Origin of the sequence: Streptomyces sp. WP-1 (assembly GCF_030450125.1) — a bacterium.
Classification (GTDB): domain Bacteria; phylum Actinomycetota; class Actinomycetes; order Streptomycetales; family Streptomycetaceae; genus Streptomyces; species Streptomyces incarnatus.
The window spans coordinates 3,832,292-3,889,749 of record NZ_CP123923.1 but is presented as its reverse complement, the minus strand read 5'-3'; the positions used below and the strand labels follow the sequence as shown (position 1 = coordinate 3,889,749).

50 protein-coding genes, 1 tRNA gene and 2 pseudogenes (1 of these 53 cut by a window edge) are annotated in these 57,458 nt (G+C 69.9%); 31 read left to right on the top strand and 22 right to left on the bottom strand.

All coding sequences use genetic code 11. The features are described 5' to 3' along the window. Positions 1-266: pseudogene (locus QHG49_RS16875) on the bottom strand (hypothetical protein) (its annotated part extends 106 nt beyond the left edge of the window); the annotation flags it as partial. 174 nt (positions 267-440) lie between these two features. Here QHG49_RS16875 and QHG49_RS16870 point away from each other — a divergent pair. The 11 genes and pseudogenes from QHG49_RS16870 (at position 441) to QHG49_RS16820 (ending at position 12,124) form a co-directional block, all read left to right on the top strand. Next, the gene (locus QHG49_RS16870) at positions 441-1,820 is read left to right on the top strand and encodes a hypothetical protein (protein WP_301490187.1); all 1,380 of its coding nucleotides are present in this window, start codon (positions 441-443) and stop codon (positions 1,818-1,820) included. 204 nt (positions 1,821-2,024) lie between these two features. Continuing rightward, positions 2,025-3,347 carry an AAA family ATPase gene (locus QHG49_RS16865; protein ID WP_301490186.1) on the top strand — a complete coding sequence of 441 codons (1,323 nt, stop codon included), beginning with the start codon at positions 2,025-2,027 and terminating at the stop codon, positions 3,345-3,347. Positions 3,348-3,394: 47 nt separating this feature from the next. After that, positions 3,395-4,711 carry a VWA-like domain-containing protein gene (locus QHG49_RS16860; RefSeq protein ID WP_370530580.1) on the top strand — a complete coding sequence of 439 codons (1,317 nt, stop codon included), beginning with the start codon at positions 3,395-3,397 and terminating at the stop codon, positions 4,709-4,711. A gap of 160 nt (positions 4,712-4,871) precedes the next feature. After that, positions 4,872-5,216, top strand: coding sequence for a WXG100 family type VII secretion target (locus QHG49_RS16855; RefSeq protein ID WP_301490184.1), 345 nt, complete (start codon positions 4,872-4,874; stop codon positions 5,214-5,216). After that, positions 5,213-6,559 carry a WXG100 family type VII secretion target gene (locus tag QHG49_RS16850; RefSeq protein WP_301490183.1) on the top strand — a complete coding sequence of 449 codons (1,347 nt, stop codon included), beginning with the start codon at positions 5,213-5,215 and terminating at the stop codon, positions 6,557-6,559. Before QHG49_RS16855 ends, QHG49_RS16850 begins: the two co-directional genes overlap by 4 nt. A 20-nt stretch (positions 6,560-6,579) precedes the next feature. Continuing rightward, the gene (locus QHG49_RS16845; protein WP_301490182.1) at positions 6,580-7,293 is read left to right on the top strand and encodes a hypothetical protein; all 714 of its coding nucleotides are present in this window, start codon (positions 6,580-6,582) and stop codon (positions 7,291-7,293) included. A gap of 207 nt (positions 7,294-7,500) precedes the next feature. Continuing rightward, positions 7,501-7,626: a hypothetical protein gene (locus QHG49_RS16840; RefSeq protein ID WP_301490181.1), complete on the top strand. Its 126-nt coding sequence runs from the start codon at positions 7,501-7,503 to the stop codon at positions 7,624-7,626. After that, positions 7,623-7,943, top strand: coding sequence for a hypothetical protein (locus tag QHG49_RS16835; protein WP_301490180.1), 321 nt, complete (start codon positions 7,623-7,625; stop codon positions 7,941-7,943). The genes QHG49_RS16840 and QHG49_RS16835 overlap by 4 nt, the downstream gene beginning before the upstream one ends. Positions 7,944-8,067: 124 nt before the next feature. Next, positions 8,068-8,277: pseudogene (locus QHG49_RS16830) on the top strand (site-specific integrase); the annotation flags it as partial. A 134-nt stretch (positions 8,278-8,411) separates the two neighbouring features. Further along, a complete protein-coding gene (locus QHG49_RS16825) occupies positions 8,412-8,918 on the top strand; it encodes a DUF5677 domain-containing protein (protein ID WP_301490179.1) in 507 nt (168 codons plus the stop codon). Between the two features lie 1,280 nt (positions 8,919-10,198). Then, positions 10,199-12,124, top strand: a complete 1,926-nt coding sequence (locus QHG49_RS16820; protein WP_301490178.1) for an ATP-dependent endonuclease — start codon at positions 10,199-10,201, stop codon at positions 12,122-12,124. 709 nt (positions 12,125-12,833) lie between these two features. On the opposite strand, the gene QHG49_RS16815 is transcribed toward QHG49_RS16820, so the two are convergent. The 9 genes from QHG49_RS16815 to QHG49_RS16775 form a co-directional block, all read right to left on the bottom strand. Next, entirely contained in the window at positions 12,834-13,424 is a 591-nt protein-coding gene (locus QHG49_RS16815; RefSeq protein WP_301490177.1) for a hypothetical protein, read from the bottom strand. 74 nt (positions 13,425-13,498) lie between these two features. After that, positions 13,499-14,251 (bottom strand): endonuclease domain-containing protein, encoded by a 753-nt coding sequence (locus QHG49_RS16810; RefSeq protein WP_301490176.1) that lies wholly within the window; start codon positions 14,249-14,251, stop codon positions 13,499-13,501. A gap of 509 nt (positions 14,252-14,760) precedes the next feature. Beyond that, positions 14,761-15,759 carry a thiopeptide-type bacteriocin biosynthesis protein gene (locus QHG49_RS16805; protein ID WP_301490175.1) on the bottom strand — a complete coding sequence of 333 codons (999 nt, stop codon included), beginning with the start codon at positions 15,757-15,759 and terminating at the stop codon, positions 14,761-14,763. Next, positions 15,741-16,976: a lanthionine synthetase C family protein gene (locus tag QHG49_RS16800; RefSeq protein WP_301490174.1), complete on the bottom strand. Its 1,236-nt coding sequence runs from the start codon at positions 16,974-16,976 to the stop codon at positions 15,741-15,743. Before QHG49_RS16800 ends, QHG49_RS16805 begins: the two co-directional genes overlap by 19 nt. Next, on the bottom strand, positions 16,973-20,038 hold the full coding sequence (locus QHG49_RS16795; protein WP_301490173.1) for a lantibiotic dehydratase: 3,066 nt from the start codon (positions 20,036-20,038) through the stop codon (positions 16,973-16,975). Before QHG49_RS16795 ends, QHG49_RS16800 begins: the two co-directional genes overlap by 4 nt. Positions 20,039-20,156: 118 nt before the next feature. Then, positions 20,157-20,348, bottom strand: coding sequence for an FxLD family lanthipeptide (locus tag QHG49_RS16790; protein ID WP_085565759.1), 192 nt, complete (start codon positions 20,346-20,348; stop codon positions 20,157-20,159). A gap of 52 nt (positions 20,349-20,400) precedes the next feature. Beyond that, positions 20,401-21,633, bottom strand: coding sequence for a methyltransferase, FxLD system (gene fxlM / locus QHG49_RS16785; protein ID WP_301490172.1), 1,233 nt, complete (start codon positions 21,631-21,633; stop codon positions 20,401-20,403). 217 nt (positions 21,634-21,850) lie between these two features. Continuing rightward, positions 21,851-22,270: a DUF6415 family natural product biosynthesis protein gene (locus tag QHG49_RS16780; RefSeq protein WP_159703386.1), complete on the bottom strand. Its 420-nt coding sequence runs from the start codon at positions 22,268-22,270 to the stop codon at positions 21,851-21,853. Beyond that, positions 22,267-22,692 (bottom strand): ATP-binding protein, encoded by a 426-nt coding sequence (locus QHG49_RS16775; protein WP_236576692.1) that lies wholly within the window; start codon positions 22,690-22,692, stop codon positions 22,267-22,269. The genes QHG49_RS16780 and QHG49_RS16775 overlap by 4 nt, the downstream gene beginning before the upstream one ends. Before the next feature lie 241 nt (positions 22,693-22,933). Between QHG49_RS16775 and QHG49_RS16770 the strand changes: the two genes are divergently transcribed. Together QHG49_RS16770 and QHG49_RS16765 are read left to right on the top strand one after the other, a co-directional pair. After that, a complete protein-coding gene (locus QHG49_RS16770) occupies positions 22,934-24,187 on the top strand; it encodes a helix-turn-helix transcriptional regulator (protein WP_301490171.1) in 1,254 nt (417 codons plus the stop codon). Continuing rightward, complete coding sequence (locus QHG49_RS16765) at positions 24,184-24,711, top strand: N-acetyltransferase (protein ID WP_159703389.1); 528 nt, start codon at positions 24,184-24,186, stop codon at positions 24,709-24,711. Before QHG49_RS16770 ends, QHG49_RS16765 begins: the two co-directional genes overlap by 4 nt. 17 nt (positions 24,712-24,728) lie before the next feature. On the opposite strand, the gene QHG49_RS16760 is transcribed toward QHG49_RS16765, so the two are convergent. The 4 genes from QHG49_RS16760 to QHG49_RS16745 form a co-directional block, all read right to left on the bottom strand. Then, on the bottom strand, positions 24,729-25,136 hold the full coding sequence (locus QHG49_RS16760; protein ID WP_370530473.1) for a hypothetical protein: 408 nt from the start codon (positions 25,134-25,136) through the stop codon (positions 24,729-24,731). 58 nt (positions 25,137-25,194) lie between these two features. Next, a complete protein-coding gene (gene mobC / locus QHG49_RS16755) occupies positions 25,195-25,692 on the bottom strand; it encodes a plasmid mobilization relaxosome protein MobC (RefSeq protein ID WP_159703392.1) in 498 nt (165 codons plus the stop codon). A gap of 861 nt (positions 25,693-26,553) precedes the next feature. Next, the gene (locus QHG49_RS16750; RefSeq protein ID WP_159708395.1) at positions 26,554-27,249 is read right to left on the bottom strand and encodes an ATP-binding protein; all 696 of its coding nucleotides are present in this window, start codon (positions 27,247-27,249) and stop codon (positions 26,554-26,556) included. Then, positions 27,246-28,154, bottom strand: coding sequence for a hypothetical protein (locus QHG49_RS16745; RefSeq protein ID WP_301490170.1), 909 nt, complete (start codon positions 28,152-28,154; stop codon positions 27,246-27,248). Before QHG49_RS16745 ends, QHG49_RS16750 begins: the two co-directional genes overlap by 4 nt. A gap of 501 nt (positions 28,155-28,655) precedes the next feature. Between QHG49_RS16745 and QHG49_RS16740 the strand changes: the two genes are divergently transcribed. The 3 genes from QHG49_RS16740 to QHG49_RS16730 all read left to right on the top strand — a co-directional run bounded on the left by QHG49_RS16740 (position 28,656) and on the right by QHG49_RS16730 (position 30,433). Further along, positions 28,656-28,913: a helix-turn-helix domain-containing protein gene (locus QHG49_RS16740; RefSeq protein WP_189755739.1), complete on the top strand. Its 258-nt coding sequence runs from the start codon at positions 28,656-28,658 to the stop codon at positions 28,911-28,913. A 156-nt stretch (positions 28,914-29,069) separates the two neighbouring features. Further along, positions 29,070-29,282, top strand: a complete 213-nt coding sequence (locus QHG49_RS16735) for an excisionase family DNA-binding protein (protein ID WP_301490169.1) — start codon at positions 29,070-29,072, stop codon at positions 29,280-29,282. Continuing rightward, complete coding sequence (locus QHG49_RS16730; RefSeq protein WP_301490168.1) at positions 29,282-30,433, top strand: site-specific integrase; 1,152 nt, start codon at positions 29,282-29,284, stop codon at positions 30,431-30,433. Before QHG49_RS16735 ends, QHG49_RS16730 begins: the two co-directional genes overlap by 1 nt. 325 nt (positions 30,434-30,758) lie before the next feature. Here QHG49_RS16730 and QHG49_RS16725 read toward each other — a convergent pair whose 3' ends face one another. Beyond that, positions 30,759-33,668 (bottom strand): sel1 repeat family protein, encoded by a 2,910-nt coding sequence (locus tag QHG49_RS16725; protein ID WP_301490167.1) that lies wholly within the window; start codon positions 33,666-33,668, stop codon positions 30,759-30,761. A 240-nt stretch (positions 33,669-33,908) separates the two neighbouring features. On the opposite strand from QHG49_RS16725, the gene QHG49_RS16720 reads away from it, so the two are divergent. Next, complete coding sequence (locus tag QHG49_RS16720; RefSeq protein ID WP_085565771.1) at positions 33,909-34,091, top strand: hypothetical protein; 183 nt, start codon at positions 33,909-33,911, stop codon at positions 34,089-34,091. Positions 34,092-34,541: 450 nt separating this feature from the next. Here QHG49_RS16720 and QHG49_RS16715 read toward each other — a convergent pair. Beyond that, a tRNA-Gly gene (locus QHG49_RS16715) sits at positions 34,542-34,615 on the bottom strand. A 544-nt stretch (positions 34,616-35,159) separates the two neighbouring features. Between QHG49_RS16715 and dcd the strand changes: the two genes are divergently transcribed. Then, the gene (dcd, locus tag QHG49_RS16710) at positions 35,160-35,735 is read left to right on the top strand and encodes a dCTP deaminase (protein WP_145487019.1); all 576 of its coding nucleotides are present in this window, start codon (positions 35,160-35,162) and stop codon (positions 35,733-35,735) included. Positions 35,736-35,748: 13 nt separating this feature from the next. Then, the gene (locus QHG49_RS16705) at positions 35,749-36,246 is read left to right on the top strand and encodes a phosphoribosyltransferase (protein WP_145487021.1); all 498 of its coding nucleotides are present in this window, start codon (positions 35,749-35,751) and stop codon (positions 36,244-36,246) included. A gap of 89 nt (positions 36,247-36,335) precedes the next feature. Here QHG49_RS16705 and QHG49_RS16700 read toward each other — a convergent pair whose 3' ends face one another. After that, positions 36,336-37,415, bottom strand: coding sequence for a Yip1 family protein (locus tag QHG49_RS16700; RefSeq protein ID WP_301490166.1), 1,080 nt, complete (start codon positions 37,413-37,415; stop codon positions 36,336-36,338). 276 nt (positions 37,416-37,691) lie between these two features. On the opposite strand from QHG49_RS16700, the gene QHG49_RS16695 reads away from it, so the two are divergent. After that, positions 37,692-38,018 (top strand): antibiotic biosynthesis monooxygenase, encoded by a 327-nt coding sequence (locus QHG49_RS16695; protein WP_136100407.1) that lies wholly within the window; start codon positions 37,692-37,694, stop codon positions 38,016-38,018. A 682-nt stretch (positions 38,019-38,700) separates the two neighbouring features. On the opposite strand, the gene QHG49_RS16690 is transcribed toward QHG49_RS16695, so the two are convergent. Further along, positions 38,701-40,983 (bottom strand): (Fe-S)-binding protein, encoded by a 2,283-nt coding sequence (locus tag QHG49_RS16690; protein WP_301490165.1) that lies wholly within the window; start codon positions 40,981-40,983, stop codon positions 38,701-38,703. 219 nt (positions 40,984-41,202) lie between these two features. On the opposite strand from QHG49_RS16690, the gene QHG49_RS16685 reads away from it, so the two are divergent. The 7 genes from QHG49_RS16685 (at position 41,203) to QHG49_RS16655 (ending at position 49,157) form a co-directional block, all read left to right on the top strand. Next, the gene (locus QHG49_RS16685; RefSeq protein WP_145487027.1) at positions 41,203-42,234 is read left to right on the top strand and encodes an MraY family glycosyltransferase; all 1,032 of its coding nucleotides are present in this window, start codon (positions 41,203-41,205) and stop codon (positions 42,232-42,234) included. A 94-nt stretch (positions 42,235-42,328) separates the two neighbouring features. Next, the gene (gene dnaK / locus QHG49_RS16680; RefSeq protein WP_145487029.1) at positions 42,329-44,173 is read left to right on the top strand and encodes a molecular chaperone DnaK; all 1,845 of its coding nucleotides are present in this window, start codon (positions 42,329-42,331) and stop codon (positions 44,171-44,173) included. After that, on the top strand, positions 44,170-44,844 hold the full coding sequence (gene grpE / locus QHG49_RS16675) for a nucleotide exchange factor GrpE (protein ID WP_145487030.1): 675 nt from the start codon (positions 44,170-44,172) through the stop codon (positions 44,842-44,844). Before dnaK ends, grpE begins: the two co-directional genes overlap by 4 nt. A 36-nt stretch (positions 44,845-44,880) precedes the next feature. Then, the gene (gene dnaJ, locus QHG49_RS16670; protein WP_145487031.1) at positions 44,881-46,056 is read left to right on the top strand and encodes a molecular chaperone DnaJ; all 1,176 of its coding nucleotides are present in this window, start codon (positions 44,881-44,883) and stop codon (positions 46,054-46,056) included. A 5-nt stretch (positions 46,057-46,061) separates the two neighbouring features. Next, on the top strand, positions 46,062-46,517 hold the full coding sequence (locus tag QHG49_RS16665) for a heat shock protein transcriptional repressor HspR (protein WP_145487032.1): 456 nt from the start codon (positions 46,062-46,064) through the stop codon (positions 46,515-46,517). A 318-nt stretch (positions 46,518-46,835) separates the two neighbouring features. Further along, entirely contained in the window at positions 46,836-47,942 is a 1,107-nt protein-coding gene (locus QHG49_RS16660; protein WP_145487033.1) for a sugar ABC transporter substrate-binding protein, read from the top strand. 198 nt (positions 47,943-48,140) lie between these two features. Then, positions 48,141-49,157: a LuxR C-terminal-related transcriptional regulator gene (locus QHG49_RS16655; protein WP_145487034.1), complete on the top strand. Its 1,017-nt coding sequence runs from the start codon at positions 48,141-48,143 to the stop codon at positions 49,155-49,157. A 59-nt stretch (positions 49,158-49,216) separates the two neighbouring features. Here QHG49_RS16655 and QHG49_RS16650 read toward each other — a convergent pair whose 3' ends face one another. Beyond that, positions 49,217-50,221 carry a helix-turn-helix transcriptional regulator gene (locus QHG49_RS16650; RefSeq protein WP_167532274.1) on the bottom strand — a complete coding sequence of 335 codons (1,005 nt, stop codon included), beginning with the start codon at positions 50,219-50,221 and terminating at the stop codon, positions 49,217-49,219. Between the two features lie 87 nt (positions 50,222-50,308). On the opposite strand from QHG49_RS16650, the gene QHG49_RS16645 reads away from it, so the two are divergent. Both QHG49_RS16645 and QHG49_RS16640 read left to right on the top strand, forming a co-directional pair. After that, entirely contained in the window at positions 50,309-50,587 is a 279-nt protein-coding gene (locus tag QHG49_RS16645) for a hypothetical protein (RefSeq protein WP_145487036.1), read from the top strand. Between the two features lies 1 nt (position 50,588). Further along, positions 50,589-50,924 carry a hypothetical protein gene (locus QHG49_RS16640; RefSeq protein ID WP_085565785.1) on the top strand — a complete coding sequence of 112 codons (336 nt, stop codon included), beginning with the start codon at positions 50,589-50,591 and terminating at the stop codon, positions 50,922-50,924. A gap of 181 nt (positions 50,925-51,105) precedes the next feature. On the opposite strand, the gene QHG49_RS16635 is transcribed toward QHG49_RS16640, so the two are convergent. Further along, the gene (locus QHG49_RS16635; protein ID WP_301490164.1) at positions 51,106-51,519 is read right to left on the bottom strand and encodes a PPOX class F420-dependent oxidoreductase; all 414 of its coding nucleotides are present in this window, start codon (positions 51,517-51,519) and stop codon (positions 51,106-51,108) included. A gap of 135 nt (positions 51,520-51,654) precedes the next feature. Between QHG49_RS16635 and clpB the strand changes: the two genes are divergently transcribed. Both clpB and QHG49_RS16625 read left to right on the top strand, forming a co-directional pair. Then, positions 51,655-54,252 carry an ATP-dependent chaperone ClpB gene (gene clpB, locus QHG49_RS16630; protein ID WP_145487038.1) on the top strand — a complete coding sequence of 866 codons (2,598 nt, stop codon included), beginning with the start codon at positions 51,655-51,657 and terminating at the stop codon, positions 54,250-54,252. A gap of 184 nt (positions 54,253-54,436) precedes the next feature. Then, positions 54,437-54,979 carry a YbjN domain-containing protein gene (locus QHG49_RS16625; RefSeq protein ID WP_145487039.1) on the top strand — a complete coding sequence of 181 codons (543 nt, stop codon included), beginning with the start codon at positions 54,437-54,439 and terminating at the stop codon, positions 54,977-54,979. A gap of 13 nt (positions 54,980-54,992) precedes the next feature. Here QHG49_RS16625 and QHG49_RS16620 read toward each other — a convergent pair whose 3' ends face one another. Together QHG49_RS16620 and QHG49_RS16615 are read right to left on the bottom strand one after the other, a co-directional pair. Then, entirely contained in the window at positions 54,993-56,177 is a 1,185-nt protein-coding gene (locus tag QHG49_RS16620) for a hypothetical protein (RefSeq protein ID WP_201300622.1), read from the bottom strand. Between the two features lie 70 nt (positions 56,178-56,247). Beyond that, positions 56,248-57,432, bottom strand: coding sequence for a pyridoxal phosphate-dependent aminotransferase (locus QHG49_RS16615; RefSeq protein WP_159703413.1), 1,185 nt, complete (start codon positions 57,430-57,432; stop codon positions 56,248-56,250). Positions 57,433-57,458: the final 26 nt, after the last annotated feature.

Genomic DNA, 57,458 nt, shown 5'->3' with positions numbered 1-57,458 from the left:
TTGGCCCCTACGACCGCCCGCTCGTCGTCGAGCACATGCCCCGGCCGGGTGCCGTTGCCGCGCAGTACGCCGCCGAAGTTCATCCCCATATAGGCGGCCGAGTGGTGCAGGGTGAGCTCCAGCGGCCAGGCCACGGCCTCCTCGCGGTGCGCCATCGCCGTCACGCCCCACAGCGCACGCCCTGCCATCGCCGCACTGAAGCCCGGGTCCGGCGTGGACCGCCACTTCGACCAGTGGTCGAGGTAGCGCTTTGCGTACGAGGACACGCGGCCCGTGCCGGCAGCTCGGCTTGCAACTCCGGGCGCCGTCAAGGTGTTTCTCCCGCGGCCCTCCCGCAGATATCGCGACTGACAGACCGCCGAAGCGGTGCTTATGATGCTCGCGATGAAGAACTTCTCCTCGTACGGATTGGGGGAATCGTTCGCTCAGGGTGAGTGCTGATGGCATCTCACTTCGCGAACGACCTTCCGCCCCACCTGCTGATGTGGCAGCGCGTGCGCGAGTACGCCGTGCCACCGTCCATGATCGAGACCGCGACCGCACGCCGTGCGGCCGGCGACTGGGCGGGGGCCTGCGCCGCCGCCCGGATCGACCCCGATCTCGATCTGCGCGCCGTGCGCCACCGCCACGGCACCGAACTCACCACCCGCCTGCGCGCGGACCTGCGCCGACTGGCCCCCGAGCTGCTGCGCTGGCACATGCCCCGGATCGCCCCCGACGGACATCTGCGCCCCGGCCTCACCATCACCCTCACCCGGTACGGCGGCGACGGCGACACGCCACCCGCCCAGCTGGTGGTGCGGACGCCACCGGCCCACGCGGACGCCGGACAGCGGATGACCCTGACCCTGTGGGAGGGGCCCGGCGACGGCACCTGCGGACACCACCCCCACCCGCACCCCGACCGGCGCTTCCGCCTCGATCTGCACCGGCACCTCTGGGACTCCGCGCGAAGCGGCGACCTGGCGCGGCGGTGCGGCCCGCCCGACCAGGAATCCCCCTGGGCGAGGGCGAATTGGGCCGCCGAGGCGGAGCTGCTGCTACGGGCCGAGGGCCGTCCGCGCGGCGCCTTCACGGTCCGGCTCGGGGCGCGCACCCGCGCCGTACTCGAACTCGCCGCACCCGACGACAGCCACGCCCCGACGCTCCGGCCGCTGCCCTACGACCTTCCGCCCCAGGAAGCCGCCGCGCTCCCGGTACTCCCGGAGGCATCGGCCCGGCTCCTGCCGGATCTGGAGCTGTTGCGGTCCGGGCTGGTCGGGCCCGAGCGGCTGCATCCGCTCGTCGCCGAGGCGCTGACGTCCGTCGTCCCGCTCCCGTCCGGCCCGCGACCGGCCGGTCCCGCCCCCGGACGCCACGATCCGCACCGGGTGGAATGCCGGGGCGAGATCCACCGGATCGCGCTGCGGGACGGCGTGCTCACGGCGATCGACCACCACCCCGCCGAACTGCGCCGCGAGGAACTGCTCGTGGCGCTCGGCGGCCCCGCGCTGCCGTGCCTGCGGGCGATCGACGCGGTGCACCGCAGCCCGGAGGCGCTGCCCGCCGTACGGGAACGGCTCGGCCACGGCGACGTCGTCGGCGCGCTGGCCGTCGTCGAGGGGCTGCTCGGCCCCGCCGCCGTGCTGCGCGACGGCCCCCTGCGGGAGGAACTGGAGTCGGCGGCGGCCCGCCGCGTCGACCACGGGCTCTTCCGCGCGGGGCTGGTCGCCGTGCACCCCGCGGCGGCGGCCCACCGCCCCCGGCTCGACCGCCGTACGCCCGCCGTACTGCGCCACAAACGAGGCAGCCGACCCCGGCCACGCACCGGCCTGCTCTGACCCGTCCTGCTCCGCCCTGCCTTCCCTTGCCTTGCCTTCCTTCCCTTGCCCCGCGCTGTCCTGCTCTGCCGACTCACGGCCTCGCTGACGGAGCACCGCGCGCACTCCACGCACCGTGCACGCCCCACGCCCCACGGCACCCCACGCCTCTCCGCCATCCGGGGCGGCCACCCCGCCCCCCTTCTTCCCACCCAGGTGATGCCCATGACCTCCACCGTCCTCCTCCCCGCCCCCACCGACCCCCAACTCGCCGTAGCAGAAGACCTCTTGACCCTCCTGCGTACGACCACCACGGAGCCCCGCCCCGACGAGCAGCTCGAAGCGCTCACCCTGGCCGTCGCGGCCGATCTGCCCGTGCTGCTCTGGGGCGAGCCGGGCATCGGCAAGACCGCGGCGCTGACGCGGCTCGCCGCGACCCTCGACCTGCCGCTGACCACGGTGATCGCGAGTGTCCACGAGCCGTCCGACTTCTCCGGGCTGCCCATCGTGGGCGACGACCCGGCGGTGCGGGGCGTACCGATGGCGCCGCCGCAGTGGGCCGTGGAACTGGTACGGGCCGGCCGGGGACTGCTCTTCCTCGACGAACTCTCCACCGCCACCCCGGCGGTCCAGGCCGCGCTGCTCCGGGTCGTCCTGGAGCGGAAGGTCGGCGCGCTCCAACTGCCGCCCGGAGTAAGGATCGTGGCCGCGGCCAATCCGCCTGCGTCGGCGGCGGACGGATGGGAGCTGAGCCCGCCGCTGGCCAACCGGTTCGTGCATCTGTACTGGGTGCACGACCGGGAGGTGGTGGTGCGCGGCCTCGGCGGGGTCTGGCCCCGGGCGGAGCTGCCCCGGCTGCTGCCGGAGCGGCTGGTGGCGGCGGTGGCGTACGCACGGCGCGCGGTGTGCGGGTTCCTGGAGGCCAGGCCGACGCTGATCCACCGGCTGCCGAGCACCGAGACGCGGCGCGGCGGCGCCTGGCCCTCGCCGCGCAGCTGGGAGGCCGCGCTGACCCTGCTGGCCTTCGGCACGGCGGCCGGTGTCTCCAAGGAGGTGCTGGCGCTGCTGGTGCGGGGCGCGGTCGGCGACGGCCCGGGGTTCGAACTCCTCGCCCACCTCGACCGGATGGACCTCCCCGACCCGGAATCGCTGCTCACGGACCCGGCATCCGCCGAACTGCCGGAACGGGGCGACCTTCGGCAGGCGGCGCTGGAGGCGGTGGTGGCCGCCGTCGGCGCCCGGCCGAGGAGGGAGCGGTGGGACGCGGGCTGGGCGGTACTCGTCCGGGCACTGGAGACCGGCGCCCCCGACCTGCTGGTCGCCCCGGCGACGGCGCTGGCCGCGCTGCGGCGGGACGAGTGGGAGGTGCCGGAGGCGGTGGAACGACTGGCCGGAGTGATCGGACTCGCCCAACGAGCAACGCACTCTGTGGACTTGGCCACCAGGTCCCTCAAGTCTGGGGCTCGCAAGGAAACGTTCACGTCCACCGGGTCGGCACCCACCCCTACGGCGCCCAACTCCGCTCGTACGACGACCACATGCCGATGACAACGTCACCTGCCGGCCACCGGACCCCGAACCCCGTACCGCACCCGATGCCCCCACCCCGCCCGGCACGCACCCCCACCCCCGCCGAACCGCACAGCGGCGCCCCCCACCCCGGACTCCCCCTGGACCTCGACAAGTTGCTGGCCGCGCGGCTCCACGCGGTGAAGGTCCGCCCCTACCTCGCCGCCGCCCTCTTCGCCCTGCACGTGGTCGAGGACCGCTCGGTGCCGACGATGGCCGTGGACGCGCACTGGCGCTGCTACGTCTCACCGGGTTTCGTGGCCCGCACCCCGCTGGAGGAACTGGCCGGTGTCTGGGTGCACGAGGTCTCCCACCTGCTGCGGGACCACCACGGACGCGGCGAGCGGTACGCCCGCGAGCACGAGGACCCCGGCCCGGGGGAGCGCGGCGCGACGGCCGAGGGCCGGGCGTGGCTGCGGCTGCGGCAGAACATCGCCGCCGACTTCGAGATCAACGACGACATCTACGGTGACGGCCTGCCCAAGCCGGCCGGTGCGGTCCTGCCGTCGCTGCTGGGACTGCCCGGCGGGCTGCTGATGGAGGAGTACCTGCGGACGGCGTCGATGTCCGGACTCACCGGGGGCCTGGCCTGGCTGGACTGCGGCAGCGGTGCCGACGGGCTGCGGCGGCCGTGGGAGCTGGGGCCCGACGGGGCGCACGGGCTGAGCGGACAGCAGCGGGACGCGGTCCGCTTCCGGGTCGCGGAGGGCATCAAGGGCCGGCCGGGCGAGGCGCCCGAGGGGTTGCGCAGATGGGCGGACGAGGCGTTCCATCCGCCGCAGCCCTGGCGGCAGTTGCTCGGCGCGGCGGTCCGCGCGGCGGCCGGTGCGCCGGGGGCGGGCGCGAACCACAGCTACCGGCGCCCCTCCCGCCGCTCGGCCGGTGTCCCCGGGGTGCTGCTGCCCAGCCTGCGCCGCACACCGCCCCGGGTGTGCGTGGTGATCGACACCTCCGGTTCGGTGAGCGACGCCGAGCTGGGCAGCGCGCTGCTGGAGGTGGCGGCGATCTCCCGGGCGGTGGGCGGGCGGCGGGACCTGGTCTCGGTGATCTCCTGCGACGCGGCGGCCGGTATCGCCGTACCGCTGTGCCGCGCGGAGGACATCCCGCTGGTCGGCGGCGGGGGCACGGACCTGCGCTCCGGCTTCGCCCGGGCCCTGTCCGCCCGCCCCCGCGCCGACGTGATCGTCGCCCTCACCGACGGCCAGACCCCCTGGCCCGCACCCCCACCCTGCCGCACCGTCATCGGCCTCTTCCCGCGCCCACCCCGCCCCACCGCCGAGGAGAACCCGGACTACGTCCCGGACACACCACCGCCGTGGGCGCGGGTCGTCACCATCGGCTGAGGAACGAAGAGTTGACGCGAACTTCCCATGCGGGGACAAAGCCCCTATACACTCCACGAATCTTTGCCCGGCCCTCGCGCGGCAGACATCGGACGTGACGTGGCGGCGGCCGGCCAAGGCGGTTCCACCGGTCGCCGGTTGAGGGGAACAGCGCCACGTCATGACCGACCGCGGTGAAGTCCTGGACATCAAGATCGCCGACATCAAGGCGACAGCACCCCGGTTCCACCATCAGAGCGTCGCCCTCGCGCACGCCTTGACGAAGTTGCAGCAGGGCCTGGAGACGGCAGGCTCGCCGTGGGGCGGCGATGAGCAGGGCGAGGCGTTCCACAAGGCGTACGGCCCGCACGTCCAACGGATCGAGCACGCCGCGCGGATCCTGACCGAAGGTCTGGCGAGCATCCACGAGGCGATGACCGACATGACCGACGGCCACATCGACAACGAGGAACTGATTCGTGGCATGTTCAGCCGCGTCCACGTCGGTCACGGCGAGGGCGGGTGAGTGCCGCGGACACGGCCCGTGAGGTCGTACAGGACCTCACGGGCATGTGGTGGCCCGCCGCCGACGAAGGCGGACTGCGCGACGCCGCGAAGGCGTGGCGGGGCTTCGCCGATGACGTCGACGATGTCACCGCGGCCGCCGACCACGCGGCCCGGTCGCTCATCGAGCACAACAGGGGCGAAGCCGTCTCCGCCTTCGCCGACCCGTTCTGGCGCCGCTACCACCGGGACGGAAGCGGCTGGCTGAAGGACCTCGCCGACGCCGCCCGCGACATGGCCGAGGCACTCGACACCTACGCCGACGCCGTGCACGGCGCGCGGAAGAAGCTGGCACACGAACTGGAGATCGTCGGTGCCACCCTGGTCGCCGGCACCGCCCTGGCCATGTTCACCGCGGGGATCTCCGAGGGCGCGGCGGTCGCCGTCGCGGCCACCGTCGCGGACATGGCCGCCGGCCTCGGTATCGCCGTGACCGAGGAGATCGCCACCATCGCGGGCACCACGCTGGCCACCGCGGCCTTCGCCGGCGTCGAGTCCGTCACCGTGGACCTGGCCGTCACCCAGCCCGTCTCCATCACGCTGGGCGAGAGCCAGGGCCTCAGCCTCGACGAGGCCGGCGACGCCGGTCTCTACGGCATGGCCTTCGGCGGACTGTTCGGCGCCGGGGCAGGCACGATCAGGGCGGCGAGAGACGCCGGTGACCTCGACACCTTCTTCGCCGGCCTGACCGGGTCCGCCCGGGCGGGGGCCACGCTTCCCGGCGAACTCGACTCGCTCGGCCCGGACGAACTGCGTCTGATCCGCCAGGACGACGACTTCGGTGGCGGCCACAACGCCGTGGGGCTGAAGAAGTCCCGCTTCGACCCGGACATCGGGATCGTCCCGGCGGACCCGGACGGCGGGATCACCCCTCTTCAGCATGTGCTCGGCGGCAAGAACAGGGCCGCCAAGGAATCCAGCCAGTACACCTCCTTCGCACCGAAGGACGGCACCGGCAAGGTGTACGGGAGCGAGGAGATCGACCTCGACCACCAGCGGCTTCAGAAGGACATCGACGCGGGACATGTGCGCGGCGTCGAGGTCCTGCCTCCACAACGCGTCCAGCGAGCCATCGGCGACGACATCGACGAGGTCGCGGGACGCCCTGTCGACGTGCCGCCCGGACTCAAGCCGCACGAGGTCCCCGACTTCGTCGACGGTCTCGGTCTGAGCAAGGGCAAGGCACGTAAGGTGACCGACAGGGTGATGGCCCTGCTCAACACCCGTCGGGACGGCGAGTGGCTGATCAGCGGCGTCGTACCGAAGGAGTACGTCACCGGCCCCTACCCCACCTCGCGACCCTGACCCTGGAAGGGAGTGCCCCCGTGCCCGACGACACCCGCTGGGAGCCCGACCCCGTGCTGAGGGGGCTCCTGTTCACGGACTTCGACGGCGAGGCCGCCGACCCGGACGACGTCATCGCGGACGCCCTCGACGGCGGCTACCGGGAGCGCACGGCCGGCCTGGTGGAGATCCTGCGCGACGAGAACGCCGACCCCGCCGCGCGTTTCCTCTCCTGCTGCGCGCTCACCTCGTGGGCCGACCCGATCGGCTACGCGGCGGTCGAGGACGCGGCCCGCGCACCGGACGAACTGGCCTGGCGCGGGCAGTCGTACGACCGTTTCCACGGCCAGGACGACACGTTCGGGCACCTGGCCGAGGCGGTGGGCCGCAGCCGTGACATGGTCGACGAACGGGGCACCGCGGTCGAGCGCATCCAGGCCGCACGGGCACTGATCCGGATCGCGGACCGCGTCCAACTCGACCGCAGGGCCGACGATCTCCTCCACCCGGAGATCGTCTCGGCGTGCGGTGACGACCTCGCCGCCGCCGTCGACCGAGGCATCGACCGCCTCGCGGCAGGAGCCCCCCTCGGCTGGGACCTCGGCCTGCAACTCGCCCTGTTCATCAACGCACTCGCCCGGCCCCGTCCCTCTTGGGCCGCCGACGCCCGCGACCGCCTGTCGGCCACCCACCCCGGCGACCGCGCCCTGCGCGAACTCACCGAGTCGGGCGGCAGCTCGCTCTGGCTGCTGTAGCCGAGCCCAGAGCCTGACCCACGATCCCGCCACCCGCCAGGTGTCCCCACCGCGACCGCCCTGTCCGTCACCACCAAGGCGTCCTCCTACGCATACGGCGCGACCGCCACCGTCACCGCCCACCTCGGCACGACGTACGACGGCCGTACGGTCTCCCTCTACGCCCAGCCCCACGGCGGCGGGAAGACCCTGGTCAGGACCGGCACCGTGGACACGTCCGGCAACCTGTCGGCCACGTACAAGCTCACCCGCGACACGGCCTTCACCGCGTCCTTCGGCGGCGACGACCGCTACGCCCCGGCCACGGCCACGCGCACCGCGTACGGCCAGTGAAGATCGCGGAGTCGCTGAGCGGCTCCTGCGCGAGTACGAAGTACACCAAGCTGCGCGTGACCGCTGCCGTCTCCCCGGACAAGTCCGGCCAGTGCGAGAAGTTCCAGGCCTGGCAGTACCGGAGCGGCGCCTGGCACCCCCTCACCACCTCCGGCTGCTACCCCCTCAACGCGAACGGCACCTCGGCGACCCGACTGACCCTCACCAACGCGGTCGGCCAGAGGTTCCGGGTGTGCCCGGAGTACGTGCAGAGCGCGCAGGACGACACCAACGTGACGACGTGGGGCGGCTGGCTCTGCTTCACGGTCAGGACCTGATCCGGGACCGGCACCTGGTGCCGTCACCACACGGCGCCCCAAACTGGCCCGCATGGACTCGCTGCCACTGCTCTCCACCCTGGCCGGTGCCGCGATCGGCACATTCACCGCCGTCATCGCCGACCGGAACACCGGCCACACGCTCTCGACCCGATCGGGTGCGACCCTCAAGGACACGATGGCCCGTGCCGGCCAGTCCTCCGAGAAAGCTGCGCTGATCTATCAGCACTCCGATGAGGAGCAGCAGCGCGACGTGGCCGCTGGCCTCGACGACATGGTCCGGGCCGAACGTACGAAGCAGAAGCCCGGCCACATGCGGCCCGCCGCCTCGTGACGGCAAGCTCCGCCTCGTCGTGGGGCAACACTCTCCCATGTGTGTCGGTTGGGGAGACATGGGTTGCAGGGAAAACGCACACCAGTGTTTTTGTGCTCAAGTAGCCTTTCCGCCCCTGCGAGATGAGAAGGCACATGAGTGGCGTCACGCCGCAGCAGTACCGTGAGGCCGCCGAGAATCTGATCGCAGACTACCGGGCGGCTGGGCCGGTCGAAACGAAGCGGCACAGGTACCGATCAGTCCTCCTCGCGCACGGTTGGTGCACTGAAGTGCATCGCCTTGCCGAGGCGGTTCTGCATCTCATCGATAGCGGATACCGTCACGAGACGCTCATTCTGCTGCGCACCATGGTTGGAACGACCGTCAGCTTGCAGTGGCCCTCCCAGAAGGGTGACGCCGGTGCGGCTGCCGTGTTCGCTGAGGGAGGCCGGATGCCCCGGGCTGCCGCTGAGAACATGCAAAAGGCGTTCAACGTGCCCCAGGACCTTATCGACGCGATCAAAGGCGCCCCGGTCGAGAAAACGGATGAGAGCGAGATCTTCCGCAGGTTTCAGGCGCAGTGTGACGAGTCGGACCCCAAGCGGGAGCTGTACTCGGTGTACCGCTTCCTTCCAGACAACAAAGAACCCCCAGGTCTTTGACCTGGGGGTTCTTTATAGAGCGGGTGACGAGAATCGAACTCGCGCTCTCAGCTTGGGAAGCGACGGCGCTTGAACGCACTCATGGGCCCTCACCTGCGCGTTCATGCTTAAGTCTCCGTTCGCGAGGGACGCATTCGCACCCCTGTTGACCGTCGTTGTCCGCTCTGAAGGGCACGCTATGGGCACGGCGTCGCGAGGTGGTGGAGCGTCGTGTCTACGGTGCCTTCTCTGGCGTCCGGAGCCGTCGACATGTAGTCCCACTGCCACAAAACGTTGCGACTGCGCACGGATGTCGATCCCCTGCGCCTGATTCGGAAGATCACAAAAAGCCTCTTTTAGGATGCAGCCTTCGATCTCCACGACGGGCAGCCTGGTAATGGCGCCGGTGAACGCGACACGAATCCGTGCCTCAGGATCTGAAGGTTTACCCGCCCCTGGTAAAGACCTGATCCCCGATGGCGAGAAGCCTGGTGCCTGAGCAGGGAGGCAATCCGATGGGGTGGACCGTCACGGTGTGGGGCACTGTCATAGGGCTGTTGGTGATACGCCTGATGCTGCGCCAGCTGCGGGAACTCCTGCTGGACCTAGGCGCCGTTGTCCGCGCGTGGCGCGATCTTCTCCGAGTGATGAGAGGCCCGGGACCTCCCACCGAGGGTAGTGGCGGATGAGGGTTCGTGTTGGGGTGGAGAAGCTGACTGACCGCGTCAGCACTCGAACCGGAAACAACGCCGCAGCGATTCGGTAGGGGATCCCAATCGGCGTCATCGCGCAGTTCGGCGGTGACCGTGTGTGACTCTGGTTGCTGTAGTGGTGATCACTCAGTCAGCCATAGTGCTGACAACGTCCCGCCCACGGCCGAGCTTGGTGCTCAGGTCTTGGCACTCGATCTCCAGGCCCGTGGTCGTACCGCTGTCGTCCGTCACCGACCGGAACCATCTGAGCCTGGACCGCGACCGCCAAGTGCAGGCTGAGTGGGCCGCAGGAGTCGGCTGTATGACGGGTCGCGTGTGCGCTCAGTCGCTAGGGATCAGCTCGGTGTCCTCGGCTACGTGCCGCTGGTTGCGGCTGCGTCGTGCCCCGACGCCACAGGGGAAGACGGCTTTCGCATCAGGCGGTGCGTGGCTCCGAGCGTAAGACGTCTGGCAGGGACGCGCTGTCCGCTATGCGGATCTGATCGCGCTGTCTTAAAACGACAGATCACCTGCCACGGGTGCTGCTAGCGTCACGTTCGTCACATGGGCATTTAAAAGCCCCACCAGTAACGGACACCCAGGACGACCGTGAAAATTAAGCGCGTTCGCATCGAGAACTTCTGTTGTCTGCACAAGGTGGACGTGTCCTTCGAAGACATCACCTCCTTCATCGGGCCGACCGGCGTCGGCAAGTCCACCGTGCTGCGCGCGCTCGACTGGTTCTTCAACGGCGAACGGGGTGTCTCGCTCAGCGATGACGACGTCCACTCCGGATCCGCCGACGGCCGTATCACCGTGGAGGTGGAGTTTGACGGCCTCACCGACCATGACCGGCAGACCCTCGGCCGGTACGCGCCCGAGGGTGCGCGGAGCGTGAGCATCTGGCGGACGTGGCAGAACGGCGAGGACAAGATCACCGGCAAGGCGCTGGCGTACGGGCCGTTCGAGGACGTACGCCGGAACGAGAAGGCGATGGATCTGCGCCGCGCCTACGATCGGCTGCGGGCGAGCGACCCGGGCCTCGGGCTGCCGGCCGCCGGAAGCAAGGACAAGGCCCTGGAGGCGATGCAGACCTGGGAGTTGGCCCACCGCGACAGCCTCACCGAGGCCGAGGTCGAGGACACCCACTTCTTCGGCTTTGCCGGGCAGAGCAGACTCGCCCAGCTGATCGACTTCGTGTTCGTCTCCGCCGACCTGCGGGCGTATGAGGAGGCGGACGACCAGAAGACGACCGCGGTTGGCCGCATCCTCGACCACGCCGTGGACCGCTCGCAGGCGAACGAGCAGCTCGGCGAGATCGAGGAGAACGCCCATCTGGCACGCAAGGAGCTGCATGCCAAGGTCTACGGGCCGGTGCTCGGCGAGGTGTCGGACGCGCTGTCCGCCGAGGTCGCCAAGTTCACCACCGGGCGCAAGGTGGTCGTGACGCCGACGGTGCATGTGCCGAGGCCGGCCCGGACCTCGTTCCAGGTGAGCATCCAGGACGGCGCCGCCCAGACCTCGGTCTACCGACAGGGCCACGGCTTCCAGCGGGCATTGATCATCGCGGCGCTGAAGTACCTGGCCGACCGAAGGAGCTCGGCCGGTGGTGGTATACGGACGCTGTGCCTGGCCGTCGAGGAGCCGGAGCTGTTTCAGCACCCGCCGCAGGCACGGACGTTCGCGAAGGTACTGCGCGAGCTCGTCGCGTCCTCGCCGCAGGGGCGTACCCAGATCATGTACGCCACCCACAACCCCGTTTTCATCGACCCGAAGGGCTATCACCAGATCCGCCGGCTCAGCCGCGACGCCGGCGCCGAGCACCCGGTCACCGAGGTGTGGCAGGCCACGGAGGAGGACCTGTGCCGGGTCTTGGACGGGCTGGTCGACAAGCAGGTGATCCGCAGCCGGACCGAGGGTACGCTCGGCGGCGCCCTGGCCGAGGGCTTCTTCGCCCACGCCGTGGTGCTGGTCGAGGGCGGTGGGGACGAGGGCGTGATCACCGGTTGTGCGGAGCGGTCGGGGATCAACCTGGGCGCGGAGGGCGTGAGCGTCATCCAGGTCAACGGCAAGGACAACCTCATGCTCTCCGACGCGCTGTTCAGCGCGCTGGGAGTGCCCTGCCACGTGTTGTTCGACGGTGACGCGGGCATGGAGGAGCGCAAGCGGGAGGCGGTGAGCAACCGCGACCCGTACGAGCGGGAGAAGGCGGAGCGGCAGGCCGAGAACCAGGCCCGGCACAACCGGACCAAGAACGCCAACCTCCTCCGGTACCTGGGCGCAACGCCCACTCCCCAGCCCGCCGATGAGTCGACCCGCCGCTACACCGTCTTCGAGGACACCCTGGAGACCTACCTCGACGAGCACTGGCCGTCCTGGCAGGAGCGCAGGAGGGAACTGGTCCGTACCGGCCAGGGCGTGGACGGCAAGAACTCGGCGACGTACCTGGAGACCACCCGGACCGTCGCGACGGAGCCCCCGTTCCTGCTGTACGCGTTGCTGGAGAACGTCCGCTCTCTGGCCGCCCGCCAGTAGTCGACGCGGTACCCATTCGGAATGCTCTTCGCGCCCTTTCTACTGTCTATCTGATGGTGCCTCCTCTGCTTTCCGCACTGGGCCGTCGCCATGACTCCAGTCCGTGATCGACAGCGACGATTCAGCCGCTCAAGGCCAGCTGCCGGTTGTGCCCCCACCCCGCTGGGTGAGGGCAAGCCGAAGAAGCACCTGAGCGTACTGGCGGGGCGGCCATGTTGGCGACGGCCGCGTTCCTGGCCAAGGCGCGGTGTTCGGTCGGGTCCAAGTGGATCAACACGCTGTGGGACGGTCCGATCCCGAGGAGTCCGGGCGTATCGGGCCGGTGCAGGTGCCCAGTGAGCAGGTCGGCGAGGAGTTCCGGGATGGGTGGGCGTGCCTTCTCGCCTCTGCGTATCCATCGGCTGACCCGTGGCCGATCGACAGTGACGCCGTGGTGGCCCCGTTCCTGGGCCAAGGCGTTGGTCCGTCGGGCAGTCTTGCTGTTGTTCCAGCCTGCCTCGGCGAGGGCCAGCGCGAGCGTTGGCGCGCTGGAGGTGCCGACCGCGCCTGATGTACCTTCTGCGCTGCGTTCACCGGACCTGATCAGCGGCTGGACGACTGGGCGTACCAGAGGGCCAGACGTTCCTGAACAGCGCGGACGGCAAGTACGACGTCCTGGTGAGACCGAACTGCAAGCCCCCGCGCCCTCGTCTCAGGGCACGGAGGGGAATCAGCCCGACTCGGCTACCGCGTAGGCCGCGGCGTCGGCAGGAGTGAGTATCATCCTGGCTCCCAGTTCCGCCAAGCGTTGCCGCTTACTCTGCTTCAGGAAGTTCCGGTCGCTTGTTACGAAGACGTCCGCCTTCGCCATGATGTGGGTGTGCAGGACCAGCACGTCGAGTTGCTGATTGCGCCACTTGCGTTCGGCGAGTTGTCGCGTCTCCTCGCCCAGGTTCCCGGGGACCGCGTCTAGGTAGCCGAAGGGTGAGGTAGGGAACAGCACCTTATGCAGCCTGATCGCCTCCGCTTCGGCTTCGTCATGCGCGAGCACGCACCAATCGAAGTAGGTGAGGTCACACACCGCCACGGGCGCGAGGATCTCCAACCCTCCAAGACCGAGTTTGCTGATACGCCGCTGGAAGTGGGAAAAATTATCCAGAACGGTGCCGTCTCGCTGATTCTCAGCGGCCATGGTGGCGACCAGCCGCACCGCTGCCCGGCTGGCGCGCTGCTGTGCCACAAGTTCACGAACAGCTGCAGCCTCGGGGCGCTTTTCCTCGACTGCGATGAGGCAGTTGGTGTCGAGCGTGAATGAAAGCACGGTGCCTCCTGGGATTCGCTGACACACTAGTCGGTCGGAAGGGAGAGCCACATGCGGCTGTACCGACCGATCGCTCACCGGCTGGCGTCGATGGCCGCTGCCTCCTTCCTCCATCTCAACCGTCGGGCGGGCGGATCGTTCAGGTAGCCGTTCAGCAGATCGAAGGTCTGGAGCTGCACCGGCAGCGACTCGTACCAGGTGACTCCCCGGATGTTGCACTCGCTGCAGAGAATCCCACGAACACACTCGCCGCAGGTTATGCCGCCGGGACAACAAGCGTGGTCGTGGTCGATGTGCCACTCGTCGTACTTTCCGAGAGGCTCACCGGAGGTGCAGACTGCACACTTTCCACCTTGGAATGCGAGTAGTTCGTCGTAGTCGTGCTTGGTCATCTTGAACCGGGCAAGCCGGGTCCGGATGTTCTGGCAGTCATTGCACACACCGCTGAGCCCGGTTCCGCCAGACGTACGGAACCTCTCGACGGCGACGATCTCCTCACACTCGTAGCACTGCCCGTATCCGGTCGCGCGGATTTGCGCTACCTCCTGGGCAGTCCGCCGGGCCCGGATGCGCGTCGGTTCGTTTCCCTTCGCCACCTGCTTGTAGTGCGCGGCGCAGTAACCCTTTGCGGACTCGGTCCGTATGCAGAAGTCGGCTCGGCACGACTTCCGCTCAACCACCCGTAGCGGGGTGAGTGCCTTGCCGAGCTGCTGCTGGCGGTAGTGCCCCGGGCAGAGCCCCAGGGCTTTCGTCTCCTTGCCGCACCCCTCGAACTCACAGATCTTTCGCTGGTATGAGTTCGCTCTTTCTCGTACCGGACGCAACACGTTCCCGCGCTCCCTCTGCTGGTAGTGAGCCGCACAGAATCCTTTACAGAAGGCGGTACGCGAACAACTCCAGCCATGCCCTGCGGCCTTGCAGTGGTCCATCCTTGTATTAGACACCGGTCCAGAGGGGCCGAATGAGCCAAGGCTGCCATAATCTCGACCACTTACAGCAACGGCCGGCCTCACCTACCCTGGGGTCGGCCGCTGCCTGTGTCTCCTGGCAACCCGTACAGTCGTCCTGTACTCACGTCAGGTGGTCGGAGCTCCCATTCCTCGTGCTGAGCATGACTGCGATCTCGTCGCGGGTATACATCAGCGGGGCGTGCTGAGGCCGTTGGAGTCGCGCGCTGCCATGAACTCGTCGGCATCGCCACTCGTGGTCTCGGAGATCCCAGGGGTATTCGCCGAGTGGTAAGTGGCGGCCGTATTGCGCCCGGCCGTTCTCGCTTGCCTGATCAGTTCGGTCCTCACCACGCCATTGCAGTCGACGGTTCGCGCTGTCACGCGCCTCAGCTTTCCTTGTGCTCGTCACCATGAAGAATCGCTGCCCTGGCCGCCCAAGCCAGCATGCTCTGCCCGCGCATGGACAGTCCGAGCCGGTTCCAGTGGAAGATCACGTGGTAGCTGAGCACCTGCCGCAGTCCGCGATCCAGCGACCCGTCCTGGACGCCGTGGGCGAGTGCTTGGCCGGCGCTGTGGAATGCGGCGGCCCATTCGGCGACGGGTTCCAGCGGGCCTCCGGAGCGCAGTAAGGCGTCACCGCCGGCGAGAAGGAGAGGGCGGATCTCGCGGGCGCGGGCGTTGAGCCGTTCCGGCGGAACGTCGCTGATGGCCGAGCGATGTTCTGTTGTGATGACGCGGTCCCAGACATCGCCCTGCTCGTACCACTCCAACCGGGCGGCGCGCATCATGATCGTGCACAGCAGGACGGAGAGCTCCCTGGGCCCGACGATGAGATCGCCGCGTTGGCGCAACTGCTGGATCTGTCGGCTGTCGGTGATGAACAGGGCGTGCGCGGCCGTCATGCTCGTCTTCCCACCGAACGCTGGCGTCTCCGGTTCGTAGATGCCGGGCCACCAGCGCTGAAGGTGTCCGTCGGTGACGAGGCGGTCGAAGCCGTCCCCGACGGTCAGCTTGGCGCCTCCCACGGGCTGGACCCGGAGGCGCAGCCGCCAGCAGGGGTGCTTTCTAGTGCACCACCAGCCATCGATCGCGCCGGTGGTCTCCGCTTCGCGCAGGATGGGCAGGACGTGCGTGGTGAAGGTGGTGTCGGCGTTCGGCCAGTCGGTGAAGTGGAGGTACGTCTGCCACCAGTCGGTAGTGGCCTCGTGGCGGGCCAGCGCTTCCCGGCCAGCCTGGTCGTAGACCGCGACCGCGTCGGAGAGGATCACGGGGTCCAACCGGTACTGGTGCGCCGCGTCGGCGAGTGACCGGCCGGCGAGGACGGCCGAGACGGCGTTCTGCATCGGGACCGGCTCGGTTGCCTGAGTCAGTTGATCAAGAGACATGCGTCCCATCCAGTGCTCGGCGCCTGGTGCGAGGCGAAGGTGGTGAAGGCGAGCGCGGTGCCAGCAGTGCCGTTGATCAGGCCGGGAGTTGATGAGGAGCCGGGCTGACCGGATGCGGCGAGGGCGCTACCAAGGCGTTCCGGGAGGGTGCGCAGTCGGGGGTCGAGCGCGTCTGCGGCTGCGCGGTGAGCGGTCTGATAGACGCCCGCCCATCCGTGACAGAGGCCGCTGTCGGTCACCAAGGCGAGTTGCGCGGGATCGGTCAAGGCCCGGTACAAGGCGTCCTCGTAGAACTTCTGGAGTGTGGGCGAGCGCAGGGCGAGCCCGGCGAGTTGGCCGGCTCGTGCGATGCCTGTCGTGCCGTAACACCAACTCGGCCGAGCTGGTGCGTCGTGGTGGGGTCGCCTGCGGTCAAGGTCGCGACGTGAGATGTGCTCCGGCCACCACGGGCCGGAATCACCGTGCTGGCACCAGGCGTCGAGGTGGGCGCAGATGGTGAACATAGCGTCGTGGTGGCCATGGACGGTGACGCCGCGGCGCAGGGCCTGGGCCAGGAGGAGAAGCGGGCCAGTGATGCCGTGCGCGGCGCCGAAGTTGCCGTGCCCGCCAGGGAAGTGGGGGGACTCGCCGCGCGCCGGATCGTGGCGGACCCACCAGCCGGGGAGCCCTCGTCCGGCGGTGGGGGCGAGCGGCCGGGTCAGGGCGACGAGGTACTGCAAGATCCTCGCCAGGGCTGGGCCCTCGGGCTCGGTGCGCAGGAGGTAGGCGCCGATGCCCGCGAGGCCGTAGAAGATGTCGTACTCCGCGAAGGTCGGCAGGTCTCCCCTGTCGATGCGGGCGAGCGCAGCGTCCACGCGACGGTCGGCGAGGTCGGTGATGTGCTGGTGCAGGATCGTGCGCGCCGAGGCGTACAGATGCTGGTAGGCCGGAGGGACGGCGCTGAGGAGGAAGCCGACGGCCGGGGCGCCGAGGAACAGTCCCGTCTGGTCGGCCGCGCTGATGGGGCCGGAGGCCGCGCTCGTGATCCACCGGTGGGCGGAGCGCCAGGAGCCGCCGTATCGGCTGGCTGTTTCGATGTGCAGCAAACTGATTCCGGCTGCGCCGTCGGCGAGCGACTGTACTGCCCAGGGCTCCTCTGGGGGCGGGGGAGGCGGTTCCGCCAGATGGGCGGTGTACTGCTCCAGGATCGCCACGGCGGTGGCGGCCAGCGTGGTCATCGGGCGGCCATCCGGTGTTGAAGGGCCGCCGTTCGCACGAGCCGGATCGTGGTCTCCTCAGCGCGCGGATCGACGCCCAGCGCCCGGACGTGGTGCTGGTGCAACAGCGACCGGGCGACGTCGAGCGGATCGCGCTCACCAGCCAGGGCGTCCCGGTAGGTGTCCACGGTGGCGGCGCGGGCTCGCCATGCTTCGGTGACCTGTGGACCGCCGGGGAGTGCCGCGAGCGCGGAGGCGCTGTTCGGCGAGGCAAGTTCGAGCACCTCGCTGCGCAGGGCCCGGTTCAACCGGCCGGTGCCCTGGGGGAGGTTGTGCACCAGCCACTCCTCGGCCGTCGCGGTGTCCGGCGCCAGGCGGGTGACAAGGTGCAGGGCGCTGGCGGCGGCGAGGGCCTGTGCGGCGAAGGCATCGTTGCGCTCGGTGAGCTGGATCTGCGCGAGGGCGGCGGCGGAGTCGGCGGCGAACACTTGGTGCGCGGCGTCCATGGCCGACTCGCTGCCGAAGCGTCCGGTCTGCGGCTGGTACGGAGCCAGGACGAGCCCGGACGCCAGACCCAGCCTGTGCAGGCTGTCCGCCCAGGCACGGACGTGCTGTGCGCCGGCCGCGTGCGCCTCTGGTGGCAGGTGCAGTGTGAGGTCGAGGTGCTGGTCGGCGTCCGGCCGTGCCATCTCCCTGTGCCGGGTGAACCACCAGGTGGGCGGCTCATTGTCGAACGCGGCGATCAGGTGGGGGAGGTGGTGACTCAGGATCTCGTCGTAGCGGCGTGGATGGGCGTGGAGTTGCGCATGGAGGACACCGTCGGCGCCCGGGAGGTGCCGCACGGAACCGAGCGACCCGGCGTGGCGCGGCCGGGGCACATGGGTGGTGTCCGGCTCGGACCGGCCCAGGGAGAGCCAGATCTCGTGTGCTCGCCCGATCCAGCCGTGTGCGTCTGCGTCCGGGACCTCGCGCAGCTCCACGCGCCGGATGTTGTCGAGGTGTGCGCGCAGGATCCGGAGGTGGGCCGGGTGGGACAGGTCGAGGGGGAGGCGCTGGTCGTACTCGATGACGGCGACCCGCATCGGGAGCCGCAGCCGGTCCCGCCAGACGGTGAAGGCGTCCTCCCATTCATGCCTCGGGGCTTTCCGGCCAGGCAGGTCTTCGGCCGTCAGCAGCCATCGGGCCGACGTGAGGATGGTGCGGCGGTAGCGCACCCGGGGGAGAAACGGAAGTCGGGAGGCGACGCCGAAGTCGAACGGCTTGTAGGCGGCGTACCGCCCGTTGGCCACCTCGGCGAGGAACCGGGCCAGTGGCGGGGTCTGTGTCCCGCCTTCCAGGGCGTGCAGGACTCGCACGTCGATGCGCAGGCCGGTGGAGAGCTGCACGAGGTGGAAGCTGCGTGGGTCGGCGGTGACGGCGATGTCGGTGAGCCGGATGGCCGTCTTGTCGTTCTCCTGGTGGCCGGACAGCTCGATGATGTGCGGCAGCAGTCGCGGTGTGCGGGTGACGTTCTCGTTGCGGTGCCGGCGCGGTGGGAACACGAGCTGCGCCGTGAGGCGGTCCGGTGCACCGCGGTAGGTGGCGGCGAGGGCGTCTTGGTGCTCGGGCGGCAAGACGTGGGCGAACCGGCCCGCCATGCTGCTGCCGGGGCGGGGTGCCGCGGTGAGCAGGAGGTCGAAGGTGCCCTTGGACAGCGCTCGGGTGCTGGGTGAGTGGACTTCGAAGGCGGCCTCCACGCGGGGCACGAACAGCCGCTCGTCCGTTCCGGCGGCCTTCTCCAAGGCGCTGACCATGTCGTCCGTCAGCCGCAGTTCGTCACGGCCGTCGAGGAGGACTTGCTGCATCAGCGCGAGCAGCAGTTCGTCGCGGTCGGTGCGTACCTTCAAGGCGGCGCCGCGTTCGGAGCCGATGTAGCCGGCGGGCAGCCCGAGGCCGCTGTCGGAGACCAGGTCCATCACCGGTACCAGGGCACCGACGCCGTAGCGGGCCCTGAACCGGCGATGGTAGTCGCGCCAGTGCTGGTAGCCGTAGGGCTGCGGGGTGGTCCGGTACAGCGCCGACACGGCTGCCTGCGCTTCCACGATCACGGCTTGCGGGAGCTGGGTCTCGCAGTCGAGGGCGGTGTCAATGAGCAGCGGTGTCGGGGTGACGGGGGTGAGGGCGTGCATTCGCGCGGCGATGGCGCCCACGCTGGTGTCGGAGAGCGTTGGCTGGTGGGCGGACACGTCGTCGCGCAGCGCGTACAGCTCGTGGACCAGGTCCCGCACCTCGGGGACGCTCTCCGCGCTGTGCCGTTCCAGCTCGTGGCACAGGTGCTGGAAGGCGTCCACCGTGGTCATGGGCGCCCACAGGCTGGTGATGAGGAACTGCTGCTCGACCAGGCTGGTGAGAAGCGTGTCGATCTGCTCCGGTGTGGCCTGCGGGAAGCTGTCGCGCAGGTGGTCGTGCAGGTCGCCGTAGGGGATGGGGGAACGGGCGGCGTCCATGGCTGCGGCTACCGGCCGGGTGTTGCGGACGGATATCTCGACCGGGGCCAGGAGGACGGCGTGGCCGTCGGAGGGTGGGCCCGGCGCCACGAGCCGATCGCCCCGCGTGTGGGCGGCGTTGGTGGCGACGAGCGGCAGCCGCTTCAGTAAGGCGTGTGCGCGCTGGAGCCGGAGGACCATGTCGGTGACCCACTCGGCGTCCGGCCGGATCAACACGCGGTGCTTGTCGCGCCATCGCGCGGTCGCCCGGGGCCCGACCGTCACAGGGGCGGTGCCGGCGAACAGGCCCAGCGGGGTCGGCCGGTGCTGCCACCGCAGGAGGTAGGAGACCGTCGATACGGCGGTGCGGCGGACGTGACGGGGCTCGGTCTGCCGGCTCTGGACGACTGCCTCGATGGCGTCGGACAGGACAGGGGCGGCGAGCTCCAGCGCGCTGCGGAAGTCCTTGCGCTGCCAGATGCGGTTCAGCCATGCGCGGGTGACGGCCACGTTGTCCAGGTCGAGGGTGCGGGGGATGTCTGCCGGCCCGGGGCTGGTGGTGGCGCGCAGCATGGCAGTGCCCTGCCACTGGTAGTCGGCGACTGCTCGGGAAGCCATGGTGCCCTCCGTCTGGCGGGGCGGGAGAGGGGCCGGTTGGCCGGGCGGAGCACTTCGCCCGGCCAACCAGCAGGGAACGGCCTGGATCAGGCCGGGTTTTTCGGGAAGGAACCGCGGATCAGGCAGGATCCTCCGTGAAGGAGCCGCAGGCGGAGGCGCCGGTCGCGCAGGTGCTGCCGCAGCCGTCGCCCGTGGAACACATGAGATGGCCGTACGCGTGCTCGGCGACGACGACCTTCACGTCCAGCGGCGCGAAGTCGTCGTCCAGGCCCGCCAGCGGGGCGGGCGGGGCCAGGGTGGCGCTCGTCATGGTGATGCCCTTCCTCTTGTTCGGATGGTGCGGGACTACCTGGCTCGCGGCGCTACGCCGGGGGCCAGGAGAGCGAGATCCGGCTGTGGACCTTGTCGATGACCTGGTCGGCCTGGATCTGGTCATCGGGGGTGCCGGCCGGATAGACCCGGATGGTCGGGCTGGGGCCGCCGCGCCGGTTTGCCTCCCAGTCGCGCAGGACGTCGGCGACCTTGTCGGCGAACTGCTTCGCGTTCGGGCCGAGGGCGTGTACGCCGTACTCGATGTGCTTGTTGTCTTCGGTGCGGCGGGTGACGAGATAGGCGAAGGTGTCGTCCTCGACGGCGGCGAGGGAGAACCGCTTGTTCACGGGGGTGACCAGACCCGTGTCCAGGTCCTCATCGACCGCCATCGTGCAGAAGCCGGGCAGGCTGATCGCCATCGCCATCTGGAGGGTGTCGATGAGTTCCTGGAGGCCGATGACGACGCCGGTCCACAGCTCGTGGCGCGGGAACGTGACCGCGTTGTCCAGCCGGTGCGGGTCGGCCGGCAGCCCGTCATCGAACTTCAGCCCGATCTCTGGAGTGCCGTTGACGAGGAGAAGTTCTTCGCGGTGGGCGGTGGAGCCCTGCATCGGGACGAAGCCGCAGATCCTCGTCGACTCGCTCTCCAGGTAGGGGCCGTGCTCGCCCACGACCTGGGTGAAGGCGACCGATCGGGTCAGCCCGCGCATCCGCAGCGGCACCACGAGCCGGCCACCCTGCTTGAGCTGCGAGATCCACGCCGGGGAAATGTCCCAGGCCCCGGCGGTCACCATGACGACGTCGACTTCGCCGATGGGGAGGGGTTCGGCGGCGTCGGCGGTGACGACGAGGACCTTGTCGTAGCCGTGCTCCTCCAGGAGCCGGGACGCGCGGTCCGTGACGCCGGGGTCGATGTCCACGGTGACGACTTCGCCCTTGGGTCCGACGAGCTCGGCGAGATAGGCCGCGTTCAGGCCGCCCGAGCCGATCTCCAGCACTCGCATCCCAGGCTTCACCTGCGCCTGCTCCAGCATCATGGCCTGGATCTGCGGGGCAGAGACGGAGCTGAGCTGCACACCGTGCTCGTCGGTCTTGGTGATCACAGCGGCGTACGTGTCGTATGCCTTGTCGAGCGGGGTGTCGGGGATGAACTCGTGGCGGGGCACCTTGCGCATCACGGCTTCGATCTCCGGGGAGGAGATGTTGCCGTCCGCGCGAAGCTCGTCCACCACCTTGTTCCGCAGGCGGGTCGCCTCGGCGGGCTCGACGGTCGTGTTCGGCATGAAGTTCCTTCGGTCGTGCGTGTTCAGGGAGAGGTCGACATCGTGTGCTGGTTGGGCCGGGAGGCTATGGGCGAACGTTCTCCGTTCTCGTCGGCTGACCAACGGGGTGGTGTGATGGACGGCAAGTGGGGAGGCGCACGCCTGTGGAGGATCGCTCGGCAGGCCGGTGCGTACTGCTCAGCCCGCTGAGCGGCACGCAAGTGGGTGGGGGCGCACGTCACTCGGTCCCCTTGATGTAGCGGGCCTTGATCAATTCTTCGACCAGGTCGGCGGTCACGAAAGCGAGACGCCGGGCGAGTCCGACAGCCTGCTGATGGGCGGTCGGCGTGCACTCATTCCGTAGAGCGCGCGCTCGCGCGACGAGTCGGGCCATCTCAGCGGTGGGTGGAAAACTGTCGTCAGCCACTGTGATGTCGCTGAGCTGCTTCAGGTGACTGCGGAGGCGGTCGACCAGGGCGGCGGTCGTTGCAACAGACGGCGACTGACTGCCGATTGCCGCATCGAGATCATCAAAGATGTCCCCGACATCGAGCGGCTTCCAGGCCCGAAATCGCTCCAACACGAGCCGTAAGCCGTCTGCGTCGAGCGGAGGAGCCCACTCCGCGGTAGGGCGTTTGGGAGCCACTGCGGTGCTCACTGCTCTCGCCCTGCCGAAGCCTCGATCACAGCCCAGGTGACCTTGCCCCATGGGTGCGTGTCGTAGCCCCACCGCGAACTCATCCCGGCGACCAATCTCAGACCCCGGCCGCTCTCGGCGTTCAGGGCCGCCGCCTTCAGGTGGGGCACGCCGTGCGAACGGTCGGAAACTCCGATGCGAACGGCACCGTTGCTCGGACGCTCGATGATGACCTTCGACACGGGGGTCTGGGTGTGCTCGACGGCGTTGGCCAGCAATTCGGTGACGATGATTCTTCCGCAGTCGGCCGCGTCGTCGTCCATGCCCCAGGTCGCCAGCACGTTGGAGACGAGAGCGCGGGCACGGCTCATGGACTCGCGGACGCAGGGCAGCTCCACGGTGTAACCCGGGGCGCCGATCGCATTCGGTTTAGCGACGGTCATGGTCACGAGGTCTTCCCTCCGGCGTGGGATACCCGGTCCTGACGGGGGGGGGGGCAGGGCCGGGCTTTCCTCCGTGCCACCGTGCCGAACCCGACTCGGTGGCCAATGACCAGTCAACGAGTGACAAGCGGAGCGCAACAGGAAAAGACCCGATTCTGTGCATACCCACCAACCGGAAGACTTTGCGTTCCAATTACCTGAGGTCTGGGCATCAGAGTGACCGCGGTACTACGTTCGGTACATGGCAGCCAACCTCGCCCTTCGGCGCCGATTGGACCAACTCGGCCTCACCCAAGATGAGTTGGCGGCCCGGTTGAACGCTGCGCTACAGGAGATCACCGGCCGACCCGGCGAGATCTCCTCCCGAACGGTCCGCAACCTGCTCAACGGATCAAGCAGACGCCCAATCGGCCGCACTTGCGCAGCACTTGAGCGTGTGTTCGGCTGCCCCGTGGCGGACTTAGGGTTCCGCGCCCCAAGTTCCATGCAACATCCTCCGGAGGGCCCCGTGCGGCGACGCGACTTCATCGTTTCCGCCACCGGAACGGCAGCCGCAGCCGTTCCGGTCGTCACGCAGCGCCGGGCAGTAGGCATGGCGGACGTAGCCCGCGCCGCGGCCAGAATGAACCGGCTTGTGGAGGCGGACGACCGCCAGGGCGGGCACACCTCCCTGGCGAGCGCAGCTCTCGAAGCTCGCGCCAAGGTGCTGGAGCTTCAGCAGCGCAACGCCAGCGAACGTGTGCGCCGGGCCCTGTACGCACTCGCGGCCGAGTTCACCACCATCGCTGCCTGGTCGTGTATTGACGTCCGCGACCTGGATACGGCCCAGACGTACCTGCACGAGTCGTCCACGTTCGCCGGCCTCGCCCAGGACCCGGTCACGGGCATGCGCGTGTGGGTCAACATGGCCATTCTCGCCTACCAGCGGAAGAACTGGCCGGAACAGCTCGCGGCAGCACAGGCTGCCAACGCCTCTCCGGCCGCCCGTAGGGACCCGTTCTTCGGCTCCATGGGCCGCGTCCGCCTCGCGCTTGCCCATTCGTCGCTCGGGGACCTGCGAGCCGCTCGGCGGGCACTGGGCACAGCGCAGGAGACCTTCCAGAAGGCGGCTGAGGACGAGCGTCCCCGATGGACCGCGTTCTACGGGCCGGCCGAACTCAACCACCTCGCGGCGATCATCCTCAACCGCAACGGGGAGCCCGCCGAAGCCGAGGCGATGGCGCACCGAGCCCTGGCCAAGATCCCGGCGGAGTTCCAGCGCAACCGCGCGCTGGCCACCTGCCAGCTCGCGCTGGCACAACTCCGCCAGGGAGAGCCCGAGCAGGCCACCGCGACCGCGGCCACCGTCTTCACGATCATGGATGGCGCACCACTGCCTGGGCGTATGCGCACCCTGATCGGAGACTTCCACCGAGACCTGTTCCGGCTGGCGCCGTCAACGACGTACGCCCGCGACTGGGCAGACCGAATGCGAGATGAATGGAGTCGAGCGTGACCAGGGTGATCGACCTGCGGCATTACGGACAGGGAAGCCTCCCCGAAGGCTTCAAGCAGATGCTGATTGAGGTGCACGCCGACGCCTACGCCGACGCGATGGACGACGAGTTCAACCAGCGGTTCCCGTGGTTCGTCGATCACTGGTCAGAGATGGATGGCTTCACCTGCGTCGTCGCCTTCGACGGCGACGAGCCGACCGGCTTCGCGTACGGTGCCCCGCTCCAGCCCGGCCGGGAGTGGTGGCGTTCCACCGCGTTCGAGCCGAACAACGGGTACACCGCGACCTACGCCGTCTCCGAGGTCATGGTGCGCCCGCGATGGCGGAAGCAGGGGATCTCGGAGCGGCTCCACGAAGCCCTGTTGAAGGAACGCAGCGAAAATCTCGCGGTGCTTCTGGTCGACGTGACGCACCCCAAAGTGCAGGCCCTGTACGAGACGTGGGGCTACGAGAAGGCAGGCGAGCAGCAGCCCTTCGCCGACTCACCGGTGTACGCGGTCATGGTGAAGAGGTTGCGTCCCTGAGCGGCTCCGCTCTCGAGTCAGTTGCGCGCGACGCCATATACCGGCTCAACTCGTGATCGCTGACGGTCGGGCCATCGGCAGCCCGCGTCCTGGTCGGGGTCGTCGATGCCGGCGGCGACCATCCGGCGGGCCATCTCGCCCCACTCCTCGTCGGTCAGGAGCCGGTCTTCGGCGGCGTTGCGGATGGACAGGTGCCACACGTGCTTTTTCGGCCGCTCGGCATGGTCGAGGTTGTTGACGGGCTGGTCCAGGAGCTGCTGGATCTGTTTGAGGGTGGCGGAGGGGTCGCGGCCGGGGTCGGGTGCGTTGTGGTCCCAGGAGGCGACCAGGTGCGGGTCGTCGTGTTCTTCGTGTTTGCCGGGCCGTGCAGGTAGGACAGGAGGCCGATGGTGCGCTGCCCGCGCTTTCTGTATCCGGGGGATCATCTGGTGTCCGAGATGGGTGCTGGGGCTGGTGGGGACGGGGCGTCGTCCGGGTGCCGGGTCAGTGCTGTTCCAGCAGTCGGTCTGTGACTGCCTGTACGCGGCTCACGGCGCGCTGGACCGCCGTGACGACCGCGTCGAGTTCGGCAGGGTGAGCACCGGTGTTGAGGGCGCGGGCGATCTGGTTGAGGTTGTTGCCGACCTGCCCGAGGTGCCGGCGCGCGGCGAACAGTTCGGTGACCAGCTCACGGTGGCCGGCGATGGCGGCGGCGGTGTTGTCGAGGTCCTGGGCGGCGGCGAGGCCGCTGCGGGCGAGGAAGGCGGGCAGGCTCGTACGGGTCGCGCGAGCGGCGGCGGAGAGCTGGGACTTCTCGTCGTCGTTCAAGCGGACGCTGCATACGTAGTCGCGCTTGTCCGCGGTCGGCTTCGGCGAGCGCTTGCGCGAGGTCTTCTTCGTGGCGCGGGACTTGCGCGGTGACGGCTTCTCATCCGGCTGCGATCCGCCCTCGGTCGCTGCCTGGCGGGTCGGCACCTCCTGGTGCCGGTCCGATCCCGCCACCCCCGGGGCGGGCTCCGGCCCGGATGCCTTCCCCGGCGGGGAAGAGTGTCTTGGCCGATAACTTGCTCCGCCTGGGGCTGAGGTGGTGCTGTCCCGGCGGGGGTTGGGGGTCGGTTCGTGGTTTGCCTGGTGCACGGAAGTCTCTCTCGGCCAGCTGAGGCATGGCCTGTCGTGTGGCGTTGTTTGGCTCGTGGGGAGGGAGGGCGCGGACGGTCGGCCAGGTGGGCGTGTGTGTGGGCTGTTCTCGGACCCGAGCCGAGAGTGGGGACCGGTCCCCACTTCTTCTGGGCGCTGACGTTCGGGGACTGGGGTATGGGTCATCGGCGGATGCCGGTCCCGAAAGTGTGGGGACCGGGGTCTCGGTCCCCACATCAGATGAGCCCGTTGGGGACCGGTCCCCGGGTTCGGTCCCCTGGGGTCGGTCGCGGTCCCCGGTCTCCGTCCCGATGCTGACGCCGGTCCCCGTCCAGGTGACGTCGGTCCCCGTCGCACTCCACTTTCCATGCAGCCATAGGCCGCGTGACCTGCGGCTTCACCGGGACCGGTCCCCGGGACCGATGGGTGCGCTGGAGCCCGGTCCCCGGCCCCCGATCGAATTCCGGTCCCCGGTCCCCAAGTTCGGTCTCCGAGTCGGGCCTCGGTCCCCAACGGGTTGTCGCTGCGGTGGTCCCCGGATGGTCCCCGCACGTTGGGGACCGGTCCCCGCGCTCGGTCCCCGCCTCCTCGGTCCCCGCCCTCGGTCCCGGTCCTGGTCCCCGGAGTCGGTCCTCTGCCCTCGCGTTCGGTCCCGGCACCACTCCGGCTCCCCGGGTGAAAGCTCCTCGGAGGTCCGCCGCCCGTGGTCGGCGGACCGCTGCCGAGTTAGGTGGGCCGGTGGCGTCGTCGGTCGGGGCCGTCGAGGATGACGCGTTCGGTCATCTCGGCGAGGCGGGAGGCGACGCGGTCGCCGAGGGTGGTGCGGAGTTCGGCGGTGGGGAGGTTGGTGGTGATGAGGGTGGGGAGCATGTGCTCGTACCGGTGGTTGATGAGCCGGTAGGTCAGCTCCTCGGTCCACTCGCTGGTCCTGGCCGCGCCGAGGTCGTCCAGGAGCAGCAGCGGGCTGCGTGCCAGAGTCTGCAGATCGCGTTCGGTGTCGTGGCCGGCCCGGGGGCGCAGGCGGGCGTGGAGGTCGGCAGTGGTGGTGGCTTCCCAGCGCAGGCGGACCCCGCGGGCGAGCAGGGTGCGGATAGCGCCGTACGCCTGGTGGGTCTTGCCGGTGCCGGTGGGACCGGCGATCAGCAGCGACGGGCCCTCGGCGATGCCCGGCCCGCCGGGGCCGGGGCGGCCGGCTCGGGTGATCTCGTCAGCCCAGGCGGTGATCTGCGGGTGGTCGGCCAGGGCGCGGCGGTAGCGGGCGGGGATACGGGCGCCGGCCAGTTCCAGGGCGGTGACACGCTCGGCCGGGGCTTCCCCGCCGGCCGCTGCGGCGGAATCGATGCCGCGCCTGGCCAGGATGCCGTTGAGGCGGGCGGCGATGGGCCCGACCTGCTGGGGTCCGCGGGTGAGGGTGGCGGTCAGAGCTGGTCTCCATAGGCGGCGGCGACATCGGCGGGATTCGTCCACGACCTGTGGACAACTTGCCTGGCGGGCGTGGCGTTCATGGCCTCGTGCACGAGGCTCGGCAAGGTGCGGGGGTGCAGACCCTTGACACGGTGCCGTTCGAGACCGGCCCGGACGTGTGCGGGGTCGATCCCCTCGTCGAGCAGCTTGCGTACCTCGCGACCGAGATGGCCCAGGACGTCCTTGGGCGGACGGTGTGCGCAAGCGGCGGCGTACTCGGTGATGAGCTGCTTGGCCAAGACGGTGTCGGGCGCGGGGGCGCTTGCGCCCCCCGAAGGGGTACTTCCTAGATCCATGATCCTAGGTCCTAGATCCGGACCCTGAGGACTCACTGACTGCTCCGTGAGCTGGTCGTGCGCCTTCACGGAAGGCTCCGTGAAATCCTCCTGACCTGCGCTTTCGCGTACGTCTCCGGTATTCACCGTCGTCTCCTGCTGTTGGCGGGAGCCCTTACGGAGGGTTCCGTGAGGCAGCGGTGCGGCCTCGGTGAGGCCGGCTCGTGCGACGCCGTCGACGGTGTCGTGGTGGGGGCATGCGGGGAGCCGGCTCTTGCTGGGCCGGTTGATCTTCTGGTGCTGGTGCCAGGTGACGACGTGCAGGTAACGCTTGTCGTCGGGGCCGGTGTAGCGGCAGATGAGGCCGGCGTCGGCGAGCTGGGCGAGGTCCTTCTCGACGTCGGCGGGGGTGTGTTCGGGGCGCAGGACCCACAGCTGTCCGGCGATGATCGCGGCGTGGTCGCGGTGGCGGTCCTGGTCGTCGGCCTGGGTGAGCAGGCCGAAGAAGGTGCGCTCGGCGGTCAGGGTGACGGCGGCCAGGGACTCTGAGACGAAGGCTTCGGGCTTGATGGTGCGGATTCGTGCCAAGAGCGGGGCGGTCCTCACTCGGTGGCCAGGGGGCGGGCACCCATGGCTCAACGTCGACGGGGGCGGTGGGGGCGTCAGGTGTGGGGGAGTTGCCGACCGGCTGCCGCTCGGCTCGTTGAGCCGCTCGCGGATTTTCCGGGGCTGTCGTCAACATAGCCACACCCAGTGCGGACAAGTCCAGCCCCAAACGGCCAGATCTCTGACGGCAGAAAGGCGGTCGGAAAACAGGTCGTAGAGGGCGGTGGGAAAACCGTAGGGCACGATCGGCCGCTGACCAAATAGTTGCCCGTAAACCCGAGCCAGAAGGATCACATCGGCAAACCGTTGACGTCTGCGGGCGGCGAAGCTACAACACAACACCCCTCGTTAGACACCCTGTCGGCGCTGCTCGACGCACGGGCTGACGAGAGGGGCGTACCCCCGCGTGCCGTGTGCGCGGGGCGCAACATAGCCGACGATCGCCGGTTAACCAAACCGGCGAGTGCACGTTACAACGGAGCCATGGCAGCACGTTCATTGGAAATTGGCCCAGCCGGAATAAGGGCCGCCCGAAACATCGAGATTCTCCGCACCGAGCGCGGCCTCCCGCAGCGTGAGCTTGCCGCTCGTGTCACCGCTCTCGGCCGGCCGATGTCCAACACGATGCTGTCCCGCATCGAACGCGCCCAGCGCCGCTGCGACATCGATGACCTGGTCGCCCTCGCACAGGCGCTGCACGTGCCGGTCCCGGCCCTCCTCCGCGGCCCGGCGACCGCCTGAATCCGACTTCGCCACTCCGAGAACCCCCACGCCGCCGCCACCTCCAGAACCGCCGCCCCGCCTCCGCCCCGAGTGAGGAGCCACCGCACTTGCGCCCACCCGCAATACCCCCTGTCCGCTCCCGTCTTCAGCGCGCTCCGAAGGAGGTGATCACCCATGGCTGACCGTCTGCTGACGGTGGGCGAAGCCGCCGAACAACTCGGCACGGGCGAACGGTTCGTGCGCCGCCTCATCGCCGAACGCCGCATCCGCTACGTCAAGCTCGGCCGCCCGGTCCGCATCCCGAAGAGCGCCGTCACCGAGTACATCGAGGCACGCACCGTCGAGCCGGTCCGCCGCACCCGCCTCCGGTACGGGAGGGCGGCCTGATGGCAGGACGCAGACCCCAGCGCCGACGCGAGTTCGGCACCGTACGCCGGCTCGCCTCGGGCCGGTGGCAGGCCCGTTACGTCGGCCCGGACGGGACCCGTCACAAGGCCCCCGAGACGTTCGACACCAAGACCGACGCGCAGGACTGGCTCAACCTGGTCCGCGCGGACATCGACCGCAACCAGTGGCGGAACCCGGACGCCGGCGCGGTCAACTTCGAGAAGTACGCGCTGCGGTGGCTGGAGGAACGCGGTCTGGCGCCGACCACGGTCGACCGCTACAGCGGCCTGCTCCGCCTGCACATCCTGCCGACGTTCGGCGGCAGGGACCTGGACGAGATCACTCCGCCCGCCGTTCGCGCCTGGCGTGCCGAACGGCGGAAGGCGACGGGCGCCACCACGGTCGCCAAGTCGTACCGGCTGCTGAAGGCGATCCTGCAGACCGCGGTCGACGACGATCTCCTCCCGACCAACCCGTGCCGCATCAAGGGCGCCGGCAAGGAGGAGGCCGACGAGCGCCCCACCGCGACCGTGGAGCAGGTCTTCGACCTCGCCGACGCCATGGGCCCGCGCTGGCGGCTCATGGTCCTGCTCGGCGCCTTCGCCGCCCTCCGCCCCGAGGAACTGGCCGAGCTGCGCCGCCACAGTGTCGATCTCGACGAGTGCTCCCTGCGGATCACGCACGCCTCACCGGAGCTGACAAACGGCAAGCGGGTCACCGGCGCCCCCAAGACCCGCGCGGGCAAACGCACCGTGTACCTGCCCGACCTCCTGCTGCCGGAGCTGCGTCGACACATTCGGTGGTTCGCGGAGAAGGAGCCGGACGGTCTCCTCTTCGTCGGTGAGAAGGGCGCTCCGTTCCGCCGCTCGACCTTCGGCCGCAAGTGGCGCAAGGCCAGGAAGCAGGTCGGCATGCCGGACAACTTCCGCTTCTACGACCTGCGGCACACCGGCAACACCCTCGCCGCCGACCCCGGCGCCAAGCTGAAGGACCTCATGGTCCGCGCTGGCCAGTCCTCGGAACGCGCCCAGCTGATCTACCAGCACTCGACGGCGAAGCACCAGCGCAAGCTGGCCCAGGGCATCAATGCCGAGGTGTGGCAGCAGTTGCGGGGGTCGGCTGCCGAGCACACGGAAGCGAAGGAGGTGTAACGCGCTTTCGCCGTCCCCGGAGTAATGGGGCCCCGCATGTCCTGAGCTGGCGTCGGCTCACGCAAATTAGGCATGCACGGAGGATCCTCGTCGCCGTAGCTGGCAGCCTGCATACCCTCCTGTGCCGCGCGAAGGGCCACCACTGCTGGGAGCTGACAACCGGGCTGGCTCTTCATCGTCACCGGCATTGGCGTCGCGGCGGCATTCTGAACAGCTCCACCACGGAGCGTTCCGCTACGCGACCGGGCCGTGGGATCTGTGGCGTGGGCGACGGGGTCCGCTGATGGAGTATCCGCTGGCCGACGGGCGAGGCGTCTTCCCGCGTTCAGGCTTCGCTGCTTCCTTCTTCGGTCCAAGTCCACGGCCCCGATGGCGAACCGTCTGGTTCCAGACCGTGCTCCCAGACCCGCGCCAGCGTCACGGTACAGGTCTCGTCGCCGGAATCAGCGGCGCGTACCAAGAGCCGGGCCGCCTCCTCCCGGTTTCCCTCCCTCGCCGCACACATGGCCAGTGCGATCGTAGTGTCGGCGTGTCCCTCCCCGTCCAGCCGCCGGCGTATGCGCTCCGCCGCATCCTGATCACCTGCCTGCTCACGGCGGTCGGCGAGCGCCAGCAGTACCTCCGGGAAGCCGATATCGGCCGCCCGGCCCGCCATTTCCTCGGCCTCGTCGTGGTCCGTCCGTATGGACAACAAGGCGAGGCTCACCAACGCTTCGCCAAGACCCGCAGCCGCTGCCTGCCGCAGGAGAGGCAGGGCTGCCTCGTTGTCCCCGGCCTTCTCATATGTACGTGCGAGTTGCACCAGGGCCGTCAGAGAGCCGCCCTCGACGGCCGTCTCCAGCAGGGCTACAGCACTGGCAGGGTCGTCGGCATGCTCACGAGCCTCGGCTAGCCTCAGATACCCAATGTAGTCGCCCCGATCGGCGATCTGCTGGGCGAGGAGCTCGGCTCCTTGGGCGTCCCCCGTCCTGTCGCGGAGCAGCGCCACACTGGCCACGGCATAAGCGTGACCGGCTTGGAGCGCTTGTTCCAGCAGTTGGGCGGCCTCATCGTGCTCGCCCCTGCCCTCGACGATCCAGGCCAGCCGTGCCAGAGCGGCGTCGTCCCCTGCTGCCGCGGCCTGCCGGAGCACCGACCTCGCTTCGTCCAGCTCGCCGCGTTGCTCCACGACCTCGCCGAGCAGGCTCCATGCCCGGGTGCTGCCCCGGCGCAGAACGCGGTCGGCCAACTGCTCGGCCTGGTCGCGATCCCCTTTCAGCATCCGCAGCGAGGCCAGCTGAGCCAGCGCCTCGACGTCGCCGGCCTCGGCTGCCTGTGTGACTAGGCGTTCGGCCTCGTTCTGGTCACCTGCCTCCCAGCGGAGCCCCGCAAGCAGGAGCAGTGCCTCCATGTCACCGGCCTCGCCCGCCTGTCGGAGGTTGCGCTCCGCTCCTGCGGTATCTCCGGTACTCAGCCGGCGTTCGCTCAGCCGGCGCAGACCGAACGTGCCACCTTCGGCAGCCGCCAGCAGGGAGATCCGTTCGGCCTCGGCGTAATCGCCCGTGTGCTCGGGGATGAACGCGAGGCTATAGAGACCGACGAAATCACCCCGACCGGCGGCCTTCCGCGCCAGGCGCTCACCGGCATTACGGTCCTCGGACCACAGTCGCCTCGCACACTCCGACATGGCCGGGCCGCTGCCGAACTCAGCGGCCCGGAACCAGAGGCGACTGGCCCACCGCTTGCGCAGGCGGCGGTGTGCCGCACTGGCGAGAGCGGCGAGATCATCGGGCTGCGTCAGACGCCGGTGCGCGGCCTCCCAGAAGGAGCGGGGCGGGCAGTCCGCCCGGTGGACACGGCGGCCGTGCTGTGCCAGGTAGTCGGCGAGCCGAAGCACTCCGGGCTCCACACCCATGCTGGAGGTCCTGGGAACGTCCTGCAGTGCCCGGGTCGTGTGCTTGATGTCGGTGCGGGCGTAGGCAAGGGCGTGGGTGAACCAGTCGGGGCCGACCGCGCGGTCGGCCGCGTCGAGGTAACCGACGGCGGCCTCCTCCAGGAAGGTGAGGGGCAGCGGGCCGGTGACGCCCAGCCGGTGAGCGTCCATGGCCGCGCGCATCAGGGCACGGCCATGGACGCCGGCTGGGCCGTAGGGGTTCTCATAGTGATCGACTAGATCGGGACCAGCCGCGAGCGTCTGGGTCAGCTCGAAGGTGCCCGTGCGCAGGGCGTCGGCGAGCGCCGGGTCGTCTCCGGCTGCATCGCGTACGGCCTCGAGCGTGCCAGCGAAGCTGCGAGGGACCACGACCCTTTGCGCCTGGGCCAGCAAGGTGCGAGCCTGCCGATGCGAGTCATGCTGGCCGAACGGGACGGGCGCTGTGAGGGCCGCGCGGTGATCGGGCCACAGCGTCGCCACGACCGGGAACGGACCGTCTCGGTCGAGTCGTCGTAGCAGCGCGCTGGCCACCGCTTCCCCTTCGGGGCCGCCGAGATAGTCCTGGGCTTCGTCGAGCCACAGCACGGTGCCCGGTCGCAGCACGTCCGCGGCCAGACCTTCGAGCAGCCCAGCCGGGTCCGCAGGGAAGAACAAGTCGAAGTCGTCAGGCACCACGGCCCTGACTGCTTCGAACGCCGTCCGGGACTTGCCCGTGCAGGACCCCCCTTCCACGATCACGAGACAGGGCGCCGCTCCGTCGGCGGTCGCTGCGGACAGCCAGCTACGAAGCTCGGCGTCATGCGGACGGGGCACATACCGAGGTAGCACGAACCCGCTGGCCGGTGTGTCGGGGTGCCCCGGGATGGCGGGGTGCACCCCGAGCCGCCGTGCGCTCCACGCGCGCATCGGACGGGGTGGGTCAGACAGTGTGGACAGGCGGGCCCGGACTGCCTCGCGCTCGATGGCACTCCTAGCCTGTTGCCGTTCGGCATCGGCCCGGGACTCCTGTGCTCGACGCTCGCGTTCCGCCTCGAAGGCGGTGTTCCAGCGCTCCGCGTCGAGGAGTTGAGCGACAGTGTCGCCAGAATTGCCGACAACATGACAGTCCAGCAAACCTCGGGCAGCGGCCTCGGCCCTGATCGCATCGAGAACCCTGATCAGCCCGTGGCGGTCCTGTGGAAACTGCGCGCCCTCCAGCCATCGGCCGGCGGTGCCATGGGAGACGCCCGCGAGTCGTGCCAACCGGCGATCTGAGGGTTGGCCGGACAGCAGCTCGCGCTTGAGTGCCCCCACCTGCTTCAGGTCACCGAAGATGTCCCCCACGTGCCCCGTCTCTCAGCCCCGCCAACTCGGTCGTGCCGGTCCCGTCTGGTGGGACGTGCCCGATCGACCACCAGCCACGGCAACGATTTTAGGCGGTGTCCCGGGCATGAGCAGCGCGAATCGGCCTGCGCTGTCCTGTTGATCTCGGAAGGCAGTCGGACACCTCACCAGACAGGCAGCGTGTCGGCAAGCGAACGGTGCGCGTTCGGCCACCGCCGATCCCGACAAGGACAAACTGTCATGACTACGCTTCAGCTGGTCTCCCTGCTCCTCGCCCTGTCCGTCTGCGTCCACGTAGGCTGCGTGTCCGCGTTCGTCGCCTGGCGGGGCGGAGTCCGGCCCGCCACGGCCTTTCTGATCGGCGGGGGTTCGTGCGGCACAGCTTGCGGACTCTATCTGGCCGCGGTGAGCGCCTATCGATGACGCCGATGCCGGGATTGATCCACGGGGGCCGTGGCTGAAACGCCGGTGACGGACCGGCGGTGGGCGGGCCCAAACAGACGGTTGCGAGCCCAGTCAGGGCTTGCATGGGTGGGCTTTGCGGTCAGCGACGGGCGGTGCTGGTCCGGCAGCCTGTACGCGATCAGCTCGGAGCGGGACGAGGCCGGGTGGCCGTTCGCGGGCGCGGTGTCGGTCGGCGTTGATCGTTGCGCAAGCCATCCTTTACATAAGCGATTCGGTCGCCTTCTGTGCAATCAGTGACACAGGTCACTTGAAAGGCGTCTCGCCATTCGAGACCAACTGGCGACGGGATGGCCTGAGTGGCGCGTGAAAGTCCCCGAGAAGGCCGCTTCGGCTGCGCTTAGGGCACGCTACCCCCAAATTGGCCTAGACAACAAGCAAACCCCAGGCCGCTGACCTGGGGTTTCTCTCTGGAGCGGGTGACGAGAATCGAACTCGCGCTCTCAGCTTGGGAAGCTGATGTTCTACCATTAAACTACACCCGCGTAAGTACGGACAAAGTTCCCGAGATCGGTCTCTGTCCGACGCTCGCTCACTGTACCTCATCGCAGGCTCCCGGTGCTCACGGCCCGGGGGTCTGAGGGTGTTTCAGGGCGGGGATCCGGCTGCGGGGGGCGGGAGTTGGGGCGTACGGTGGGGGCGCTGTGAGAGGGGCCGGGTGAGGTCGGAGTGCCGCCTGGAGAGTCGTCTCTTTGATCCCGTAATGTGGCTTTTGTCGTCGGGTTGGTCAGCCCGACGAGGCTCTTGGGGAAGGGACTTAAGGGACTTGATGGAACGCACCGTCGTCCGCTGTGCCGATGGGCACGTCTTCAGCACCGCTTCGTTCCCGATGCAGCAGGCCGAGCGGCTCGGCCCCGGTCGGCTCATGCGATGCCCTCGATGCGCGCGGCTCCGCAGCGTCGTGCCGGTCGCCCTGCAGAAGCAGGGGTAGGCGACAAGGTCAGCACGCGGGGTAGCCGCGGCGTCACCCAGGGCGCGCGGAGTCGTCACGATTGTCATGGCTCCGCGCGCCTTGCGTATCCTCGCTACGTGCTTCTCTCAGACAAGGACATCCGGGCCGAGATCGACGCCGGGCGGGTCCGGATCGATCCCTTTGACGAATCCATGGTGCAGCCTTCGAGCGTCGATGTCCGGCTGGACCGCTACTTCCGGGTGTTCGAGAACCACCGGTACCCGCACATCGACCCCTCCGTCGAGCAGCCCGACCTCACGCGGCTGGTGGAGCCGGAGGGCGACGAGCCGTTCATCCTGCACCCCGGCGAGTTCGTGCTCGCGTCGACGTACGAGGTCATCTCGCTCCCCGACGACCTCGCCTCCCGGCTGGAGGGCAAGAGCTCGCTCGGCCGGCTCGGTCTGGTCACCCACTCCACCGCCGGGTTCATCGACCCGGGCTTCAGCGGTCACGTCACCCTCGAACTGTCGAACCTCGCGACCCTGCCCATCAAGCTCTGGCCGGGAATGAAGATCGGCCAGCTGTGCCTGTTCCGGCTGTCCTCGCCCGCGGAGTTCCCGTACGGCAGTGAGCGCTACGGCTCGCGGTACCAGGGCCAGCGCGGGCCGACCGCCTCGCGGTCCTACGTCAATTTCCATCGGACCCAGGTGTGAGGGCAGCCAGAACATGAGCGACGTGCGGGAGAACCTGACCTACGAGAGGTTCGGCGGCGCCGTCCGCGAGCTGGCGCGGACCATCGCGGACGACGGGTACGAGCCGGACATCGTGCTCAGCATCGCCCGGGGCGGCGTGTTCGTGGCCGGCGGGCTCGCCTACGCCCTGGACTGCAAGAACATCCACCTGGTGAACGTCGAGTTCTACACCGGCGTGGGCACCACCCTCGAAATGCCGGTCATGCTCGCGCCCGTACCCAACGTGATCGACTTCTCCGACAAGAAGGTCCTGATCACCGACGACGTCGCCGACACCGGCAAGACGCTCAAGCTGGTCCGCGACTTCTGCCTGGACACCGTCGCCGAGGTGCGCTCCGCGGTGATCTACGAGAAGTCCCACTCCCTCGTGAAGTGCGAGTACGTCTGGAAGCGCACCGACGACTGGATCAACTTCCCGTGGAGCGTCGAGCCGCCCGTCGTGAAGCGGGACGACCAGGTGCTCGACGCCTGAGGAACAGGGACGGAGAAAAGGGCCCCCGGCGCGGCGGAAGCCGCGCCGGGGGCCCTTTCCATGTCCGACGGACCGACTGGACGGACTGACTAGAACGTGCCCAGCTTCACGATCGACAGCAGCGCGATCAGCTGGATCGCCGCCGCGCCCAGCGCCTTCGGCCACGGCAGGTCGTGGGAGCGGGACACCATCATGGTGAGCAGCGCGCCCGCGGCGAGCCAGGTGGCCCAGCCGAGTATCTGGACGAAGCCCGCGTCACCGCCGAAGAACATGGCGAAGATGAGGCGGGGCGCGTCCGTGAGCGCCGTGATCAGCATGGACAGGCCCACCGTGGGCTGCCACGCGCCGTCGCCGCCGAGCTGGCGGGCCAGGGTGTGGGTGACCACGCCGAGGATGAACAGGCCGAGCACCATCACGACCGCGGTGATCAGCACGATCGGCACCGCGTTGGACAGCGTGGCGCCGATGGCCTCCTTGCGGGCGTCGTCGAAGCCGAAGACGGCGAGCAGGCCGTAGAGGAAGGTCACGATCAGGGCCGGGCCCCACATCGTGTAGTCCCGCATGCGCAGGAACGTCGGGTCGGGGGAGAGGACGATCCCCCGCAGCAGTTCCTTCCAGTGCAGCGGCGGGCCCACCGGCGGGGCGGGCGCGGCGGCGCCGGCCTGGTAGGTCGAGCCCTGGGTGTAGCCGGCGGCCTCGTCGATGGAGAAGGCCTGGGTGTGGCCCGGGTTGTTGGCCGCGTACGGGTCGGGCGTGCCGCCGCCGTAGCCGTCGTCGAAGTACTCGGGGCCGTCGTTCGCCGGGCCCTGGTGGCCGTACGGCCGGCCCTGCTGCGGGTACCCCTGCCGGCCGTACCCCTGCTGCCCGTACGACGGCTGGGGCGGCTGCGGCGACGGGTAGCCGTACGACGGCGACGGCCGTCCCGTGCCCTGTCCGGGCGCCTGGGGCCCCTGCTGCCCGTACGACGACGGGCCGCGCCGCCCGCCCCCCGACGGGCCGGGGCGGCCGTACGACGGTCCCTGCGGCGCCTGCTGTCCCTGGGGGGTGCGGTCGTCCCGGCCCCCGCGTCCGATCCTGAATCCAGCCACGTCATCGAACGTACCTGGTCCCGGAGGGTGACGTGCCGGGCCCGGCGGTCCGGGCCCGGCATTGCGGCCGACCTGTGACATCCCCTAAGGGACCGTCAGCCGTTTCACCAGGGATGGTTCCGGGTTTGAACCGTCCCGGCCCGGTGAAGCGCGGCTCAGTCCGCTGACGCGCGCCTCAGTCCGCGAAGACGGAGCCGAACTGCGGCACCCCGGTCGTGGACACCCCGGCCGAGGCGGGCGACACCGCGCGGGAGCCGATCGCGGGAGTTCGCCGGGTGCCGTTAAGTATGTGATGTCCGTGGCGAGTTATCGGGTGCCCCTGCGGCGGGAGCGGGGCGGGTGGCGCAGGATGGACCCATGAGCGTAGTGAAGATCAATGTGCTGACCGTGCCCGCCGAGCAGCGGGAGGTCCTGGAGAAGCGGTTCGCCTCGCGGGCGCACGCGGTGGAGAACTCCGACGGCTTCGAGTGGTTCGAGCTGCTGCGCCCGGTCGAGGGCACCGACCAGTACCTCGTCTACACCCGCTGGCGCGACGAGGCGTCCTTCCAGGCGTGGATGGAGGGCCCGATGAAGGCCGCCCACCAGGGCGGCGCCACCGAGGGCGACCGCCCGAGGCCGGCCGCCTCCGGCTCCACCCTGTGGTCCTTCGACGTGGTCCAGCAGGCGGCCCCGAAGAACGCGTGACACCGGCGCTGGGCCTCGGCGAACGCGTGACACCGGCGCTGGGCCCGGCGCCCGTACGAGGCCCAGCACGACCCTCCGGGCCCCCAGAGCGCCCCACGCGACGCCCCCCGGGCTCCCTGCGGCGTCTCGCGCGGCGTCCGCATGCGCGCGGCCCGGCGCCCGGGGAGCGCACGCCTCGCCCATGGCCTACGGGGCTGACCAAGTACGGCGGCTGCGGCGCACGGCCGCGGGTCTGCCCGGCCCGATCGGCTCGTGCGCGCCCAGATGCCCCGGGGATCGTCCGGCGAGGTCACGTGCACGCGAGCAGGGGCCCGGCCTCCGCTCCCTGCGGTCCGTCCCCGGCCTTCGGCCTGTGCTCCGTTCCCGGTGTCCGGCCGGGCCTTGGCCTGCGGCTCGGTCTCCCACCTGTGGGACCGCTGCCGGCCTTCGACCCGTCCACGGCCTGAGTTCTGTTCTCCTCCTGCGGCGCGTACGGCCTGCGTCTCGGCCCCGGCCTCCGGTCTGCGGTCCGTTCCCGGTCGCCGCCGGTGCAGGGCTCGGCCTCGGGTGGCGGGCTCCGGGCTCCGGCCCGTTCCCGTCCCCGCCCCCCTCGCTCCTCCCTCCCCCCCACACACACACAACAACGCCCCCTGCCTGTGCGAAGCAGGGGGCGTCGTCGGGTTTCAGGGGGCCTTGGGGGCCGTCACTTGACCGGCTCGGGTTCCGGGGTGGTCTCGGACGCGGACTCGCCCGCAGGGTCCACCGGGGTCCGCACCGAGTCCAGCAGGAGCTGGGCGACGTCGACGACCTGGATGGATTCCTTGGCCTTGCCGTCGTTCTTCTTGCCGTTGACCGAGTCGGTCAGCATGACGAGGCAGAAGGGGCAGGCCGTGGAGACGATGTCCGGGTTGAGGGAGAGGGCCTCGTCCACGCGCTCGTTGTTGATGCGCTTGCCGATGCGCTCCTCCATCCACATCCGCGCGCCGCCCGCGCCGCAGCAGAAGCCCCGCTCCTTGTGGCGGTGCATCTCCTCGTTGCGCAGGCCCGGGACCTTGCCGATGATCTCGCGCGGGGGCGTGTAGATCTTGTTGTGGCGGCCCAGGTAGCACGGGTCGTGGTAGGTGATGATGCCCTCGACCGGCGTGACCGGGACCAGCTTGCCTTCGTCCACCAGGTGCTGGAGCAGCTGGGTGTGGTGGATGACCTCGTAGTCGCCGCCGAGCTGCGGGTACTCGTTGCCGAGCGTGTTGAGGCAGTGCGGGCAGGTGGCCACGATCTTCTTCGCGGCCTTCGGCTTGCGGGACTCCGCGGTGACCTTGCCGTCGTCGTCCAGCTCCTCGCCGAACGCCGTGTTCAGGGCCATCACGTTCTCCATGCCGAGCTCCTGGAACAGGGGCTCGTTGCCCAGGCGGCGGGCGGAGTCACCGGTGCACTTCTCGTCCCCGCCCATGATCGCGAACTTGACGCCCGCGATGTGCAGGAGTTCGGCGAACGCCTTCGTCGTCTTCTTGGCCCGGTCCTCCAGCGCGCCCGCGCAGCCGACCCAGTACAGGTACTCGACCTCGGTGAGGTCCTCGATGTCCTTGCCGACGACCGGGACCTCGAAGTCGACCTCCTTGGTCCACTCCAGGCGCTGCTTCTTGGCCAGGCCCCAGGGGTTGCCCTTCTTCTCCAGGTTCTTGAGCATCGTGCCCGCCTCGGAGGGGAAGGCCGACTCGATCATGACCTGGTAGCGGCGCATGTCCACGATGTGGTCGACGTGCTCGATGTCCACCGGGCACTGCTCGACACAGGCACCGCAGGTGGTGCAGGACCACAGCACGTCCGGGTCGATGACGCCGTTCTCCTCGGCGGTGCCGATCAGCGGGCGCTCGGCCTCGGCCAGGGCGGCGGCGGGCACTCCGGCCAGCTGCTCCTCGGACGCCTTCTCCTCGCCCTCCATCGTCTTGCCGCCACCGGCCAGCAGGTAGGGCGCCTTGGCGTGCGCGTTGTCCCGCAGCGACATGATCAGCAGCTTCGGGGACAGCGGCTTGCCCGTGTTCCAGGCGGGGCACTGCGACTGGCAGCGGCCGCACTCGGTGCAGGTGGAGAAGTCCAGCAGGCCCTTCCAGGAGAACTGCTCGACCTGGGAGACACCGAACACGTCGTCCTCACCGGGATCGGTGAAGTCGATCGCCTCGCCGCCCGAGGTCATCGGCAGCAGCGCGCCCAGCGAGGTGCCGCCGTCGGCGTTGCGCTTGAACCAGATGTTCGGGAACGCGAGGAAACGGTGCCACGCCACGCCCATGTCGGTCTTCAGGGCGACCGTGATCATCCAGATGAAGGAGGTCGCGATCTTCAGGGCGGCGAAGAAGTAGGTGAGGTTCTGGAGCGTGCCGACGCTCATGCCCTTGAACCAGGCGACGACCGGATACGAGATGAAGAACGACGCCTCGTAGCCGTCGACATGGTGCTGGGCGCCCTCCAGGGCGTGCAGCGTGAAGATGCAGACGCCGACGATCAGGATGACGGCCTCGACGAAGTACGCCTGGCCGAAGTTCGAGCCCGCGAAACGGGACTTGCGGCCCGGCTTGTCCGGCTTGCTCAGCTGGCGGATCGCGATCAGCACCAGGATGCCGAGCGTCGTCATGGTGCCGAGGAACTCGACGAACATGTTGTACGGCGCCCAGTCGCCGATGACCGGCAGGATCCAGTCCGCCTTGAAGAGCTGGCCGATCGCGTTGACGATCGTCAGCAGCAGGGAGAAGAAGCCCACCGCCACGAACCAGTGCGCCACGCCCACGATGCCCCAGCGGTTCATCCTGGTGTGGCCGAGAAACTCCTTGGCCACGGTGATGGTGCGCTGTGCGGGGTCATTGGTCCTGGTCCCGGCCGGTACCGGCTGGCCGAGACGCATGAAGTGGAAGATCTGGAGGAGGGCGCGGCCGAACAGTGCCACGCCGACCACGATCAGGACCAGCGACACGATGATCGCGGCGAGTTGCATTGGGGCTCCTGAGGGCGGCCTCGAATTGACCGAGCGACATTACTAAGCGGTAACTTATGTAGTCCTCTGAGACTACCCCTATCTTCCGTCGCGATGCAGGGGAGCGCGGGGTGATATGGGTCGCTGAGGGGTCGCCCATGGTGGCGCGCTGATCACGTCAAGAGCAATCTGATCGTGTTATTCATCCCGAATTGCTACTTTCACCCCTACCTTAGAGCCGTGCTCTACGGGATCGCCGCGGCCTCCGCCGCCCTGCTGCTCACCGCCGTCCTCGCGGCACTGCTCCGGCTGCCCGCCCTGCGGGCGGGGGTCGTCGACCGGCGCCGCGGACGTCCGCTGCCCCTGCTCGGCGGCCTCGCCGTCGTCACCGTCACCTCGCTGGTCGCCTGGACGGGTGAATGGACCCGGGTCGCCCCTCTGGGTGACGGCGTCGGCGGGCTGCTCCTGGCCGCCGTGGCGGTCGGACTGCTCGGCCTGGTCGCCGACGTCTGGCGGCTGCGCGGCCGGGCGATCGCCGCCGGTACGGCGGTGGCGGCGGCCTGTGTGGTGCCGTACGACGAGACGGGGCCGGCCGGGGGCGCGCTCGCCGTGGCCGGGATCGTCGTCGCCACGCTCGTCTTCCGGGGGCTCGACCACGCGGACGGTCTGGCCGGGACCGTGGGCGTGATCACCGCCTTCGGGGCCGGTGTCTGCGCCGCCATCGAGGTGATGGACGGGCTCGCCGTCCTGCTCAGCGTGTTCGCCGCCGCCCTCACCGGCTTCCTGATGCACAACTGGCATCCCGCCCGGGTCGGACTCGGCGCCTGCGGCTCGCTGTTCACCGGTTTCCTGCTGTCCTCCGGGGTCGTCTTCACCCGCGCGGGGTACGCGATCGGACCGAGCGCGGCCGTGCTGTTCTGCCTCGGTGCCGTCGCCCTCGCGGACGCCGCCCTGGTGGTCCTCGTACGGCTGCTCGGGCGGCGGCCGCTGCTGCGGCGCGGCCCGGACCACCTGGTGCACCGGCTGCGGCGGTTCGGGCTCACCCCGCCGGGGGCCGTGGTGGTGCTCGGGGTGTGCGCCTTCGCCGCGGTGCTCACGGGGGTGCTCGTGCATGGCGGGTGGGTGGGGGAGGAACCCGCGCTGTGGGTGGCGGGAGGAGCGGCCGTCCTGGTGCTCGTCCTCCTGCGGGCGCCCGTTCGTATTCCGGTCCAGCGACCCCGTCGTATGGCATCGACGCAGGTCAGCGAGCGGTTGCGTGTAAGGAACGGATAAGACTTGAGTCTGGATGACTCAGGTCTGTTGACCCCAGCGCCCCGCTCGTGCACACTTGAGCCTGTTCCACTCAAGTCAGCTGGAGGAATCAACCATGGCACGTGCGGTCGGCATCGACCTGGGCACGACTAACTCCGTCGTCAGCGTTCTGGAGGGCGGCGAGCCCACCGTCATCACCAACGCCGAGGGTGCCAGGACCACGCCGTCCGTCGTCGCCTTCGCGAAGAACGGCGAGGTGCTGGTCGGCGAGGTCGCCAAGCGCCAGGCGGTCACGAACGTGGACCGGACCATCCGCTCCGTCAAGCGCCACATGGGCACGGACTGGAAGATCGAGCTCGACGGGAAGCAGTTCAACCCGCAGCAGATGAGCGCGTTCATCCTGCAGAAGCTGAAGCGGGACGCCGAGGCGTACCTGGGCGAGAAGGTGACCGACGCGGTCATCACCGTCCCGGCGTACTTCAACGACTCCGAGCGCCAGGCGACCAAGGAGGCCGGCGAGATCGCGGGCCTGAACGTCCTGCGCATCGTCAACGAGCCGACGGCCGCCGCGCTGGCCTACGGCCTCGACAAGGACGACCAGACGATCCTCGTCTTCGACCTCGGCGGCGGCACCTTCGACGTGTCCCTGCTGGAGATCGGCGACGGCGTCGTCGAGGTGAAGGCCACCAACGGTGACAACCACCTCGGTGGCGACGACTGGGACCAGCGCGTCGTCGACTACCTGGTCAAGCAGTTCCAGTCCGGTCACGGCGTGGACCTGTCCAAGGACAAGATGGCCCTCCAGCGCCTCCGCGAGGCCGCCGAGAAGGCCAAGATCGAGCTGTCCTCGTCCACCGAGACCTCGATCAACCTGCCCTACATCACGGCGTCCGCCGAGGGCCCGCTGCACCTGGACGAGAAGCTCACCCGCGCCCAGTTCCAGCAGCTGACGGCCGACCTGCTGGAGCGCTGCAAGACGCCGTTCCACAACGTCATCAAGGACGCCGGCATCTCCATCAACGAGATCGACCACGTCGTCCTCGTCGGTGGCTCCACCCGTATGCCCGCCGTGGCCGAGCTCGTCAAGGAGCTGACCGGCGGCAAGGAGGCCAACAAGGGCGTCAACCCGGACGAGGTCGTCGCCATCGGCGCCTCGCTCCAGGCCGGTGTCCTCAAGGGCGAGGTCAAGGACGTCCTGCTGCTCGACGTCACCCCGCTGTCCCTCGGTATCGAGACCAAGGGCGGCATCATGACCAAGCTGATCGAGCGCAACACCACGATCCCGACCAAGCGCTCCGAGATCTTCACCACGGCCGAGGACAACCAGCCGTCCGTGCAGATCCAGGTCTACCAGGGCGAGCGCGAGATCGCGGCGTACAACAAGAAGCTCGGCATGTTCGAGCTGACCGGTCTGCCGCCGGCGCCCCGCGGCGTCCCGCAGATCGAGGTCTCCTTCGACATCGACGCCAACGGCATCATGCACGTCACGGCGAAGGACCTCGGCACCGGCAAGGAGCAGAAGATGACCGTCACCGGCGGCTCCTCGCTGCCGAAGGACGAGGTCGACCGCATGCGCGAGGAGGCCGAGCGCTACGCGGAGGAGGACCACAAGCGCCGCGAGGCCGCCGAGACCCGCAACCAGGGCGAGCAGCTCGTCTACCAGACCGAGAAGTTCCTCAAGGACAACGAGGACAAGGTCCCGGGCGAGGTCAAGACCGAGGTGGAGTCCGCCATCGCCGAGCTGAAGGAGAAGCTCAAGGGTGAGGACACCGCCGAGATCCGCACCGCCACCGAGAAGGTCGCGGCCGTCTCGCAGAAGCTCGGCCAGGCGATGTACGCCGACGCCCAGGGCGCGCAGGCCGCGGGCGAGGGTGACGCCGGCGCCGGCCAGGCCAAGGCCGACGACGACGTCGTGGACGCCGAGATCGTGGACGACGAGCGCAAGGACGGTGCCGCGTGACGGAGGAGACCCCGGGCTTTGAAGAGAAGCCCGACGTCCCCTCCGGCGCCACCCCTGACGACGCCGAGTCGAAGGCCGCCCCCAAGGAGGGGGCGGCCCCGGCCGGGGACGCGAACGCAGACGCCGGTCTGGTCGCCCAGCTGGACCAGGTCCGCACCGCGCTCAGCGAGCGCACCACGGACCTCCAGCGGCTCCAGGCCGAGTACCAGAACTACCGCCGCCGGGTCGAGCGGGACCGGGTCACGGTCAAGGAGATCGCCGTCGCGAACCTCCTGACCGAGCTGCTGCCCGTGCTCGACGACATCGGCCGCGCGCGGGAACACGGCGAACTGGTCGGCGGCTTCAAGTCGGTGGCCGAGTCGACGGAGAGCATCGCGGCCAAGCTGGGCCTCCAGCAGTTCGGCAAGGAGGGCGAGCCCTTCGACCCGACCATCCACGAGGCCCTGATGCACAGCTACGCGCCGGACGTCACCGAGACGACCTGCGTGGCGATCCTGCAGCCCGGGTACCGCATCGGCGAGCGCACCATCCGCCCCGCGCGGGTGGCCGTGGCCGAGCCCCAGCCGGGCGCGCAGGCCGGCAAGCCGGAGAAGGCGGGCAAGGCCGAGGGCGCCGAGGAGAAGTCCGAGGCGGCCGACGACAAGGAGAACGGTGGCCCGGAGGAGGGCTGACGTAATCACAGCGGACGGGAAGGAGGGACGTCGGGGATGAGCACCAAGGACTTCATCGAGAAGGACTTCTACAAGGTCCTCGGCGTCCCCAAGGACGCCACCGAGGCCGAGATCAAGAAGGCGTACCGGAAGCTCGCGCGCGAGTTCCACCCGGACGCCAACAAGGGCAACGCCAAGGCCGAGGAGCGGTTCAAGGAGATCTCCGAGGCGAACGACGTCCTCGGCGACCCCAAGAAGCGCAAGGAGTACGACGAGGCGCGCGCCCTGTTCGGCAACGGAGGCTTCCGCCCCGGCCCGGGCGCCGGCGGCGGCAACTTCAACTTCGACCTGGGCGACCTCTTCGGAGGCGGCGGCACCGCCCAGGGCGGCGGCTTCGGCGGCGGACTCGGGGATGTCTTCGGGGGCCTGTTCAACCGCGGCGGCGCGGGCGGGACGACCCGTACGCAGCCGCGCCGCGGCCAGGACGTGGACACCGAGGTCACCCTCAGCTTCACCGAGGCGATCGAGGGGGCCACGGTGCCGCTGCGGATGACCTCCCAGCAGCCCTGCAAGGCCTGTTCCGGCACCGGCGACAAGAACGGCACGCCCCGGGTGTGCCCGACCTGCGTCGGCACCGGCCAGATCGCCCGGGGCTCGGGCGGCGGCTTCTCGCTGACCGACCCGTGCCCCGACTGCAAGGGCCGCGGTCTGATCGCGGAGAACCCGTGCCCGGACTGCAAGGGCAGCGGACGCGCCAAGTCCTCGCGCACCATGCAGGTCCGCATCCCGGCGGGCGTCACCGACGGGCAGCGGATCCGGCTGCGCGGCAAGGGCGCCCCCGGCGAGCGGGGCGGTCCGGCGGGCGACCTGTATGTGACCGTGCACGTGGGCGAGCACCCGGTGTTCGGCCGCAAGGGCGACAACCTCACGGTGACCGTCCCGGTCACCTTCACGGAGGCCGCGCTCGGCGGCGAGGTGCGGGTGCCGACCCTCGGCGGCCCGCCGGTCACCCTGAAGCTGCCCCCGGGCACTCCGAACGGCAGGACCATGCGGGCCCGCGGCAAGGGCGCGGTCCGCAAGGACGGCACCCGCGGCGACCTCCTGGTCACCGTCGAGGTGAGTGTCCCGGAGGACCTGTCGGGGAAGGCTCGTGACGCACTGGAGGCGTATCGCGAGGCGACCGCGGGCGAGGACCCGCGGGCGGAGCTGTTCGAGGCCGCGAAGGGAGCTTGAGAGTGATGGAAGGCCGCCGGCGCAATCCGTACGAACTGACCGAGGAGACCCCGGTCTACGTCATCTCGGTGGCGGCCCAGCTCTCCGGACTCCACCCGCAGACGCTGCGCCAGTACGACCGCCTGGGCCTGGTCTCCCCGGACCGCACCGCGGGCCGGGGCCGGCGCTACTCGGCCCGTGACATCGAACTGCTCCGCCAGGTGCAGCAGTTGTCGCAGGACGAGGGCATCAACCTGGCCGGCATCAAGCGCATCATCGAACTGGAGAACCAGGTCGCCGCGCTCCAGTCCCGTGTCGTGGAGCTGGAGTCGGCCCTGGACGGGGCGGCGGCCACCCTGCGCCAGCGCGAGGCCGCCGTGCACGCCTCCTACCGCCGGGACCTGGTCCCGTACCAGGAGGTCCAGCAGACCAGCGCGCTGGTCGTGTGGCGGCCCAAGCGGACCTCGCAGCAGGGCGACTGACCGCCCGTATCCACCACGCACGGCGAAGGGCCCCGGACGCATCCCGTCCGCGGGCCCTTCGCCGTTCCCGGACCCGTCCGGCACGGCGGCGGCCACAACCCTTTCTTTGCCGCCTCGTGGACTCCCCTTGGATGGACAGCCCGTAAAGGGTGTTTGGAGAGGTTTCCCCATTGCTTTCACATGTCGGACGGCGCGTAGCGTTGCGCACTCGTTAAGCAAGGCTCCTTGACGCCGGCTGTCGGCTCCGCGTTGTCTTTTGAGACACCTGGGTCCTATAGCAGCACCCACGTCCGAAACACACGTGAAGTGAGCCCTCGTATGCGCCGTATCGCCCTGTCCGTGGCCGCCTGTGCGGCGACCCTCTCGCTGGCCGGCTGCGGCGTCCTGAACGCGACGGGGGACAGCACGAGCGCGAGCCCGGCCAAGGGCGACGACCTCACCGTGGGCCTGCTGCTGCCGGAGAAGACCAACACGCGCTACGACAAGTTCGACTACCCCATCATCAAGAGCAAGGTCTCCGACCTGACCGCGAAGCAGGGCAAGGTCGAGTACGAGAACGCGAACGCGGACGCGGCCGAGCAGTCTGCCCAGATGCAGAAGATGATCGACGACAAGGTCGATGTGATCCTGCTGGACGCCGTCGACTCGCACGCCATCGCGGGCGAGGTGACGAAGGCCAAGGACGCGGGCATCCCGGTCATCGCCTACGACCGCCTGGCCGAGGGCCCGATCAGCGCGTACGTCTCCTTCGACAACGAACTCGTCGGCGAGGTGCAGGGCCGTTCGCTGCTGGACGCGCTGGGCTCGAACGTGAGCACCGCCAAGAAGATCGTGATGATGAACGGCTCGCCCACCGACCCGAACGCCAAGCAGTTCAAGGAGGGCGCGCTCTCCGAGCTGAACGGCAAGGTGACCATCGCGGCCAGCTACGACACCACGGACTGGAAGCCGGAGAACGCCGAGGCCAACATGGCGAAGGCGATCAGCCAGATCGGCGCGGGCAACATCGCGGGCGTCTACTCCGCCAACGACGGCATGGCGGGCGGCGTCATCAAGGCCCTGAAGGCCGCGGGCGTCACCAGCCTGCCGCCGGTCACCGGCCAGGACGCCGAGCTGGACGCCGTGCAGCGGGTGGTGGCGGGCGAGCAGTACATGAGCGTCTACAAGTCCTACCCGGACGAGGCCGAGGCCGCCGCGCAGATGGCCGTCGCCAAGGTCCAGGGCAAGGACATCCAGTTCGACGCCCTCACCGAGGACAAGGTGGACAGCCCCACCACCAAGAACATCCCGTCCAAACTGGTCCAGGTGAGCGCCCTGACCCGCAAGAGCGTCAAGGACACCGTCATCGCGGACGGCATCTACACCGTGGACGACATCTGCACCGCCAAGCTCAAGGCGCAGTGCGCCGCGATCGGCCTGAAATAGCCGTCCGCGGCGGGGCCCCGGGCGGGTCGCCCGGGGCCGCCACCAGCTTGTTGCAGTGTGAGGCGCGGAGGCCGGGAGATACCCTCGCAAGGCGGCGCTTAACGGCCGCCGGGGTGGGGGGAGCCGTGTTGCGGACCCGGTCGGCGCCACGCATAGTTGCGCTGCGGAAGTGGCAGCACACCGGGGGTGGAATGCGCGATGGCCGGGCGGAGGGCGGAGCAGCATCCTCACGGTGCCGACCGGCTGTGCGAGGCCGGGGACCGCGTGTACGAACGGGCGGTGCGCCGGGGCCGGGTGCCGCGCGTCGAGGCCGAGGCGGTGCCCTGCCTGCTGGAGCTGGCCCTGCTGCATCCGGACCCCGACGACATGGACTGGCTGGTCCCCACCTCCCCGCAGGAGGTCATGACCCGGCTGCTGCGCGGGGTCTACGACGAGGTCAGTGAGAGCCAGCGCCGGGTGGGCTCGGCGGTGGCCGCCTTCGAGTGGTACGCCGGGCTCGGCCAGTTGCAGGCGCTCGCGGCGCCGGCCGGGGGCAGCGCGGTACGGGTGCTGGACGGGCTGTCCCGGATCCAGGCCGCGATGGACGAGGCGACGCAGGCGTGCACCACCGAGGTGCTCACCGTGCAGCCGGGCGGCATCCGGCGGGAGGCCGAGCTGACCGAGGGCCTGCACCGGGCGCTGGCGCTGCGCGGGCGGGGGGTGCGCATGCGGGACCTGTACACGCATGTGGCCCGGCACGGCCAGGGGCTGCTCAACTACCTGGAGCTGATGGGCGACACGGTGGAGGCCCGCACCCTGGACGAGGTCATCGACCGGCTCATCCTCTTCGACCGCACGGTCGCCTTCATCCCGGCGAACGCCGACCGCACCATGGCCCTGGAGCTGCGCCACCCGGCGCTGGTGGAGTACCTGGTGACCGTCTTCGAGCGGCTGTGGCGGCTCGCCATCCCGCTCACCGCGCCGCTGCCGGACACCGGCATCGAGGGCATCTCGCACCGCGAGCAGTCCATCGCCGCGCTGCTCGCCGAGGGCCACCAGGACGCGGTGATCGCCGAGCGGCTCGGCATCAGCGTGCGGACCTGCCGCGCGCACATCGCCCGGCTCTCGGAGACCCTGGGCGCGGCGAGCCGTACCCAGCTCGGGGTGCGCATCGCGCAGGCGGGCCTGGACGGCAGCGGCAGGGGCGTCCCGGCCGCCCGGGACGCCTCGCGGTGACAGCCCCTCAGCAGGCCCCGTACGGCCCTGTACGGGCCCGCACGGGGCCTACGGGCGGCTCACTTGTCCAGGATGCCGGACTGGGCGATGAGATAGCCGAGCTGGGCGCGGCTGCCGCTGCCGAGCGCCTGGGCGAGCCGGGCGATGTGGGCGCGGCAGGTGCGCACGTTCATCCCGAGCCGGCGCGCGATGGCCTCGTCCACATGACCCTCCACCAGGAGCTTGGCGATGGAGTGCTGGATCTCGGTGATGCCGTCGGGCGCGGTCTCGTACGGGGCGCCCGCGGTCAGCGGGACCGCGCGGTTCCACATGAACTCGAAGACCTTGATGAGGTAGCGGATCAGCCCGGGGTTGCGCAGTTCCAGGGCCACCTGCTGGTCGTCGCGGGTGGGGATGAAGGCGACCGACTCGTCGCAGATGATGAGCCGTTCGACCAGTTCGTCGATGGTCCGGTACTCCACCTTGCCGCTGGTGAGCTGGGCGACGTAGCCGAGATGGCCGAGGTTGTAGCGTGCCGTGTGCTGGTAGAGGGTGCGGATGTGCACACCACGCTCCACCAGCGCGGTGTCCCGCTCCAGGCCCTGGGTGATGGTGTGTTCGGTGAAGCGGTTGCTCGGCTGCACGGTGAGCACGGCGGACTGGCACTGGGCGGTGGCCAGGTCGAGGGCGGCGTTGATGCGGTCGCTGCCCTCCAGGACCGTGATCGAGTGGGTGGCGGACCCGGTCTGGGTACTCATCGCGAGGAACGGCTCGAACACGTCGGAGAGTTGCACCGCCCAGCGCCGCCGGTCGGCTATCTCCCGTTCCACGGGCGACAATCGCTGGGCCAGCGCCACCGCCGGCGGCACCGGGCGCAGCCAGTCGGGATCGTCCGGGTCCGGGTGGAGCAGGGCGAACTCCATCAGGCAGGGAGCCGATGCCACGTCAGCGCGGGAGACACGTCCGGTACGCAGGGCGTTGGCGTAAAGTCGGCCCCCTTCCTCGCACAGTTCGGTGACCGCATGGGGATGTACCGTATTGTGCCGATTTGAAGTCAAATCTCCACCCCCCAGGGTCCTGAACATGCAGGAACATGATGCACTGATTGTGTGGTCATGATGTGCCTGAATGAGCCATCGTCTTATCCGACGGGGGAAGAAGGGGACCTTCAAGTGAGGACGAAGTCGACCATGGGCAAGAAGATGATTCGCTCGGTGCTGGTCGCCACCTTCTCCGCCGTTGTGGCCCTTGGAGTGCTGAGTGGCCCCTTCGGTGCGAAGAGCGACACTCGCGCGGACACCAGGTGGCCCGCGGTGGCCACGTTCGACGCGAAGACCGATGTGCGCGCCGACACCCGGTGGCCCTCGGACACCCGGTGGCCCTCGGCGCCCGCGCCCGCGACCGCGGTGACCACGAAGACGGTGGGCACGGCAGACGGTTCAGGGAGCTGATGTGACCACGCCACCCGACGACCGCTCCTTCCGCCGTGAGATGGCCACCGCCTACCGCTCCGGCTGGCACTTCATCGATCTGGTGACCGCGATCCCCCACCCGGGGGACTCGCTGATGGTGACCGTCTTCGGTGAGCCGGTCGTCGTCACGCGCGACGACGAGGAGGACGTCCGGGCCTACCGGTGCCTGCGCAAGCCGCGTGGGGCGCCCCAGCCGGTGCGGTGTGCCATACGGTACGGAATGATCTTTGTGAACCTGGACCAGCGGGATCACCGGCTCACCGAGCCGGTGGAGTCCGACCTGAGGACCATCTCGGCCACCCCCCGCAGTGCCTGACGCGATTCCCCCGTCGTAAAAGATCGCTCAGGCGCTTCCCCCCGCAGCGGCGTCACCGTGACCTGAACACGGTGACGCCGCTGTTGTTCGTGGCGACATTTCGGGGTATGCCCCGGCTTCCACAGTGGCCGAAACGAATCGAACACGGCCGCGGCGGTGTCACTCGTCCTCCACATCTCGTTCACCCCCGCCCCAGCGCCCTCTCCAGCGCGATCTCGATCACCACGCGGGTCGGGTTGGGCCGGGGCTCGTGCTCGTAGCGCTCGGCGTAGCGGCGCTCCGCGTCCCGGACCCGGTCCGGGTCCGCGGACAGGCGCGCCCGCCCCTCCAGAGTGGCCCAGCGGCGCCCGTCGACCTGGCAGACGGCGGCGCGGGCGCCCTCCGGCCCGGCGGCGCGGACATGGCCCGCCTTCGCGCTGGCCCCGTCGCAGATCACCCGGGCAAGTAGCGCTTCGGGGTCGTACGTCACCCCGACCGGCACTACATGCGGGCTGCCGTCCGGGCGGATGGTCGTCAGTGTGCACAGATGCCGCTCGCGCCAGAAGCCGAGATACGCCTCGTCCGGGGAACCCGGATCTACGGAATGGTTCGCCATGCCCGGAAACCTAGCCGCAGAGCGGTGCGCGAGCAGCCTTGAGTGGAATAGACTCAACTTTATGTACGCTGGTTAAGTCAGCAGAGGGACGCAGTCAGAGGTACGCAGCGGTACGTCGAGGAGGAGAACGCACACGTGGACGCCGAGCTGACCAACAAGAGCCGGGATGCGATCAACGCGGCCAGCAGCCGGGCCGTGACCGAGGGGCATCCGGACCTGACCCCCGCGCATCTGCTGTTGGCGCTGCTTGAGGGGCAGGACAACGAGAACATCACCGACCTGCTCGCCGCCGTCGACGCCGACCAGGCCGCCGTGCGCGCCGGCGCGGAGAAGCTCCTGGCCGCGCTGCCCAGCGTGGCCGGCTCCACCGTCGCGCCCCCGCAGCCGAGCCGCGACCTGCTGGCCGTGATCGCGGACGCGGGCGAGCGCGCCAAGGACCTCGGCGACGAGTACCTGTCGACCGAACACCTGCTGATCGGCATCGCCGCCAAGGGCGGGACCGCCGGTGAGCTGCTCAGGCGCGAGGGCGCCGAGGCGAAGAAGCTGCTGGAGGCCTTCAAGAAGGCCAGGGGAGGACGCCGCGTGACCACCGCCGACCCGGAGGGCCAGTACAAGGCCCTGGAGAAGTTCGGCACCGACTTCACCGCCGCCGCCCGCGAGGGCCGGCTCGACCCGGTCATCGGGCGGGACCAGGAGATCCGGCGGGTCGTGCAGGTGCTGAGCCGTCGTACGAAGAACAACCCGGTCCTCATCGGCGAGCCGGGCGTCGGCAAGACCGCCGTCGTGGAGGGGCTCGCCCAGCGGATCGTCAAGGGCGACGTGCCCGAGTCGCTGAAGGACAAGCGCCTGGTCGCGCTGGACCTCGGCGCGATGGTCGCGGGCGCCAAGTACCGCGGCGAGTTCGAGGAGCGCCTCAAGGCCGTGCTCGCGGAGATCAAGGAATCCGACGGGCAGATCATCACCTTCATCGACGAGCTGCACACGGTCGTCGGCGCGGGCGCGGGCGGCGACTCCGCCATGGACGCGGGCAACATGCTCAAGCCCATGCTCGCCCGCGGCGAGCTGCGCATGGTCGGCGCCACCACCCTGGACGAGTACCGGGAGCGGATCGAGAAGGACCCCGCCCTGGAGCGCCGCTTCCAGCAGGTGCTGGTCGCCGAGCCGACCGTCGAGGACACCATCGCGATCCTGCGCGGCCTCAAGGGCCGCTACGAGGCGCACCACAAGGTGCAGATCGCGGACAGCGCCCTGGTCGCCGCGGCCACCCTCTCCGACCGCTACATCACCTCCCGCTTCCTGCCGGACAAGGCCATCGACCTGGTGGACGAGGCGGCCTCCCGGCTGCGCATGGAGATCGACTCCTCGCCGGTGGAGATCGACGAACTCCAGCGCTCCGTCGACCGGTTGAAGATGGAGGAGCTGGCGATCGGCAAGGAGACCGACCCCGCCTCGCTGGCCCGCCTGGAGAAGCTGCGCCGCGATCTCGCCGACAAGGAGGAGGAGTTGCGGGGCCTGACCGCCCGCTGGGAGAAGGAGAAGCAGTCCCTCAACCGGGTCGGTGAGCTGAAGGAGCGGCTGGACGACCTGCGCGGCCAGGCCGAACGCGCCCAGCGCGACGGCGACTTCGACAAGGCCGCCAAGCTGCTCTACGGCGAGATCCCGCAGCTGGAGAAGGAGCTGGAGGCCGCCTCCGAGGCCGAGGAGGAGGCCGCGAAGGACACCATGGTCAAGGAGGAGGTCGGCGCCGACGACATCGCCGACGTCGTCGGGGCCTGGACCGGCATCCCGGCCGGCCGGCTGCTGGAGGGCGAGACCCAGAAGCTGCTGCGCATGGAGGACGAGCTGGGCAAGCGGCTCATCGGCCAGGGCGAGGCCGTGCGCGCGGTCAGCGACGCGGTACGGCGCTCCCGGGCCGGCGTCGCCGACCCCGACCGGCCCACCGGATCGTTCCTCTTCCTCGGCCCGACCGGCGTCGGCAAGACCGAACTCGCCAAGGCGCTCGCGGACTTCCTCTTCGACGACGAGCGGGCCATGGTCCGCATCGACATGTCGGAGTACGGCGAGAAGCACAGCGTGGCCCGGCTGGTCGGCGCGCCCCCCGGGTACGTGGGCTACGAGGAGGGCGGCCAGCTCACCGAGGCGGTGCGCAGGCGCCCGTACAGCGTGGTCCTCCTGGACGAGGTGGAGAAGGCCCACCCGGAGGTCTTCGACATCCTGCTCCAGGTGCTGGACGACGGCCGGCTGACCGACGGCCAGGGGCGCACGGTCGACTTCCGCAACACCATCCTGGTGCTCACCTCCAACCTGGGCAGCCAGTTCCTGATCGACCCGCTGCGGAGCGAGGAGGAGAAGAAGGAGCAGGTGCTGGAGGTCGTACGGGCGTCCTTCAAGCCGGAGTTCCTCAACCGCCTGGACGACCTCGTGGTGTTCTCCGCGCTGACCAAGCCCGAGCTGGAGCGGATCGCGGGGCTCCAGATCGAGCGGCTGGGCCGGCGGCTCGCCGAGCGCCGGCTCACCCTGGACGTCACGCCCGAGGCACTGGCCTGGCTCGCCGAGGAGGGCCTGGACCCGGCGTACGGCGCCCGGCCGCTGCGCCGCCTGGTGCAGACCGCCATCGGCGACCGGCTCGCCCGGGAGATCCTGTCCGGCGAGATCACGGACGGCGACACGGTCCGCGTGGACCGCTTCGGCGAGGGCCTGCTGGTCGGCCCGGAGACGGGCAAGACGCTCTGACGCGCACCCGGTGGACGTGCCGTACGGGGGCCCGGTCCGGGCCCCCGTACGGTTCGGCGCGTCCACGGTCCGCCGTCCGGGCGGCGGATCATGTCAGCCGATGGCCGACAGGCCCCGTCAGGGCTTGCCACCCCCCTCCCCGCATGGGGGAGGATGGCGGGATCCGTACGAAGGGAAAAACACGGTGAGCATCGACCCGTCCTCGATTCCGAACTTCGGGGGCCAGCCCGAGCCGCAGCCCCAGGGACCGGGCGGCCCCGTCCTCCCGGACCAGGACCTCGTGAAGCAGCTCCTGGAGCAGATGGAGCTGAAGTACGTCATCGACGAGGAGGGCGACCTCGCGGCGCCCTGGGAGCAGTTCCGCACCTACTTCATGTTCCGCGGGGAGGACGAGCACGCAGTCTTCTCGGTGCGGACCTTCTACGACCGCCCGCACCAGATCGAGGACAAGGCCCAGCTCCTCGAGTCGGTCGACGACTGGAACCGCCGCACCCTGTGGCCCAAGGTCTACACCCACACCCACGACGACGGCACGGTCCGCCTCATCGGCGAGGCCCAGATGCTGATCGGCACCGGCGTCGACCTCAACCACTTCGTCTCCTCCACGGTCAGCTGGGTGCGCGCCGCGATCGAGTTCGACAAGTGGCTGGTCGAGCAGCTGGGCCTGGAGCAGGAGGTCGACGGCACCGAGAAGCCGCAGGACGGCGAGGCCGACTCCGGCGAGTGACCGGCACGGACCGCTACAGCGGCGCGTTCCCCAGCACCAGCAGGTACGCGCCGTAGAGGTACGACAGCCCGGCCAGGGCCGCGACCACCACGGCCGCGTGCCAGGGCCGGGCTTTCGCCGTGCGGACCAGGGCGCGGGCCGGCGGCAGCAGCAGCGGGAAGGCCGGCAGCAGGAAGCGCGGCTTGGACTCGAAGATGCCCGAACCGCCGAGCACGACCAGCAGCAGCACCCCGCTGTAGACCAGCAGCGGCAGCGGCGGCCGGTCGAGCGCCAGCAGCACGAACAGCACCACGCCCACGGCCACCAGCAGCAGCGCGACGGGGAACACCACCCGGCCGCCGTGCAGCAGCAGGGCGCGCACGAAGCGCAGCGAGCCGCGCCCGAGGTCGAACCGGGAGCCCCAGCGCGCCTGGACGTCGAAGTAGCCGCCCAGCAGATCGCCCCGGCGGCGGCCCACCCACAGCAGGAACGCGGTCCAGCCCAGCGGGGCGAGCGCCGCACCCGTCCACAGCCTGTGGGAAACCCGGCCGCGCCGCCGCCACACCTCGGTGGCGGCCGCGGCGAGCACGGCGGCGGCCACCGCGAACCCGTTCGGCCGGGCCAGCCCCGCGAGCGCCGCCAGGCTCCCCGCCCACAGCCAGCGCCCGGTCAGCACCGCGTACAGCGACCAGGCCGCGCACGCGGTGAGCACCGGCTCGGTGTACGCCATCGACAGCACCACCGAGTGCGGCAGCAGCCCCCACAGCAGCACCAGCGCGATCCCCGCCGGCCGCCCGTACAGCAGCGCCCCCACCGCGTACAGGCCCGCCGCGGCCACCAGCGCCGCCGACCAGGACACCAGCAGCCCGGCCGCGCCCCCGCCGAGCGTGCTCACCTCGCTCACCGCCCGCACCAGCGCCGGGTACAGCGGGAAGAACGCCAGGTCGCTGTAGCCGTGCCGGCCCAGGGCGTGGCCGTACCCGTGCGCCGCGATGCCCAGGTACCAGACCGAGTCCCAGGAGCGGCCCAGCAGGGCCAGCACCGGGCGGCCCGCGGCCTCGGCGAGCAGGGCGAGGACGGCGGCTCCGGCGAGCCGCGCGCCGAGGAACAGTCCTACGGCGACGCCGCTCGCCCTGAGCAGGGAGGCGCGGGCGCGTTCCCCGGGGGCGGGTCCGGGTGCGGTGACGGGCGGCGCGAGAACGGTGCTGACGTGGGTCACACCTCCGCACCTTGCAAGGGCCCGGCCCCGGATGCGAGCAGGGCGCGGCCAACCGGCGGCGCGCCGTCCCTCACATGGCCCGCAGGCGCTCCGCGGCCTCGCGCAGCACGTCCTCGCGCTTGCAGAACGCGAACCGCACGAACGGGGCGCCCGCCTCCCGGTCGTCGTAGAAGACGGCGTTCGGGATGGCCACGACACCGGCGCGTTCGGGCAGGGCGCGGCAGAAGGCGAAGCCGTCCTTCTCGCCGAGGGGGCGGATGTCGGTGGTGACGAAGTAGGTGCCCGCCGGCCTGAACACCTCGAAGCCCGCCGCCGTGAGCCCCGCCGACAGGATGTCCCGGCGCTCGCGCATGGAGCGGCGGAAGCCGTCGTAGTAGGACTCGGGCAGGGCGAGGGCCTCGGCCACCGCGTACTGGAAGGGGCCCGAGGAGACGTAGGTGAGGAACTGCTTGGCCGCGCGGACCGCGCTGACCAGGGCGGGCGCGGCGGTCACCCAGCCGACCTTCCAGCCGGTGAACGAGAACGTCTTGCCGGCCGAGCCGATGGTCACCGTGCGCTCGCGCATCCCCGGGAAGGAAGCGAGGGGGACGTGCTCGGCGTCGTCGAACACCAGGTGCTCGTACACCTCGTCCGTCACCACCAGCAGGTCCCGCTCCACGGCGAGCTGGGCGACGGCGGCCAGCTCGGCGCGGGTGAGGACGGTGCCGGTGGGGTTGTGCGGGGTGTTGATCAGCAGCAGCCGGGTCCGGTCGGTGACGGCGGCGCGCAGCTCGTCCAGGTCGAGCCGGAAGCTGCCCTCGTGCGGGCGCAGGGTCACCGGCACCCGGCGCCCGCCCGCCAGCGCGATGCTCGCCGCGTAGGAGTCGTAGTACGGCTCCAGGGCCACCACCTCGTCGCCCGGCTCCAGCAGCGCGAGCAGCGCGGCCGCGATGGCCTCGGTGGCGCCCGCCGTCACCAGCACCTCGGTGTCGGGGTCGTACGACAGCCCGTACCGGCGCAGCTGGTGCGCGGCGATCGCGGTGCGCAGCTCGGGGACGCCGGGGCCCGGCGGGTACTGGTTGCCGCGCCCGTCGCGCAGCGCCCGTACGGCGGCCTCCCTGACCTCCTCGGGGCCGTCGGTGTCGGGGAAGCCCTGGCCGAGGTTGATCGACCCGGTGGCGACGGCGAGGGCGGACATCTCCGCGAAGATCGTCGTACCGAACTCGGCGAGCCTGCGGTTGAGGAGGGGGCGCGCGGTGGAGGTCATGGCGGCCATCCTGCGCCCAAGCTCTGGAGTTCCTC

Excerpts from the sequence above, each read along its gene's own strand:
- QHG49_RS16870 (WP_301490187.1), top strand. The coding sequence starts at position 441 with ATGGCATCTCACTTCGCGAACGACCTTCCGCCCCACCTGCTGATGTGG.
- QHG49_RS16865 (WP_301490186.1), top strand. The coding sequence starts at position 2,025 with ATGACCTCCACCGTCCTCCTCCCCGCCCCCACCGACCCCCAACTCGCC.
- QHG49_RS16860 (WP_370530580.1), top strand. The coding sequence starts at position 3,395 with ATGCCCCCACCCCGCCCGGCACGCACCCCCACCCCCGCCGAACCGCAC.
- QHG49_RS16855 (WP_301490184.1), top strand. The coding sequence starts at position 4,872 with ATGACCGACCGCGGTGAAGTCCTGGACATCAAGATCGCCGACATCAAG.
- QHG49_RS16825 (WP_301490179.1), top strand. The coding sequence starts at position 8,412 with ATGAGTGGCGTCACGCCGCAGCAGTACCGTGAGGCCGCCGAGAATCTG.
- QHG49_RS16805 (WP_301490175.1), bottom strand. The coding sequence starts at position 15,759 with ATGTCTCTTGATCAACTGACTCAGGCAACCGAGCCGGTCCCGATGCAG.
- QHG49_RS16800 (WP_301490174.1), bottom strand. The coding sequence starts at position 16,976 with ATGACCACGCTGGCCGCCACCGCCGTGGCGATCCTGGAGCAGTACACC.
- QHG49_RS16795 (WP_301490173.1), bottom strand. The coding sequence starts at position 20,038 with ATGGCTTCCCGAGCAGTCGCCGACTACCAGTGGCAGGGCACTGCCATG.
- QHG49_RS16790 (WP_085565759.1), bottom strand. The coding sequence starts at position 20,348 with ATGACGAGCGCCACCCTGGCCCCGCCCGCCCCGCTGGCGGGCCTGGAC.
- fxlM (WP_301490172.1), bottom strand. The coding sequence starts at position 21,633 with ATGCCGAACACGACCGTCGAGCCCGCCGAGGCGACCCGCCTGCGGAAC.
- QHG49_RS16775 (WP_236576692.1), bottom strand. The coding sequence starts at position 22,692 with ATGACCGTCGCTAAACCGAATGCGATCGGCGCCCCGGGTTACACCGTG.
- QHG49_RS16770 (WP_301490171.1), top strand. The coding sequence starts at position 22,934 with ATGGCAGCCAACCTCGCCCTTCGGCGCCGATTGGACCAACTCGGCCTC.
- QHG49_RS16760 (WP_370530473.1), bottom strand. The coding sequence starts at position 25,136 with ATGATCCCCCGGATACAGAAAGCGCGGGCAGCGCACCATCGGCCTCCT.
- QHG49_RS16740 (WP_189755739.1), top strand. The coding sequence starts at position 28,656 with ATGGCAGCACGTTCATTGGAAATTGGCCCAGCCGGAATAAGGGCCGCC.
- QHG49_RS16735 (WP_301490169.1), top strand. The coding sequence starts at position 29,070 with ATGGCTGACCGTCTGCTGACGGTGGGCGAAGCCGCCGAACAACTCGGC.
- QHG49_RS16730 (WP_301490168.1), top strand. The coding sequence starts at position 29,282 with ATGGCAGGACGCAGACCCCAGCGCCGACGCGAGTTCGGCACCGTACGC.
- QHG49_RS16720 (WP_085565771.1), top strand. The coding sequence starts at position 33,909 with ATGACTACGCTTCAGCTGGTCTCCCTGCTCCTCGCCCTGTCCGTCTGC.
- QHG49_RS16705 (WP_145487021.1), top strand. The coding sequence starts at position 35,749 with ATGAGCGACGTGCGGGAGAACCTGACCTACGAGAGGTTCGGCGGCGCC.
- QHG49_RS16700 (WP_301490166.1), bottom strand. The coding sequence starts at position 37,415 with ATGTCACAGGTCGGCCGCAATGCCGGGCCCGGACCGCCGGGCCCGGCA.
- QHG49_RS16695 (WP_136100407.1), top strand. The coding sequence starts at position 37,692 with ATGAGCGTAGTGAAGATCAATGTGCTGACCGTGCCCGCCGAGCAGCGG.
- QHG49_RS16690 (WP_301490165.1), bottom strand. The coding sequence starts at position 40,983 with ATGCAACTCGCCGCGATCATCGTGTCGCTGGTCCTGATCGTGGTCGGC.
- dnaK (WP_145487029.1), top strand. The coding sequence starts at position 42,329 with ATGGCACGTGCGGTCGGCATCGACCTGGGCACGACTAACTCCGTCGTC.
- dnaJ (WP_145487031.1), top strand. The coding sequence starts at position 44,881 with ATGAGCACCAAGGACTTCATCGAGAAGGACTTCTACAAGGTCCTCGGC.
- QHG49_RS16665 (WP_145487032.1), top strand. The coding sequence starts at position 46,062 with ATGGAAGGCCGCCGGCGCAATCCGTACGAACTGACCGAGGAGACCCCG.
- QHG49_RS16660 (WP_145487033.1), top strand. The coding sequence starts at position 46,836 with ATGCGCCGTATCGCCCTGTCCGTGGCCGCCTGTGCGGCGACCCTCTCG.
- QHG49_RS16655 (WP_145487034.1), top strand. The coding sequence starts at position 48,141 with ATGGCCGGGCGGAGGGCGGAGCAGCATCCTCACGGTGCCGACCGGCTG.
- QHG49_RS16650 (WP_167532274.1), bottom strand. The coding sequence starts at position 50,221 with ATGTTCAGGACCCTGGGGGGTGGAGATTTGACTTCAAATCGGCACAAT.
- QHG49_RS16635 (WP_301490164.1), bottom strand. The coding sequence starts at position 51,519 with ATGGCGAACCATTCCGTAGATCCGGGTTCCCCGGACGAGGCGTATCTC.
- QHG49_RS16615 (WP_159703413.1), bottom strand. The coding sequence starts at position 57,432 with ATGGCCGCCATGACCTCCACCGCGCGCCCCCTCCTCAACCGCAGGCTC.